At 40.0% G+C, this 41,178-nt stretch carries 42 protein-coding genes and 1 pseudogene; 32 read left to right on the forward strand and 11 right to left on the reverse strand.

What is annotated here, in order from left to right; translation table 11 throughout:
- Positions 1 to 335 precede the first annotated feature (335 nt).
- Positions 336 to 2,687: a penicillin acylase family protein gene (locus tag ON073_RS10995; protein ID WP_274761941.1), complete on the forward strand. Its 2,352-nt coding sequence runs from the start codon at positions 336 to 338 to the stop codon at positions 2,685 to 2,687.
- Positions 2,688 to 2,750: 63 nt separating this feature from the next.
- On the opposite strand, the gene ON073_RS11000 is transcribed toward ON073_RS10995, so the two are convergent.
- The gene (locus tag ON073_RS11000) at positions 2,751 to 3,950 is read right to left on the reverse strand and encodes a M56 family metallopeptidase (protein WP_274761942.1); all 1,200 of its coding nucleotides are present in this window, start codon (positions 3,948 to 3,950) and stop codon (positions 2,751 to 2,753) included.
- Positions 3,943 to 4,314, reverse strand: a complete 372-nt coding sequence (locus ON073_RS11005; protein WP_274761943.1) for a BlaI/MecI/CopY family transcriptional regulator — start codon at positions 4,312 to 4,314, stop codon at positions 3,943 to 3,945. Before ON073_RS11005 ends, ON073_RS11000 begins: the two co-directional genes overlap by 8 nt.
- Positions 4,315 to 4,447: 133 nt before the next feature.
- Between ON073_RS11005 and ON073_RS11010 the strand changes: the two genes are divergently transcribed.
- From ON073_RS11010 to ON073_RS11020, 3 genes are all read left to right on the forward strand, one after another.
- Entirely contained in the window at positions 4,448 to 5,317 is an 870-nt protein-coding gene (locus tag ON073_RS11010; protein ID WP_274761944.1) for an MBL fold metallo-hydrolase, read from the forward strand.
- Positions 5,318 to 5,457: 140 nt separating this feature from the next.
- The gene (locus ON073_RS11015; RefSeq protein WP_274761945.1) at positions 5,458 to 6,396 is read left to right on the forward strand and encodes an SPFH domain-containing protein; all 939 of its coding nucleotides are present in this window, start codon (positions 5,458 to 5,460) and stop codon (positions 6,394 to 6,396) included.
- 15 nt (positions 6,397 to 6,411) lie between these two features.
- Positions 6,412 to 6,615, forward strand: a complete 204-nt coding sequence (locus ON073_RS11020) for a zinc ribbon domain-containing protein (RefSeq protein ID WP_274761946.1) — start codon at positions 6,412 to 6,414, stop codon at positions 6,613 to 6,615.
- Positions 6,616 to 6,657: 42 nt separating this feature from the next.
- On the opposite strand, the gene ON073_RS11025 is transcribed toward ON073_RS11020, so the two are convergent.
- From ON073_RS11025 to ON073_RS11035, 3 genes are read right to left on the reverse strand one after another with little or no spacing between them, the layout of a single operon-like run.
- On the reverse strand, positions 6,658 to 7,026 hold the full coding sequence (locus ON073_RS11025) for a hypothetical protein (RefSeq protein WP_274761947.1): 369 nt from the start codon (positions 7,024 to 7,026) through the stop codon (positions 6,658 to 6,660).
- A gap of 46 nt (positions 7,027 to 7,072) precedes the next feature.
- A complete protein-coding gene (locus ON073_RS11030) occupies positions 7,073 to 7,291 on the reverse strand; it encodes a DUF1653 domain-containing protein (RefSeq protein ID WP_274761949.1) in 219 nt (72 codons plus the stop codon).
- Positions 7,291 to 7,968 carry a nitroreductase family protein gene (locus ON073_RS11035; RefSeq protein ID WP_274761950.1) on the reverse strand — a complete coding sequence of 226 codons (678 nt, stop codon included), beginning with the start codon at positions 7,966 to 7,968 and terminating at the stop codon, positions 7,291 to 7,293. Before ON073_RS11035 ends, ON073_RS11030 begins: the two co-directional genes overlap by 1 nt.
- Positions 7,969 to 8,117: 149 nt before the next feature.
- Here ON073_RS11035 and ON073_RS11040 point away from each other — a divergent pair, with 149 nt between their 5' ends.
- The 6 genes and pseudogenes from ON073_RS11040 to ON073_RS11065 all read left to right on the forward strand — a co-directional run bounded on the left by ON073_RS11040 (position 8,118) and on the right by ON073_RS11065 (position 16,056).
- Entirely contained in the window at positions 8,118 to 8,531 is a 414-nt protein-coding gene (locus tag ON073_RS11040) for a hypothetical protein (RefSeq protein ID WP_274761951.1), read from the forward strand.
- Positions 8,532 to 8,644: 113 nt separating this feature from the next.
- Complete coding sequence (locus ON073_RS11045; protein ID WP_274761952.1) at positions 8,645 to 8,938, forward strand: hypothetical protein; 294 nt, start codon at positions 8,645 to 8,647, stop codon at positions 8,936 to 8,938.
- Between the two features lie 156 nt (positions 8,939 to 9,094).
- Entirely contained in the window at positions 9,095 to 9,664 is a 570-nt protein-coding gene (gene ahpC, locus ON073_RS11050) for an alkyl hydroperoxide reductase subunit C (protein WP_038638889.1), read from the forward strand.
- An 85-nt stretch (positions 9,665 to 9,749) separates the two neighbouring features.
- Positions 9,750 to 11,315 (forward strand): alkyl hydroperoxide reductase subunit F, encoded by a 1,566-nt coding sequence (gene ahpF, locus ON073_RS11055; protein ID WP_274761973.1) that lies wholly within the window; start codon positions 9,750 to 9,752, stop codon positions 11,313 to 11,315.
- Between the two features lie 300 nt (positions 11,316 to 11,615).
- Positions 11,616 to 12,491: an ABC transporter ATP-binding protein gene (locus ON073_RS11060; protein ID WP_274761953.1), complete on the forward strand. Its 876-nt coding sequence runs from the start codon at positions 11,616 to 11,618 to the stop codon at positions 12,489 to 12,491.
- A 9-nt stretch (positions 12,492 to 12,500) separates the two neighbouring features.
- Positions 12,501 to 16,056: pseudogene (locus ON073_RS11065) on the forward strand (ABC transporter permease/M1 family aminopeptidase).
- 54 nt (positions 16,057 to 16,110) lie between these two features.
- Here the strand turns inward: ON073_RS11065 and ON073_RS11070 are convergent.
- The 3 genes from ON073_RS11070 to ON073_RS11080 are packed head-to-tail and all read right to left on the reverse strand — an operon-like array spanning position 16,111 to position 22,489.
- On the reverse strand, positions 16,111 to 18,264 hold the full coding sequence (locus ON073_RS11070) for a hypothetical protein (RefSeq protein WP_274761954.1): 2,154 nt from the start codon (positions 18,262 to 18,264) through the stop codon (positions 16,111 to 16,113).
- Positions 18,264 to 20,576, reverse strand: coding sequence for a hypothetical protein (locus ON073_RS11075; RefSeq protein ID WP_274761955.1), 2,313 nt, complete (start codon positions 20,574 to 20,576; stop codon positions 18,264 to 18,266). Before ON073_RS11075 ends, ON073_RS11070 begins: the two co-directional genes overlap by 1 nt.
- On the reverse strand, positions 20,576 to 22,489 hold the full coding sequence (locus tag ON073_RS11080; protein WP_274761956.1) for a hypothetical protein: 1,914 nt from the start codon (positions 22,487 to 22,489) through the stop codon (positions 20,576 to 20,578). The genes ON073_RS11075 and ON073_RS11080 overlap by 1 nt, the downstream gene beginning before the upstream one ends.
- 256 nt (positions 22,490 to 22,745) lie before the next feature.
- Between ON073_RS11080 and ON073_RS11085 the strand changes: the two genes are divergently transcribed.
- The 3 genes from ON073_RS11085 to ON073_RS11095 all read left to right on the forward strand — a co-directional run bounded on the left by ON073_RS11085 (position 22,746) and on the right by ON073_RS11095 (position 25,494).
- Positions 22,746 to 23,885, forward strand: a complete 1,140-nt coding sequence (locus ON073_RS11085) for an alpha/beta hydrolase-fold protein (protein ID WP_274761957.1) — start codon at positions 22,746 to 22,748, stop codon at positions 23,883 to 23,885.
- Between the two features lie 14 nt (positions 23,886 to 23,899).
- On the forward strand, positions 23,900 to 24,502 hold the full coding sequence (locus ON073_RS11090; RefSeq protein ID WP_274761958.1) for a fumarylacetoacetate hydrolase family protein: 603 nt from the start codon (positions 23,900 to 23,902) through the stop codon (positions 24,500 to 24,502).
- Between the two features lie 113 nt (positions 24,503 to 24,615).
- Positions 24,616 to 25,494, forward strand: a complete 879-nt coding sequence (locus tag ON073_RS11095) for an aldo/keto reductase (RefSeq protein ID WP_274761959.1) — start codon at positions 24,616 to 24,618, stop codon at positions 25,492 to 25,494.
- 107 nt (positions 25,495 to 25,601) lie between these two features.
- On the opposite strand, the gene ON073_RS11100 is transcribed toward ON073_RS11095, so the two are convergent.
- The 3 genes from ON073_RS11100 to ON073_RS11110 form a co-directional block, all read right to left on the reverse strand.
- Positions 25,602 to 26,276: a TorF family putative porin gene (locus ON073_RS11100; RefSeq protein WP_274761960.1), complete on the reverse strand. Its 675-nt coding sequence runs from the start codon at positions 26,274 to 26,276 to the stop codon at positions 25,602 to 25,604.
- A gap of 191 nt (positions 26,277 to 26,467) precedes the next feature.
- The gene (locus ON073_RS11105; RefSeq protein WP_274761961.1) at positions 26,468 to 27,634 is read right to left on the reverse strand and encodes a hypothetical protein; all 1,167 of its coding nucleotides are present in this window, start codon (positions 27,632 to 27,634) and stop codon (positions 26,468 to 26,470) included.
- A 105-nt stretch (positions 27,635 to 27,739) separates the two neighbouring features.
- Positions 27,740 to 28,771, reverse strand: coding sequence for a GNAT family N-acetyltransferase (locus ON073_RS11110; protein ID WP_274761962.1), 1,032 nt, complete (start codon positions 28,769 to 28,771; stop codon positions 27,740 to 27,742).
- 87 nt (positions 28,772 to 28,858) lie between these two features.
- Here ON073_RS11110 and ON073_RS11115 point away from each other — a divergent pair, with 87 nt between their 5' ends.
- The 19 genes from ON073_RS11115 (at position 28,859) to rplQ (ending at position 41,057) form a co-directional block, all read left to right on the forward strand.
- On the forward strand, positions 28,859 to 30,280 hold the full coding sequence (locus tag ON073_RS11115) for an aminotransferase-like domain-containing protein (RefSeq protein WP_274761963.1): 1,422 nt from the start codon (positions 28,859 to 28,861) through the stop codon (positions 30,278 to 30,280).
- Between the two features lie 59 nt (positions 30,281 to 30,339).
- Positions 30,340 to 32,271 (forward strand): AsmA family protein, encoded by a 1,932-nt coding sequence (locus ON073_RS11120; protein ID WP_274761964.1) that lies wholly within the window; start codon positions 30,340 to 30,342, stop codon positions 32,269 to 32,271.
- 322 nt (positions 32,272 to 32,593) lie between these two features.
- The gene (rplN, locus tag ON073_RS11125; protein ID WP_010562266.1) at positions 32,594 to 32,962 is read left to right on the forward strand and encodes a 50S ribosomal protein L14; all 369 of its coding nucleotides are present in this window, start codon (positions 32,594 to 32,596) and stop codon (positions 32,960 to 32,962) included.
- A gap of 10 nt (positions 32,963 to 32,972) precedes the next feature.
- On the forward strand, positions 32,973 to 33,287 hold the full coding sequence (gene rplX / locus ON073_RS11130; protein ID WP_038638916.1) for a 50S ribosomal protein L24: 315 nt from the start codon (positions 32,973 to 32,975) through the stop codon (positions 33,285 to 33,287).
- Between the two features lie 15 nt (positions 33,288 to 33,302).
- Entirely contained in the window at positions 33,303 to 33,842 is a 540-nt protein-coding gene (gene rplE, locus ON073_RS11135) for a 50S ribosomal protein L5 (RefSeq protein WP_010562268.1), read from the forward strand.
- Positions 33,843 to 33,852: 10 nt separating this feature from the next.
- Positions 33,853 to 34,158, forward strand: a complete 306-nt coding sequence (rpsN, locus tag ON073_RS11140) for a 30S ribosomal protein S14 (RefSeq protein WP_010562269.1) — start codon at positions 33,853 to 33,855, stop codon at positions 34,156 to 34,158.
- A gap of 21 nt (positions 34,159 to 34,179) precedes the next feature.
- The gene (gene rpsH / locus ON073_RS11145) at positions 34,180 to 34,572 is read left to right on the forward strand and encodes a 30S ribosomal protein S8 (protein WP_274761965.1); all 393 of its coding nucleotides are present in this window, start codon (positions 34,180 to 34,182) and stop codon (positions 34,570 to 34,572) included.
- Positions 34,573 to 34,585: 13 nt separating this feature from the next.
- Positions 34,586 to 35,119 carry a 50S ribosomal protein L6 gene (rplF, locus tag ON073_RS11150; RefSeq protein WP_054980992.1) on the forward strand — a complete coding sequence of 178 codons (534 nt, stop codon included), beginning with the start codon at positions 34,586 to 34,588 and terminating at the stop codon, positions 35,117 to 35,119.
- 9 nt (positions 35,120 to 35,128) lie between these two features.
- The gene (gene rplR, locus ON073_RS11155) at positions 35,129 to 35,479 is read left to right on the forward strand and encodes a 50S ribosomal protein L18 (RefSeq protein WP_274761966.1); all 351 of its coding nucleotides are present in this window, start codon (positions 35,129 to 35,131) and stop codon (positions 35,477 to 35,479) included.
- A gap of 9 nt (positions 35,480 to 35,488) precedes the next feature.
- A complete protein-coding gene (gene rpsE / locus ON073_RS11160; protein WP_038638924.1) occupies positions 35,489 to 35,989 on the forward strand; it encodes a 30S ribosomal protein S5 in 501 nt (166 codons plus the stop codon).
- Between the two features lie 6 nt (positions 35,990 to 35,995).
- Complete coding sequence (gene rpmD / locus ON073_RS11165; RefSeq protein ID WP_010562274.1) at positions 35,996 to 36,175, forward strand: 50S ribosomal protein L30; 180 nt, start codon at positions 35,996 to 35,998, stop codon at positions 36,173 to 36,175.
- 4 nt (positions 36,176 to 36,179) lie between these two features.
- Complete coding sequence (gene rplO / locus ON073_RS11170) at positions 36,180 to 36,614, forward strand: 50S ribosomal protein L15 (protein WP_274761968.1); 435 nt, start codon at positions 36,180 to 36,182, stop codon at positions 36,612 to 36,614.
- Positions 36,615 to 36,626: 12 nt separating this feature from the next.
- Complete coding sequence (gene secY / locus ON073_RS11175; protein WP_010562276.1) at positions 36,627 to 37,955, forward strand: preprotein translocase subunit SecY; 1,329 nt, start codon at positions 36,627 to 36,629, stop codon at positions 37,953 to 37,955.
- 22 nt (positions 37,956 to 37,977) lie between these two features.
- A complete protein-coding gene (rpmJ, locus tag ON073_RS11180; RefSeq protein WP_010562277.1) occupies positions 37,978 to 38,091 on the forward strand; it encodes a 50S ribosomal protein L36 in 114 nt (37 codons plus the stop codon).
- A 124-nt stretch (positions 38,092 to 38,215) separates the two neighbouring features.
- Positions 38,216 to 38,572 (forward strand): 30S ribosomal protein S13, encoded by a 357-nt coding sequence (gene rpsM / locus ON073_RS11185; protein ID WP_054981001.1) that lies wholly within the window; start codon positions 38,216 to 38,218, stop codon positions 38,570 to 38,572.
- A 13-nt stretch (positions 38,573 to 38,585) separates the two neighbouring features.
- Complete coding sequence (rpsK, locus tag ON073_RS11190) at positions 38,586 to 38,972, forward strand: 30S ribosomal protein S11 (RefSeq protein ID WP_010562279.1); 387 nt, start codon at positions 38,586 to 38,588, stop codon at positions 38,970 to 38,972.
- Between the two features lie 21 nt (positions 38,973 to 38,993).
- Positions 38,994 to 39,614, forward strand: a complete 621-nt coding sequence (gene rpsD / locus ON073_RS11195) for a 30S ribosomal protein S4 (protein WP_010562280.1) — start codon at positions 38,994 to 38,996, stop codon at positions 39,612 to 39,614.
- A 25-nt stretch (positions 39,615 to 39,639) separates the two neighbouring features.
- Complete coding sequence (locus tag ON073_RS11200; protein ID WP_274761971.1) at positions 39,640 to 40,626, forward strand: DNA-directed RNA polymerase subunit alpha; 987 nt, start codon at positions 39,640 to 39,642, stop codon at positions 40,624 to 40,626.
- Between the two features lie 32 nt (positions 40,627 to 40,658).
- A complete protein-coding gene (rplQ, locus tag ON073_RS11205) occupies positions 40,659 to 41,057 on the forward strand; it encodes a 50S ribosomal protein L17 (RefSeq protein WP_274761972.1) in 399 nt (132 codons plus the stop codon).
- The last annotated feature ends 121 nt before the right edge of the window (positions 41,058 to 41,178 follow it).

Consider the following 41,178-nt stretch of genomic DNA (forward strand, 5'->3'; position numbering starts at 1 on the left):
CTGAATCAAAGCTATTTCACTTATGAATATGTTAACAGCGATATGACAGGTTTAATAAATTAGTCATTAAGAGGGATTATTCTTTGAATGCTAATGAAATTTTACGCAAGAAAAAAGCTGGAGGAGAAAACCAGCTTTTTGCAGATCAGACAATGGAAAGATGAAAATCAGTATACGGGTTCAGTATAGTAATATTTTCTTGTTTAATACAACTGTTTTGACTCTTTTTTGTACAAAATAATTATGAAATAGAATAAAAGTGATTGGGTAGGTGCAACTTATACTCAGTATTACTATGATAGACAGCAATAAAAATAATTTGGATGATCAGCCAAATGATAAAAATTATAAAGAAGCTATCAATATTCCTTTTAATATTAGCTTTAATTGCAACCGCTGCAGTTTATGGCGTGCTTACACTCAGTTTGCCTGAGCTGTCTGGGAAAACTTCGGTCACACTTATTGATAATGAAGTAGCGTTAGAACGGGACTCTCTAGGGCATGCTGTTATTACAGCTAAATCTCGCGAAGATGCAGCTTTTGCTTTGGGTTATGCTCATGGGCAAGATCGATTCTTCCAAATGGATTTATTGCGTCGAAACTCTGCTGGAGAGTTGTCCGAACTATTTGGTAAAGCTGCGTTAAATCTTGATAAAAAAATGCGTTTCCATCAATTCAGAAAACGCAGCCAACAAATCCTAAAACAATTACCAAACACACACCAAGATATTTTAAAAAGTTACTCTGAAGGTGTAAATTTGGCCGTAAGTCATATGCCTTATTCGAGCTTTGAATATTTACTCACTGGCGCTAAGCGAAATCCTTGGTTGCCTGAAGATAGCTTATTAGTGATCTTTAGTATGTATCTCGACCTTCAAGAAAATAGTTTTAATCGAGATTTATCTCTTACCTATATTAATGAGAAATTTGGCCCTGAGATGGTTCGATTTTTAACTCAGCCAAGTGAATTTCAAGCCGCGCTCGATGGGTCAGAATTTGATTTAATTGAAACTGATATCCCGAATATAAAAAGTGAACTGTTGAGTTTTACCTCGCACCAAATTGAAGAACCTCTCGATATTGGCAGTAATAATTGGGCTGTTACGGGAAGTTTAACTGCATCAGGAAAAGCATTACTTGCTGATGATATGCATCTGGGATTAGCTGTGCCGATTATTTGGTATCGTACACAATTAAACTACAGTGATAATGATGAAGAGCATCAAATTACCGGTGTGAGTCTCCCTGGTGCTCCAGCAGTTGTTGTTGGAACTAATGGTAAAGTAGCTTGGGGGTTCACCAATGCCTATATTGATACGGTTGATTGGATTGAGTTAGATAGTAACTATAAAACAAATACGGTTATTGAAAAGATTGTGACACCAGAACAAGTTTATGATTACTCGCTAGAAGTCAGCGAGTTTGGTCCTGTTAAACATATTGGTGGTAAAAAGTACGCGCTTAAATGGGTCGCTCACCAAGATTATGCCGTTGATATGGAGTTACTTAATCTAGAGCAAGCCACTAATGTTGAAGATGCCCTTTCTATCGCGAAAACCATAGGCATCCCTGTACAAAACATGTTAGTGACGGATGATAAAGGCAATGCTGCTTGGCAGGCGACAGGTGCAATACCTGCCCGCACATTACCCAGTGCGATTGCAATTACCCCAGACCGCTTTGATGTAACTTGGAACCAAGATGCGCAAGATGTGCCGTTTGTGCTTAACCCTGAGCACGGGCGTTTATGGACAGCGAATAGTCGAGTCGTGAGTGTTGAGCAAGATAAACGCTATGGTAATGGCGGTTATGCGTTAGGCGCTCGTGCAGAGCAAATTAAGCAACGCCTTTTTGAAAAAGAGCAATTTAATGAGCAAGACTTCTATGATATTCAGCTCGATAATAAAGCGCTGTTTCTGAAGCCATGGCAGGAATTATTACTTAAAACCCTGAAATTATCACCCGATACCTACCAACAAGATATTAAGCTTGTTGAAAATTGGGGTGAGTGTGCATGTGCAGATTCTGTTGGCTATACCTTGGTAAGAAAATATCGCTCAGCAATTATCGATAAACTCTTCTCACCTGTAGAAGCTCAATTACAAACAGAGGGGCTTTCATTATCGCCAATTAAACGAGACCTCGAGCCTGCTGCATGGCAACTGATTAATAGCTTTACAGATGACTGGTTACCATCGACGGCAGCATCATGGCCTGATTTACTGACAACTACTTATCAAGAAATGAAAAAAGATCTCTTGGTAAAACACACCGGTAGTGAAAACGGCTCGTTACTCGAGTTAAATTGGGGCAAAGTGAATGAACTTAATATTCAACACGACGGCTCGTTACTCGAGTTAAATTGGGGCAAAGTGAATGAACTTAATATTCAACACCCATTTAGTAAGCAAATACCACTACTAAGTAAATTACTCGATATGCCGAAAGCGCCAGCATTTGGTGACAGTTTTATGCCCGCAGTACAAGGTAAAGGCTTTGGTGCATCAGAGCGTTTATTTGTTCAACCTGGAGCAGAAGAGTCAGCGATTTTAACTTTGCCAGGTGGGCAAAGTGGGCACCCATTATCACCTTATTACCGTGCTGGATATGCTGATTATATTAAACAGGCAAAAACGCCGCTGCTGCCTGGGGAAATATTACACCGTATTGAGTTTCACCCAAAATAAAAAACAAAAGGGCATCTAAATGATGCCCTTTTGTTTAGTTAATAGTTACAGATAGCTGATTAATTAATGCGAACTTACTTTAATACGTTCAACTAAATCCTTTGACTTGTAATCATCTGATAAAGCAAAGTCCAATTGCACTAAGTATTGCTTGTTGGTGTTACCAGTTGGTTTGTAGCGCCATTTTCTTAGTGCTTTTTTCGCTTCTTTATCAAATACACCTTTTGGCTCAGCTGAGATAACAATAATATTATCTGTTTGACCGTTATTAGTGACAGTAAAACCGAGTACTACGGAACCTTCAATACTTTGGTCAGCTGCCTCTTTAGGGTAAATAGGCTCAATACGAACAATAGGTTGCGCTTCTTCTTTACTGTATTCTTTAGTGCCTTCACCATATTTAGCAAACGCAATGCTTGATAGACCTGCAAAAAGAACAAGGCATAGCAAAAGATTTACTAAAATATTCCCTTTAGGCATTTTTTGAATTGTATTTAAACGTTGTTTCATAGTGCTTTTCTCCGTGTAATAACTGTAGCTAGAAAGCGTGTTTTTAGTATCTGAAACACAAGCTAGTAATGCGCGACAATAGGCAATACGCTGTGTTCTATTTGCATGGGCGAGTACGGCTGCGTCACATGCGACTTCTTGTTGTTTTCTGTATTGGCTATAACCAATCCAACACAGAGGGTTGAACCAAAAAATAAGTAGTAAGGTGATTGCGAGAGCGTTACTCCAATTGTCTTTGCGCGCAAAGTGTACCCATTCATGTTGAAAAATAAGTTTTGCTTGCTCGCTGTCGTAACGCTTATGAAAATCAAGCGGAATAAATAATCGTTGATGTATCAGGCCAAACAGCACAGGGCTATTCACTGCATCACTGAAATAAACAGGTAATCGATTGTTCACCTTATGGCTAAACTGCTTACCAGAATTGAACTTTTTACTAATTGAGAGGTGTTCATAAAACACTAAAAAACTCATTAAGCAAAAGCCTGTTAACCAAATCATGCTAAGTAAACCGTACACATCCAGAGATTTAGACTGGGATGTAACTGACACAACGTATCGGTGCAATTCGGTTTCAAATGACATGGCACTTGAAACTGGCAGATTGTTCAATAGCAATACCAAAGGTACAAGCAACCAAAGTGTGTATTGAAACCGAGCGCTTAGATGATTTCGCAGCAGCTTGCTACAAAGTAATGTGCAAATGATGGCTAAACTGGTGGGCCATAATTGCTCCAATAACCAGTTAGTCATTTTTTTGTTCCCAGTTGTCGATAAGGTTTTTCAACTCATCAATGTCTTGCTTGCTGAGATTTTTATTTTTAGCGAATCCAGTTACAAGCGGGGCAATGCGGCCGTTAAATAAGCGTTCAATTAAGCTTTGGCTTTCTTGTACTTGGTAGGCTTCTACTTCAAGTACGGGTGAATAAATATAGCTTCGGCCATTTTTTTCAAACTCGATCGCTCCTTTTTTCACCATACGACCAAGAAGAGTCTTAACTGTTTTTTCATGCCAGCTTTTCTCTTTGTTAAGTTCATCAACTACTGTTTGTGCATCGGCAGGGTGAACACGCCATAATGCTTGAAGTACTTCAAATTCAGAATTACTGATATCCATATTGATTACGCCTGTAATTTAAAACTTGGTAAAGAATTACAGGTGTAATCAATTTCGTCAAGTAATATTTTGCTGTTTTTTTAAACCATAAGTTGCTAGAACTCGTAAAAGAACAAAACCAATAAGGGTCGCTATGAAAAAGTTAACCACATCAATACTGCTTTATATTGGAGTTTTATCTAACGGAACGGCATATGCTGAAGTTGATTTTAAGTTAGAGAAACTATCTGATAATTTGCATGTTCTGTATGGGCAGGGAGGTAATATCGCCATTAGTACTGGCGAAGATGGTATTTATATTGTCGATGATCAGTTTGCTAAATTGAGTGACGATATCAAAGCGCAGATCAGTAAGCTTAAAGCAGGAGCTCCTGAATTTGTGATTAATACTCATCATCATGGTGATCATACTGGTGGGAATGAAAATTTTGCCAATGCTGGTAGCCATGTTATTGCACATCACAATGTTTATAACCGATTGAAAGAAAAGCATGGTGAAGGTTCTAAATACCTTCCAGTGATTAGCTTTAGTAAAGATATGACACTGCACTTCAACAACGAGCATGCACAGTTATGGCATTATCACAATGCTCACACTGATGGTGATGCTGTTATTTTCTATGAACAGGCAAACGCAGTGCATTTGGGTGATATTTTCTTTAACTTAAAAAGCCTACCGTTTGTTGATGTCGATAGTGGGGGGTCGTTAGACGGTGTTATCAATGCGGTAACTGATGTGCTTTCAAAAGTGGATGATAATACTAAAATTATTCCGGGGCATGGACCGGTCACCAATAAAGCTGGTTTAGAGGCTTACTTAGCCCTTTTAAAGCAAGCGAGAGAACTTATGACAAATGCCATGACTGATAATAAAAGTTTAGATCAGGTGTTGGCTCTTAAACCGCTTGCTAGTTTAGCGCTTACTTACTCAAATTGGTTACCAGAAGAGCGAGTGACAAAACTATTTTATTTAAGTTTAAAAAATACTTCTAAAAGTAACTAACAACATCGAAATTGCGGTTTTAGCCTTTTAAATGTGCCTAACTCCTTTTGTGTTGGGGTTAGGCCTTTTGTCATTTAATTCTCCAAAATAGCCAATAATTTGTTACTGTTTGTGTCACTTAATACATGGGAGTAACAAGTATGTTGAATGAAAAGAATGATTTACCAGATCTCACTATGGCGGTACCAAAGAAAAAGGGTCCAATTGTTGGAGCGATTGTTGGTTTAGTGGGTGTATCTTTGATTTATTCTGCGATGTACACAGTAGATGAAGGTCACGTTGGTATTATTAAACGTTTTGGTGAAGCGAAAGAACAAGTAAACCCAGGTCTTCATACTAAAATACCATTTGTAGATGATGTTGAAGTACTTGAAATTCGTACACGTAAGAATGTTGAAAAGCTAAATGCATCAACTCATGAGCAAATGCCAGTTACTGCTGAAGTATCTATTAACTGGACTGTAATGCGCGAGCAAGCATTTGATTTGTTCAAAAGCTATGGTGGTTTGACGCAGTTTGAAAGCCGTATTCTTGATCCTAAATTACGTTCTGCAGCAAAAGATGCATTAGCTCGATATAAAGCAGAAGAGTTGATTCAAAATCGCTCGCAAGTAATAGCACAAATTGAAGAGTTATTAATTGAAGAAATGAAAGAGTACCCAGTAAAACTAGATTCGGCTCAATTAGAGAATTTAGTTTTACCGCAAAAGTACATTCAATCAATTGAAACAAAACAAACTGAGAAAAACTTAGCGGCAGCAGAAATGCACCGTTTAGAGCGTCAAAAGCTAGAAGCGCAGCGTGAAGTGAATACTGCGATGGCACAACGTGATGCTGCAAAAGCAAAGGCAGATGGTCAAGCTTACTCAATTAGAGTTGAAGCAGAAGCGCAAGCGGAAGCAATTAAACTGAAAGGTTTGGCAGAAGCAGAGGCAATTAAGAAGAAAGCGGAAGCGATTAAGGCAAATGCGACGTTAGTTGATTATGTGCGTGCCCAGCAGTGGAATGGCCAAATGCCAACGACAGTAATGGGTGCTGACCAAAGTATTTTATGGTCAATGGATGCTAAAAAGAAATAAAAAATAGGAGGGTGTATGGCGAATTGGTCTTGCCCTAAGTGTCAGTGTGAACGCTTTGACACAGATGAAATTGCCACTACGGGCAGTGGTTGGTCAAAAATTTTTGATATGCAAAACCGAAAGTTTACAGCGGTGGTTTGCAAAAACTGCACTTACACCGAGTTTTATCGCGGTAAAACAAGTACCTTAGGTAATGTGTTTGATTTATTTACTAACTAGAACAAGTAAAAACGCTGCCACTGCAGCGTTTTTTGTTAAGCTTCAAAGATGTTTGGGTGTTGAATTCGAACTCAGCTGATAATTAACTTTTACAATTGTGTGATCTTTTCTTAAGTACATCAATTTTTCAAAATCAATATTTGAAATAGTTAATGAACCATTTTCTTCCCAAGTTAACTTTAATTGATTTGTTTCAGGTTTTCCCTTTAATGAAAAGTGAAGTATCTCTTCATCTTGCTGGTATGAAACAGCAACAGTAGTACCCCAATCGGTGGTTGCGCCGCAGTTGCTCAATAAAATTTTTGCAATATGTACTTTGTCATCTGATTCAATACGTTCAAATTCTTCGAAAGTACAGCCAACATGAGTTCTTGTGAGACCATAAATAATCAGAGGTAAAAATATTAACAATGCATAGGTTTATTAATTTTTTTGATATAACTTTTGCTAATTGCATTCATGCCATTGGTTCCACTAAAGTAAAGCGTTTAAACACTTCACCGTCGCGCTCGATCTCTTCTAAAAACATATCAATCGGTCTTACCCAAAGGGCTTGCTCACCATAAAGCGGCTTATAGAGCACTAATGTTTCTTGCGTTTCACTATGGGTAACAATATCAATCACTTGATAAAAATTGCCTTTAAAGTGCTGGTATTTCCCTGGTTGTATTTTCATTATAAAAAGCTCGAAACTTCAGTAATGTCTTTTTTAACTAAGGCGTGTTCAGGCACCGTTGCATCATCACCGGGATAACCTGCGATAATTAGCATATAAGGGCGCTCATTATCTTTATCACGACCACAAATGTCGGTTAAAAAACTCATTGGTTTTGGGGTGTGGGTGAGTGTAACTAGGCCGCTATGATGAAGAGCTTGAATTAAAAAGCCTGTCGCGATACCCACACTTTCATGCACATAGTAATTGGTGTGCTTGTCTTCGGCATGAATACCGCCTTTCTTTTGGCTAAAAATTGCAATTAACCAAGGCGCGTGTTCTAAGTAAGGCTTTTGGTCATCAGTGCCAAGAGGTTTTAGTGCATCGAGCCATTCTTCACCCGCACGCCCTTGATAGAAAGAGCGTTCTAAATCTTCGGCAGCTTCTCTTATTTTCTTTTTAACATCCATGCTGTTGATGGCTACAAAATGCCATGGTTGATGATTTGCACCACTTGGTGCGGTTGCGGCTACTTTTATACAGGTTTCAATTATTTCTTTTGGTACAGGCTTATCAGAAAACGAACGAATAGAATGGCGACGTTTACTTGTGTCTAAAAAGGTTTGCGCCCGATGTAACATCTCTTCCTGAGGGTATTCTATAAAGTCTGTGAGTGATACTGATTGATGATCTTGCATAATTTTTCCCTTTTTATTTTTGTTATATATCGAGCGCTTTGGGTAATCAAGCTTGATTCACCTAATGAATAAAAAACACACAAGTTAAGTATGGGTTAATACTGAACACATTAAGCTCGTATTAACGAAATTAAGAAAGTGAGTGAATCATGCAAGTATCAATGTATACCCGTCAAAACGATGTTTCTTATCAAGCTAATAATCATAAGAATAATGTTGCTTTTCAGCAGGCTGAGAAGTCATTAACTGCACAAAGTGCTAATGTGACCATATCTACCAGTGCGCAAGCTCTTTATAAAAAAGAAAGCACTCAGCCTGAAATTGGAACATCACCCTCTATCGATCAAAACACTAAAGAAATAGCAAAGGCAATTGCAGCTTATAAAGCGGTTTCAAATCTGATGGATGATAGTATTTCATTGGGTGAAGCGTATTTAATTAAACATAATGATACTGCTCGCCAGTTTTATGTAGGTAAAAACCAACTTAATCATCAGGCTAATATGGCGGAAGCTTATTTAAATAATATTAATGGTAATTCTGAGTCAGCAAATTCTAATTAGCAGTGTTTAGCTTTTACTGCCCATAAAAACTAAAGGCTAAACAGTATTTTACAATTAATCGGTGAACCTTGAGTTATAGTAAATTATGCGATTAACCAAGAAGCTTGACTGGCGTGTTTTTACTCTCTGCCTGTATTGTCTTTCCGGTAACAGATAAAGAAGCAACCTGTGTTGCAAAATTGCGCTGTGAGCTTTCTAGCGATAAAAAAATACTAAAAGTTATTGATGTTGCGAAAGAAACTATTAGCTTTTATAGCGTCTCTGGCATCGTTATATCACCAACTATTCTCCCTGTGTCAGGTCTGCTATCGGGTTCTTATACCTTGGTAAACAATATTTACTTTTATGGCGAGCAAAAAATAAAGTGTGATAATCGTGAGCAAGCTGACATTAAGTTGAGAAATTAAAAGGAACACTTTTTATCGTTCTTTAAAATCGATTACTGTTATCAAATTAATCTGTTTTATCTTTTTAACTGAATTTCTTAATCTATATATCAAGCCAATCGGAAAGTATTAATTAATTTTTTCGATGACTAATTACATTATAGAGAGAGAAATATTATGAGCACATCGTTAATCAATACAACTATCCAACCTTTCAACGCAATGGCATACCACAATGGTGAGTTTGTTGAAGTTTCTGAAAAAGACGTTTTAGGTAAATGGGCGGTTGTATTCTTTTACCCAGCTGACTTTACCTTTGTGTGCCCAACCGAACTTGGCGACTTAGCGGATCACTACAGCAAGTTACAAGAAATGGGTGTTGAAGTGTACTCAGTATCAACCGACACACACTTTACGCACAAAGCTTGGCACGATACGTCAGACACAATTAAGAAAATCCAGTTCCCAATGATCGGCGACCCAACTGGCCGTATTACACGCAACTTCGGTGTAATGATTGAAGAAGACGGCTTAGCACTACGCGGCACATTTGTAATCAACCCTGAAGGTGAGATTAAAGTTATCGAAACTCACGATTTAGGTATTGGCCGTGATGCAGGCGAACTTGTTCGTAAAATCCAAGCTGCACAGTATGTTGCATCACATGACGGTGAAGTGTGTCCTGCTAAATGGCAGCCAGGTGATGAAACACTTGCTCCTTCATTAGACCTAGTTGGCAAAATCTAACACCTCTTACCTTGCTGCCTGTTAGAGCAGGCAGCAATTTGGTTTACCGATTAATGTCATTTAAGGAATGATCATCATGAACAGTATTTTAGATAACAATATCAAAACACAATTACAGAGCCATTTTAGCAGTATTGTCGACCCTGTAGAGCTGGTCATTGCCTTAGATGACAGTGATAAATCACAGGAAGTAAAAGCCTTAGCACATGATCTTTTAGCACTAAGTGAGCATTTTTTAATTCGTGAAGACGATTCAATTGCACGCAAACCAATGCTTTCAATTCGTTCACCGAAAAGAGGCACCGAAATTAATTTTGCGGGTGTGCCAATGGGCCACGAATTTACAAGCTTAATTTTGGCACTGTTGCATACAGGGGGCGTTGCTACCAAAGCAAGTGAGCTGGAGGTGGAACAAATTAAGGGTTTGCAAAGTACACTTAATTTCGAAGTGTATATTTCACTGAGTTGCCAAACATGCCCAGGAGTAGTACAAGCGCTTAATACAATTGCGGCTTTAAATTCGAATGTTACGGTTACAATGATCGATGGTGCACTGTTCCAAGGTGAAGTGTCAGAGCGCAACATTTTGGCCGTACCAAGCGTGTATTTAAATGGTGAGCTATTTAGCCAAGGTGCACTTTCACTCAGTGACATTATCAATAAACTTGATGATGGCGCAGCAGAAAAAACAGCCGAGCTACTGTCACAAAAAGATGAATTTGATGTACTTGTAGTCGGTGGTGGGCCAGCAGGTGCCTCCGCGGCAATTTACGCGGCGCGTAAGGGCTTAAAAACAGGTATTGTAGCTGAGCGCTTTGGTGGCCAAGTGGCAGATACTGTTGGCATTGAAAACTTTATTTCGGTGCAAAAAACAGAAGGGCCTAAGCTGGTGGCACAGCTTGAAGAGCATGTTAAAGACTATGATGTTGATATTATTACCCAACAAAAAGCCGTTACCTTAGGTAAGTCTGGCAACGTAGAAGTCGCACTGGAAAGCGGTGCAACACTGTCCAGTAAAAGTGTGATTTTGGCAACAGGAGCACGCTGGCGTGAAATGAATGTACCGGGCGAGCAAGAATATCGTGGTAAAGGTGTTGCTTATTGCCCGCACTGTGACGGCCCGTTATTTAAAGGCAAAAAAGTGGCAGTGATTGGTGGCGGTAACTCAGGCATCGAGGCAGCTATCGATTTAGCTAATATTGTTGAGCATGTTACCGTATTAGAGTTTGCCGATACGTTACGTGCCGATGAAGTGTTGATCAAAAAGGCCAACAGCCTAGGTAATATTGAGATTATTAAAAATGCGCAAACTACCGAAGTTATCGGTGATGGTACGCGAGTAACTGGCCTAAATTATACTGATCGTGTGTCTGGCGACGAGCATAGTCTTTCGCTTGCAGGTATTTTTGTACAAATAGGTTTAATTCCAAACACTGAATTCTTAAAAGGCAGTATCGAATTAACCCCATTTGGTGAGATTATTGTTGATGATAAAGGCGCTACATCAATGCCAGGTGTATACGCTGCAGGTGATGCGACAACCACACCATTTAAACAAATTATTATTGCGATGGGCAGTGGAGCAACAGCAAGTTTAGGCGCATTTGATTATTTAATTCGCTATGCTGATGGCACGCAGCAAGTAGCATAAGTTTATCCCTTATACATAATACGCCCACTATTATGTTCAAAGCCGCTAATCATTTTGATTGGCGGCTTTTTTGTTAATTATGGGCAGAGCTGCAACAGTAACTTGCATCTGCTTTTCCCTTTTACAAAATACTACCACTATTATCAGCAAAGCAGCTGATTAGTTTGAACAGCAGTATTTTTGTTAATAAACCGTTAATCACCGATTTTAACCTTTAATCATTTTTAGATGGTTAAGTTGCATTCACTTTCCTTAGACTGACCGATGAAATATTGGCAATAAACAAAAAAGAGAACGCAAATGTTATCAATAACAGGGTTATCAAAAACGTACGACAACGGTGTAAAAGCACTGAATAATGTAAATCTCGAAGTACCAAAAGGCATGTTTGGTTTATTAGGGCCAAATGGCGCTGGCAAATCATCACTCATGCGCACTATCGCAACACTTCAAACAGCAGATGCCGGTCAAATTACCTTTGATAGTATTGATGTATTTAACGATCCGCAAAGTCTGCGTAAACGCCTAGGATATTTACCACAAGATTTTGGTGTGTACCCACGCATTAGTGCTTATGAATTACTTGATCATATGGCGATTTTAAAGGGCATCGAAAATAATGGTGAACGTAAGGAAGCTGTTGAAGGTTTACTGGCACACACTAATTTATTCCAGCATCGCAAAAAAGCAGTAAGTGGCTTTTCTGGTGGTATGCGCCAGCGTTTTGGTATTGCACAAGCACTGTTAGGCGATCCTGACTTAATTATTGTGGATGAGCCAACAGCGGGCCTTGATCCTGAAGAGCGCAACCGCTTTCACAACTTATTAGTAAGCCTAGGTGAAGAAAAAGCCATTATTTTATCAACTCACATTGTTGAGGATGTATCTGAGCTTTGCCCGAATATGGCAGTGTTAGCATCGGGTCAAATTTTACTAGAAGGTAACCCAATTGCGCTTACCGATCAGCTAAATGGCCAGATTTGGAAAAAATCAGTATCGCTTGATGAAGCACAAGAAATTGAATCTTCTATGCCACTTATTTCGAAGCGCTTATTTGCAGGTAAAACAATTGTACATGTAATGGCCGAAAATCAGCCAGAAGGTTTTGATGCAGCGCCAGCTAACTTAGAAGATGTTTATTTCTCAACGCTACTGCAACACCGAAATGCGGCTTAAGGAGGCGTTATGTTTTTAAAAATGCTCGCCTTCGAGTGGCGCTACTTTACTCGACAACCTTCGTTTATTGTTACGAGCAGTATTTTCTTTCTGTTGACGTTTTTTGCGACTGTTTCTGAAAATGTGCAAATTGGCGGTGGTGGTAATGTGGTTTATAACGGCCCATTCTCTATCGCGCAAACATTACTAATATTGGGCTTTTTTGCCATCTTTTTGGTGGTGAATTTTGTTGCAAGCACGGCAACCCGTAATGAAAGCTCTAAAATGGCGGAGATTTTATATTCCAAGCCAATAAACCCTGTTAGTTATCAGCTAGGGCGCTTTTTCGGCTCATTTGCTGTGGTGTTAACTGTGTTTGCGTTTGTACCGTTGGGTATTTTTCTGGGTACCACATTGGGTGCTGCTGCAGGATGGGTAGATGTTGAGCGCTTAGGCCCAACAGTATTAAGCCATTACTTCACGGCATTCTTCTATTTATCTGTACCTACATTATTAGTGCTCGCGTGTATATTTTACGCGATTGCGATTCGCTTCCGTTCAATGATGGGTGTGTATTTAAGTGCTGTGGCACTCTTTATTGGTTATAACGTGGCGGTGCAATTTGCCAGTGAACCTGCGTATCGCGAGTTAGCTGCATTGATAGATCCATTTGGTTACAGTGCTTTTGCTGAAGTAACCCGTTACTGGACCATGCATGAGAAGAATAATTCTGCAATTGAGTTAAGTGGTGTACTTCTGCAAAACCGTGCAATTTGGCTGGTGGCAGCGATTGCTATTTTGGCATTGTTTGGCGGCTTTAAGCGTGGTTTAACTCTGACTAAAGTAAAAGCAAAAAAAGCTGAAAAATCAGCTGTGAATGACAGTTTCACCTCAGCACTTGCAAACCGTATTAACATTAAAAATAGCCCGCGTATCAATACCCTTGCACACCTTAAAACACGTACACTTTTTGAAGTGAAACAAGTAATTTTTAGCGCACCGTTTTTGATTTTAGGCTTAATTACCTGCTTTATGTTAATGGCGCCACTTTTCGACCCGCAGGGCATGTTTGGCACGCCTAATTGGCCACTTACTCAAACCATGGTGCAATTAGTTGCTGGCTCTACGGGTTTATTAATGCTGGTGATTTTAGCTTACTACAGCGCAGAAGTTGTTTGGCGCGAACGTAACTCAGGTATGGGCGATATTATTGATAGTATGCCTGTAAACAACATTACCTTTTGGTTATCTAAGTTCATTGCAATAGCACTTGTTTTTGTACTGCTTTATAGCTTTGGAACAGTGGTAACAGTCGCTAACCAAGCACTTAAAGGTTATACCAACTTTGAGTTATCTCAGTATGCTTTCCGCTTAGGTTATATCAACCTTGTGCCATTGATGATGACAGTGGTGATGGCATTCTTCCTTCAAGTAATTAGCCCTAACAAATATGTTGGTATGCTTTTGTTTATGGTTTACATCATTGGAACATTGGTACTTTCTAATTTTGGCTTTAGTCACCCAATGTGGCAATTTGCTGAAGCGCCAAGAGTGCCTTATTCAGACATTAACCAATATGGTCACTTCTTAACGGCGCATAACTGGTTTATGTTGTATTGGTTAGGTGCAAGTTTAGTTTTAGGTGCATTGAGCTATGCACTTTGGCATCGTGGCCCTGAGCAACCATTAAAAGCGCGTATCAAGCTGGTGCCATACTATTTAGGTACTTATGGTAAAGCGACAGTTGCAGCTGGTTTAATTATTTTTATTGCAAGTGGTAGTTATATTTATCAGAACACCCGCGTATTGCATGTGTATCAAGAGCAGGATGATTTTGAGCTTGAACAAGCTAATTACGAAAAAACCTATGTTCAGCACAAAGAAGACAATATTCCGGTAATTACTAAGGTAAATATCAACGCCTGCGACCGCCAATATTGAATTTACCAATGTGGGCGATACGGCTATTGAGAAGTTTATGGTGCATAAACCGCGATATACCGAACAGTACTCAGTCGAGTTAGCTGGTGGCACATTAGGTGAATTAGATAAAACCTACAGCCTTGCATGGTTTACTTTTGATAAGCCACTTGAGCCAGGTGAAACGCGCAGCGGTAAATTAAGTGTAGTGCGTGAACACAAAGGCTTTAGAGCGGGCAATGAGGACTTTACGTTACTGAATAACGGTACCTTTATTAACAACGGTGATTTATTACCTCACTTCGGTTACTACGAAGGCTACCAAATTGTTGACCGCCATAAGCGTCGCAAACATGGTTTAGAGCCATTAGAGCGTGCCAATAAATTAGAAGACGACCGTTACTACAATGAAAGCTTCTTTGGTAAAGGCACTGGTTTTATTGACTTTGAAGCGACTATTTCAACGTCGGAAGATCAGTTTGCAATTGCGCCGGGTTATTTAACCGAAGAACGAGTAGAGAACGGTCGCCGTATATTCCATTACCAAATGGATGCGCCAATGGTTAACTTCTACTCTATTATGTCTGCACGTTTAGAAGCGAAAAAGGAAAACTATAACGGAATTGATATCGAGATCTACTATCACAAAACTCATGATATGAATGTGGATCGTATGATTGAATCGGTGAAAGACTCGATTGATTACTTTACCGAAGCGTTTGGTCCTTATCAGCATAAACAAATGCGCATTATTGAGTTCCCTGGTTACCGCTCATTTGCACAAAGCTTTGCCAATACGGTGCCGTATTCAGAAGAAATAGGTTTTATTACTGACTTACGCGACCCTGAAAACATTGACCCTGTTTACTATGTAACAGCACACGAAGTGGCTCACCAATGGTGGGGACACCAAGTAGGCGCGGCAAATGTACAGGGTAGTGCCATCATCTCTGAAGCCTTATCGCAATACAGCGCGTTAATGGTAATGGAGAAAAAATATGGCGCAGAGAAAATCCGTAAGTTTTTAAAATACGAGCTGGACCGCTACTTACGTGGCCGCTCTAACGAGCAGCTTGAAGAAATGCCATTTATGCGAAGTGAAAACCAGCAATATATTCACTATCGTAAAGGCTCTGTGGTGATGATGTCGCTAAAAGACCGCCTAGGCGAAACGCGCTTAAATAAAGCTTTGGCAGATTTCTTAGCTGAGTTTAAGTATCAAAGTACACCTTACCCAACAACGCTTGATTTAATGGCACACATTTCTCAAGACGTAACTGACAGCGAAAAGCAGTTTGTAAGTAACTTGTTTGAGCACATCAGTTTATACGATTTAAAAACAACGGAAGTTGCAGTTGCTGAACAGCAAGATGAAAATGGTTTGTATACAGTAACACTCACAATTGATGCTAAGCTAAACCGTTCTGACAGCAAAGGTAAAGAAACCGAAGTAGAGTTTAGCGATAAAGTAGATATTGGTTTATTCAGTGCTGACCCTGAAGATTTATCAGCGGATAACACGGTACTTTACTTACAAAAGCACAATATCAAATCGGGTGAAAACATTATCGAACTGAAAGTAAAAGAGTTACCTAAGTTCGCCGGTGTTGACCCATTTGTGAAGCTAATCGACCGCGATAGCGGGGATAATATTAAGAAGCTTTAATTGAAACACAATTAAAAAAGCCGCTTTGTGAATATCACTTAGCGGCTTTCTTTTTTATTTTTGTGATTGTTGATAGTTATCAATAATGGCTTGTATAGGGTAACCATTAGGGTTTTCAATCCATGTACTATTATCAATGACTAAATCTAAGTCACCATCAGCATCCCTATCTTTTAAATCAATAGGTATTTGTTCGTTTCTAATAAGTAAATGCTTATTTAACGTTGTGTAAGGTGGAGAGTTTGTTTCGTAGCTGTAAGGTTGATAGATTAACAATGCAAGGTCGCTGTTTGGATCTATTGGGTAGTCAATACTGTAGAAATAAAAGAAGAGGTCATTATTTAAGAAGTCCTCAAGTTTGTTCACTTGTTTTTCGCCAAGTTCATTTAATGTTAAATGACTTTTGCCAGTTAATTTCCAGTGTTTGTATGAATCAAGCGGTTTGCTACCAACAATAACAAACCCTTCAGCAATAATTTCTTGGTAGGGATCTTCGTCGATATTCTGTCTCGAAATGGTGTGGAATTCACCAAAGTCGATACTTTTTGAGAAATCATTATTAATTAGTATTAGGCGTTCACTCGGTTTTACATCAAGCTCTTTATCTGAAAAGTGAAATACTAATTCGCTTATTCCATCCTCGTTAACATCATCGTATGCGAGCTCAATAAAGTTTGAAAAATCGACTTTTTCAAGAATGATATTTTTATTTTCTATAAGGTCGTTTTCATAATATGTGAAATCAGATATTGAGATTGTGTAATCTGCGTAACCGTATAAATCATCATAGTCATTTTCAGGGTAAGTCAAACCTAATAAAAAGCCGCTATTTGAAGCAGAAAAATAGAAACCTTTGCTATAGCCAAGTTCACTTTCAGTGGGAAACGTGTTCTTTAGCTCAACGTTTTGGTTTGTAGCATTATATTTAAAAAGCATGATGTTGCGATGACTGTCAACAGCAAGAAAATATGGCTTATCATTGTGATTAGCTAATAGATAGTTTGCATAGTTTTGATAAAGGTCTGTCGAAACTATTTGCTCAAGATAAGAATCTGCCCCCTGTGATAAATAAAAATAAAGAACGTAGTCAGAACCAGATTCATCCACACAGTAAAAATCATCCATACCATCATCATTAAAGTCGTGTTTGAATAACTTAATATTGTGTTCATCGCCGTTTAGGCATTTGTCTACGTCAATTGAATACTTGTGTGTATTTAAGTGCTGTAAATTAGTGGCAGATTGTCTTACTGGCCAAATAGGTGCGCTTTGGAAAGGCTGAATAGAGAAATCAAAAGTGTATTCTTCGTTGTTAAACGTAAAAATAGCTGAAATTTCTTCAGAATACCCATCACCTTGCGGCTTGTTCTCTTTTCCATTATCAGCTGTGTATTTTTTATGGGCAAAAAAACGTATGTGATTTGAAGCTAATGTTTCAATTTGATATTCAGGGTTTGATAGTATGAGATTTGATGACAGATTGTTTTCAGCGATATTTTCTACCTTAGCAATGACATCAATATAACGCATTGAAATGCTATTAAACGGTAGTTCAAATGATACCGAGATTGGATCTATTTCGAATGAGCTAATATTTTCTATAATTTTTTTACCAGCATTGTACATCTCTAGTTTTAGTTGATATGAGGATTTTTCCGTATGTATTGGAAATTTGTAGACTAAGTTAGAGTTATGACTGGCTATATTGTCGTTTAGATATTGTAGTGTCAGAGATGTTTCTAATTGACTTGTATCAATATTGCTCAATTCAATTTCAAAATTTGCTTCTTGTAAACTCACAACCGGTTCATAAGCTTTAATGCTTATGTTACTAGCCGGAACTGTAAACTCTTGCACAGAATTAGCAGAGAGACCGTCACTATCTGTAGCGGTAATGCTCAGTTGATAACCAACATCGACCTCTGAATATGGGAATTGGTAAGTAAAGTTTGTGGTATCGCTAGTAACTAAGACCTCGCCGTTACTTGAAAGAGTAAATTTTGTGGATGTAAGATTGTTATCGGCATCATTGGCAGCCGCGGTAAACTCGACAGTTTGTAAATTGATAACCTCACCGATATCAGTAATGCTTACGGTTGGTGCTTGGTTAACAGGGTCTATAGGCTTTGGTTTTTCAGTTTCGTTATCTGAACCGCCACAGCCGATAAGCAGTATCAGCAGGGTGAGTAGTAATCCTTTTTTTATCATTACTCTTGTCCTTTATTAAGTTTAATTTCGTAATCAATGGGATAGCCATTTACGTTTTCAGCCCAATAATAAACCTTATCCTCGTCGCCAAATACCATATCAAGATCGCCGTCGTTATCGACGTCTTCAAATGCATAAATCTCAGACAGGTTTGCATTAGTTTGTGCAATAAATGTTTCCTGATTTTCTAATGTGTGGAAAGCTATATATTGAGACCAGAAGTCAACCCAAGGCTCTTGGAAGTTCTCTTCATACTCTGTGACCTTACTCATATTGTCTAACAACACGGTATCGTGGTTGAACGGATGATGGTCTAACAATAATTGGGTTTGCATCACAGAATCCAGTACAGTCATTTCTGCTTGTCCATTATTTAATTCAAATTTGGCAGTAAACCCATACGATGCCTCAATTTCTGGGAAGTAGGCGTAAGCGTAAGGCTCCCAGTACTCTGCGACTAGTTCATTTTTACCATCTTGATCGAAGTCTTCAATGCGAGTTTGAAAAGGCGAGAAAGCTTCAGGAAAGAGGTGTACATTTGTAAAATCAGTATTAATGACAGCAATACGGTGACTCACCACATTGTCGTATTGACCATCCAGATTCAATACAGCGGTTAGCTGGTAATTACCAGCGTGATCTGGGTATAAGTAATCAATGTGATTAATATTTAAATCTCTTCTTGTGTAGAGTAAAGATGGCTCAATAAGTTGAATACTTTTTACTGGTTGGAAAGTATCAGCTACATTGAATTCTTGAAATGTGAGAACACTGTTATCACTCTCAGAGTAAGTAATGTGTCCATAGGCAAAAGCAAAACGATCACCTTGATGAGCAAAATCATAATAATATTCATAATAACCAAAGGCAAATACATACCTTACAGGATCGATAAACTCGAGTTGTGAGATTAGCGTTTTATCAAATACTTGAGTTTCACCATTGTATTTGAACTGCACTAACTCTTTATCATTGATAACGGTATAGAGCTCGGGTAAGCCATCTTGGTCAGTATCAAAAAGAGCACTATTTGGTTTTCCGCTGCTCTTGTAGCCATAAAACTTGAGTACATCGTATTGGCCCAGCGTGGCTAAAGAGAAACCATCGCCTACAGATTGATAGTAATTAATATTGCCTTGTTCACCACATAAGTAGTCAGGTTGATTGTCGGTATTGAAATCGAAACTTAGGTATTCTTCGCACGGTGCGTTTTCAGCAAGTGCTGACACATTGTCAGTGTCTCTAGCCACTGCTGAAATATCCTTAACATAGTCCATCGCAGCTTGTGCCGTAGATTGAGGCATGTCATGCAGTGGCCACTTTACGATTTGCTCAATCGGCTTGATGGTAAAAGACGTTGGAAACTCTAATATTTGTTCAACCCCGAGGCTTGTAAAGTTTAATTTGAAAGTTAGGTCAATGTCTTGGTTAATACCTTGACCTTTTTGCATCGGTGAAGTGTCGGCAGGGTCATGCTCTTCGGTTAAGTATTTCTCCGCGAAAAAGCGCACACGTTGTTTATTAATTGCGGTGAGCGGGTAGTTGGTTTCATCGGTAAACTGCCATGAAGTAGTTGCATGGATTAGGTCGATATTTTCGATATTTGCTTTGACGTCAACCAATCTTCGTGTAATTGCATCGAAAGGTAGCTCGAATGAGACAGCAATAGGGTCGATAGAAATCGTATTAGTTAGGCTTACTAAGTTTTGACCTTGCAGTGATGCTGCATTTAGCATCAGCTTGTAGTTAGCTGATTCTGTAAATAGTGGAAACGCATAAGCTAAGGCGCTGTTACTGGCTTCGGCTACTAAGTTACCATTTTGTTCAAGAATTAGCTCTGAGACTACTTGTGATGAGTCCACATTGGTATATGCCACTTCAAAACTTGCATGCTGCAAACTCACAACGGGTTCGTATGCTTTAATGCTTATACTACTTGCTGGTACTGTGAAGTCTTGCACTGAGTTAGCAGATAAGCCGTCACTGTCGGTTGCAGTAATACTTAGTTGATAATCAACATCGAGCTCTGAATAAGGGAATTGGTAAGTAAAGTTTGTGGTATCGCTAGTAACTAACACTTCGCCGTTACTGGAAAGAGAAAACTCAGTGGATGCGAGGTTATTATCGGCATCACTGGCAGCAGCGATAAACTCGACAGTTTGTAAATTGATAACGTCACCGATATCAATAATGCTTACCGTTGGTGCTTGGTTAACAGGTTCGATTGGTTTTGGTGTTTCAGTTTTTTTATCTGAACCGCCACAGCCGATAAGTAATATCGGCAGAGTGAGTAGTAATCCTTTTTTTATCATTACTCTTGTCCTTGTTTGTAATTTTCTATAATTGCTTGAATTGGGTAACCGTTGGTATTTTCAAACCAGCCTTGGTCATTAGATAGTTTGATATCTAAGTCACCATCCCCATCGATATCTTCTAAAGTCTCAAGTGGGTAGCTTTCGCAGGGGGGAGTATTATTTTGCGTGGTTAACAGGTGGTCACCTAATGCTATATAGGTGTAATCGTTACACACGGCGTATGAATCTATATAAATTTTAAACCCTATATTTTCATCTATAAATACAGAGTAATAATAAAAAAACAAGTCGTTATTAAAATAATCTTGAACTTGGGTAATTACCTTGTTCCCATCGCTATCAAGTGTGAGGTGATTTAAGCTAGTTGCTTTAAGTTGTCCACTATTAACCTCTTTAAAACTAGTGCCTGTAAGTTCTAATGAACCATCGTTATCAAGGTCGATCATTTGTATACGTTCAAACTGACCAAAATCATTAATTTTGGTAAATTCTTTGTCTGCAACGAATAAGTGGACATATTCAGGACAATGGCATGTTTCGTTCTTTTCAGTGAAGTACAATAATAACTCTTTAGTACCATCATCATTGATATCTGAATATGTTAATGATTCAAAATAAATAGAGGCTTGCAATCCACTGGCTTTAAATTCATTTTGTAACTTTAATTTAGAGTCAGAGAACAAATAACTCTGCACTTCAATGAAGTTATCGTAGGTAATTACGTTAAAAGTTTTATTGGCAATTGCCAGAGTAAAGCCTGAGTCTGTTGGGGTAATGATAGAGTCGCCGAAATCGCTTACATTGGTTGGTGTTGTACTTGTTTTTGCGATTTTTTCTGTGATTTCATCATAATCGAAGGCGAGTATATTATTTTGATTATCAATACTAAAAAATGTTGGCAGGTTATCGTCCCATGAAATCAGAGCAGAACGCTGTGCATTAGTCATATTTGTTTGTACAAGTTGCTCAGTGTAACTGCCATCACTAGTGGATAAATAAAAGTAAATATCACTATATTCTTCCGACCACCTAGCGAGGTCGAATACGCAGTAAAAATCGTCCCTGCCGTCTTTATTGAAGTCGAACGAAAACAATGTTACAGGCTTTTGGGTTTCATTATTTAAACAAGTGTAGGGCGATGTATCAACTTGGTTTAATAATCGTTGATTACGAACTACAGAGGCTGAAGCTGGAGAATTTAGAGCTGATGTTTGATGTGGCCATTCGGGGATATGTTCAACAGGCAATATAGTAAACTCATGGGAAAATTCTGAACCTTCAATACTTAATGATGCGGTTAATGTTTCTGAATACCCATCTCCTTGTGGCAGGTTTGCATTACCTGAATTTGCATTCTCGGTATATTTTTTATGAGCATAAAAACGCAGCCTTGTTTGGTTTATCGTTTCAAATTCGTATTCAGAGTTTGAAAGTTGCCATTGCACACTCATATTACCACTATTCAGATTAGAGATAGTCACTTCAATATCAATGTACCTTTGGGAGTAACTGCCAAACGGGAATTTAAACGAAATATCGACAGCAGGAATATCAATTAAGTGAGTTTCTGTTGTAATAGAGCCTTGGTCATCTGTTGCAGATGCTACTAGTGTTAAGGTTTTATTCGTTTGTGCCAAAGGTATTTCATACTCAATTTGTTGAGTACCCTTTGAAAGGGCTATGTCATTTTCAAATAATGTAATTTCAGTCGTCACAGCATCATTATCTGGATCGTTTGCGGTGATTGTAGCTGTTAAAGTATCAAGACTGACTAATGACTCCGGAAACGACACTTCAATTGTAGGAGGGTTATTTACTGGTTCAGTAACAAGTGTTTTTTTTGGCTCCGAGCTGCCACATGCAGCTAACAGTAGAGTACTAAGAGAGAGCATAAATATGCGGTTTATCATAATCAAATCCTTTGAATAAACATTTGCTCATTTAATCATCTCTGATTAAAAATTGATACCAATAAATTGTAATTAGGTGATTGTTTTTAATAATGAAATTAATACTTTATTGTCACTATTGCTCCTGCTGACTCTAGCTCATGCAAGTTATTATTTTTGGAAAGTTATAAGTGTTTTAGAAATTCAAAATCAATTTACTTAGGTGAAGTTATCCCGTAGTTTGGATTAACTTCTACTTTGAATATAAAGGGAAATTATGCGTTTTTTAATATGTTATCTGACGCTTGGCTTTTTACTGCTAAGTACGTCACTTAAAGCTGAACAGGTCGTATTAACAATTGCAGACCAGCGGTTTGAGCAACCACTGGAATTTAATGTGCAATTGCCAAAAAGCTATTCGCAAAAAACAAATAAACGCTATGTGCTGATGTTTGACTTTCACCCTAATGCCAAAAGTTATTTAACGGGTATGCATGATTGGATGAGTCATAATGGTGAATGGCCTTGGTTAGAAACCATTATTGTGACACCTGCATATGGCAACCCAGTAGCACGACTATTTGATGCAACAGGCAAAACGACGCCTTTACTCGATTTTTTTGAAGCGCAATTGGTGCCAGAAATTGATAAACAATACCGTACTAACGGCTTTCGCATTTTTAGTGGCTTTAGGGTGAATGGTTCGGTGGTGCTTTCAAGCTTAGTGAATAAACCAAACTTGTTTAACGCACATATTGTGATTAGCCCCGAACTCACGCCAGAGCGAGTCAATATTTTAAAGGACTATGGTAAGAAATTAGGCAAGCTAAATAATAAACCGCGTTATTTACTGTTTACCCATGGCGAAACAATAAAAGAAGATCATCAACAGAAACGATATTCACAATTAAAAGAAGAAATTAGTGCAAATGCACCCGCATCATTACAATGGCAATATCAAAATTATAAAGAGCATTACTTTATGTCGTTGCCGGTATTATCTACTGCGTATGGCATAGAGCAGATCTTTGATGAGATTCATAACGGCTTGGCACCTGAATCAAAAATAGCTAAGCAAGGTGTGGATGCTATTGTTGCGCATTATAAGCGTCTATCAACTGAAAAGTTTGGCTTTGAAGTATCACCTAAATCTTCAATTAATGTGCTGGGATTTCACTTGTTAGAAACATCGCCTGAATTGGCTAAAAAGGTGTTTAACCAAGCATTAGCGCTTTATCCGCAAGATGCATATGCTTATCACCACTTAGCTAAGGCTTATGCGAAAAGTAAAGAATTTGACAAAGCCATTGAGTTACAAGAAAAGGCAGTGAGCCTAGCGGCTAGTATGCGCACTTGGCATAAAAAGCGGCAAGCAAGCTATTTGGCTGAACTTAAGACGCAGCAGCAAGCACTATAAAAAGGTAATTTTACATGATGTATTTATGGAATAACGGTGAGGTTATTGAACTTCCTATAGGCAAAGCAGTTTGTGTGGGGCGCAATTATGTTGCCCATGCAGCAGAACTCGGTAATGAAGTGCCTACAGAGCCGTCACTAGACCATAGCTTAGGTGAGCACCATTATGAAGCGGAGCTAATGTTGTTAATTGGTAAACCACTCAATAAGGGCAATATTGCAGATTATAAGTCTTGTATTGCTGGTTTAGGTGTAGGGCTTGATCTTACGTTACGTGATGAGCAAGCTAAACTGAAAGCGAAAGGGCACCCGTGGGAGCGCGCAAAAGCTTACGACAAAAGCTGTCTAGTGTCGCGCTTTGTACCGCTAGCGGAAAATGCTTTAACGCACAGTGAATTTTCGCTCTCGATTAATGATGAACTTCGTCAATCTGGTGATACTCATTTGATGATATTTAAAATTGAACAGCTGCTATCTGATATTGTTTGGTATTTCTCATTACAGCCTGGCGACATTGTTTTAACGGGCACGCCTGAAGGGGTAGGTAAGCTCAATATACAAGACACGTTGAGTGTATCTCTTAATGGCGAAACGTTAGCAAATTGCACAATCGCTTAGAAAGTGGTTTTTATTTCATGCAAAAACATTATTTTTTCCTGAAAACGTATGCGAAGCAATGCGCTAAGTTTGGCCACACTTTACAATAAGCTTATCTAAATCAGGGGAATCATATGCAAGAATTTAAATTACCATCGTTTGTCGCTGGCTTTTGGCGCTTAGATGAGTGGCAACAACGCGGGCAAGCGTTAACACAATTTATAGAACAGTTATTGGAGCTTGGTATAAATACCGTCGACCACGCTGATATTTATGGTCGCTACCAGTGTGAAAAGTTGTTTGGTGATGCATTAACTCCCAGTTTGCGTGAACAATTAACCATTATCTCAAAATGCGGTATTAAACCTGCGTGGCCTGAAAATGGCTTTGCTGGCAAAACCGCACACTATGACTCAAGCAAAGCAAATATTATTGCCTCGGCAGAACAATCACTGCGTAATTTCAAAACCGATCGCCTTGATGTGTTATTGATCCACCGTCCAGATTATTTAATGCATGCGGATGAAATTGCAGACGCCTTTTGTGAGCTAAAAGCACAAGGCAAAGTGCTTAACTTTGGTGTATCTAATTTTACGGTTTCACAGTTTGAATTATTGCAGTCGCGTTTGGACTTTAAGTTAGTAACCAATCAAATTGAAATGTCGCCGTTACAGATGGGGGCACTTGAAGATGGTACGCTTAACTTATGCCAGCAGCATCAAATATCGCCTATGCTATGGTCGCCTCTTGCTGGTGGCGGTTTATTTGCTGAAACAGAACAAGCACAGCGAGTGAGATCTGCACTACAAAGTGTTGCCGAAGAAACGGGGTTAGATAGTGTCGACCAAGCAGCTTACGCGTGGTTGTTAACGTTACCATGTCAACCGAGTGTGATTTTGGGGACTGGTAAATTAGCGCGTATTCAATCGGCCGTTGCGGCGAGCAAAGTGCGTTTGAGTCGTGAGCAATGGTATCGTGTTTGGCAAGCATCAACAGGTCACAGTGTGCCATAACACTTAACCTTGGACATTGTGTGCTGATTATTAGTAGTCAGCATACATTTAACAAACGAAATAAAGGTGCCGTCAAGCACCCTTAGTTGTAGCAAGTTGGAGTAATTTTAGAGTTCAAAGTCCATGGCAAAGCCAACATAGACTTTTAAATCGTCATCTGCATCTAAATCTGTTTGTGCAACACCGAAAGTGAAGCCGCCTTTGGCAATGCTTACTCCGTAGTCAATGTAGCTGTCATCTTCGCCAAACCATTCAGTTACTGTGTCGCCCATTGAGTTGCCGATATGGAGTGTTAATTCAGTTTCTTTTAATATTTCAAAAGTGGCATTTAGCTCAACATAGAGCAAATCTTCTTCTGAGCTTGCACTTGATTGAGCATTACTCATATAGCTCACTTTACCTTCTAGCCAATTCCAGCTTAGGGCACCATAAAGCTCACCAAAGTCGATTGAGTCAACCGCATCTGGGTATGCGTAATATACATAACCAACATCGTAACCAAATTCACCCATTTCTCCGGCAAAACCCGCGTAAAAATCGAGTTCGTAACCTGGCTTATCACCACCAAAATCAACATTTGATGCCCATGTACCCGCATAAAACCCAGATTCATGGCTGTAATCAATACCACCAGACACTTGTGCGTTATCGCTAGTTTGCGTTACACCACGCCATAAGTAGTTTGAAGATACAGCTGCATTTGCTGTTACTTCTGCATAACTTGTTGCTGAGAAGAAGGCGATACTCGTAGCTGTGAGAGTTGTGAGTAATTGTTTTTTCATAATAATTCCTAAAATTGTAGCGCTGAGTTAACTATCCATTAACAAAGTTTATGCCTAAACTGAAAAGTTTAAGAATATCAAAGTACTAGTAAGGAATTATAAATTTGGCAAGATGAGGATGTGAAAAAAATGCACTAACACGGTGCGTTAAAATCACAAGGTGCACAAAAACCGCGCACCTTGTTTTGCGATTAACCGAAAATGGTACGCATTAGTGCGATTGTTTCATCAACGCCACGACCAGCAGCTACTTCTTTAACAATTGAATCACGCATATTTTTAATATGTTGTGGCATATCTTCTGCTGCCAGAGCACGGTCAACCAATGCTTCTGCTGATTCTTTACCACGTTTACGGCCGCCCGATTTCTCTGAGCTTGCGCGTTTCGGTTTATGAAGTGCTTTGTAGTAATTCGAGTTTTCTTTCGCATCGTCACTGTAATAAGCAAACCAACACGGTACTAATGCTTTGTATTGCCAAAGAAGTTGCTCTTTTTCAGCTTCAGGTGTTGCGGCAATAAACCAAGGTTGTTTATGAATTGCCATAACGATGTCGTGCCAGTAACGGTCAAAATCTTGGTTATTTAATCTTACTAAACCAAATGCTTGGCATAAAATATCAAGGCTTGCTGCGGTTACTGGGGTGAAAAAATCAGGTCGACGCATAGCTAGCAAGCGTGTTGCTGGTGCAAGTGTGGCTTTTTCATTATCTACTGCTGCAAATGCAGTGATGTAACCCCGAACAAAGTCTAGGTAGTTTTCAAAAGTGATGTCACCTTCAAGCGGAATATGATTAAGCGCTTCATTCAAGTCAGTACAGCTGGTGGCTATGACATTATGCAGTGCTTTTGCTGTTTTGGTTGACGCAAACCATTCAACATCAAATTTATAGACGCTTGGATCGTGTTTTGTGGTGTGTTTACCTGCAAATGCCAGTTTATCTTCTTCGATCATATCAACCAGCGAGGTTTCACGAATGCTTGCTATGTAGTTTAGTAACTCAAGCTGTTCATCCAGAACTATACGCTCTTTATTTTGTTGAATTGAGTCAAACACTACAGGCCAAGGCGCGATACGTAGCGTTTTGATTTGGCTTATGCTAATACCAGCTTCTAGTTGTTGCTGGATTTTCTTTAAAATTGGCAGCTGGTTTGGTTCAAGTAGATCAAAATTAATGCGTTTGCTTACTACATCAATTAACTCATAACACCAACCAGCAAAGTCTTCAGGATGATTACTTACTTTTACGGCCATTAAGTTAAGGCTAACATCTGGAATAAGTTTTAAAATGTTTTGGTAGATGTTTGCTTCCACTTCAGAAAGTGGCATTTTCGATGGCGACGTAAGCAATTTTTTCATAATTAGTAAGTGACCCCAATATAATATTAACAATGTCCTGCAAAGCGTTACGCAGAGCGGGCTGTGGATCATACTGAGATCTAATTTTGATGCAATATTGACTTCTTAAATTTCACGCCTGAGTAAACTAAAAACTTGAAGGTCATGGGTTTTATTTTTCCAAACGCCTTTTTCACGAATCACACCATCTAAATGAAAGCCAAGTTTATTAAATAGTTTAGTTGACGCTGTGTTTTCTGGTAATACTTCGGCTTCGATTCGATTTAATGAGGCAATATGGGTAAACATCCATTTTGTCATAGCAGTAATAGCATTCGATGCGAAACCTTGTTGCCAGAAATCAGGGTGGATCTCGATACTAACTTTCGCTGTGCGTGTTGCGAAATCATATTTGTATCCACAACTGCCAACAATTTGCTGGCGCGTGTTGCATTTGATTAGCCAGCGATGTCCGTTACCTTGTCTGCGTATTAGCTCATCTTGTTCAATAAGTTTTTTGGCTTCTGCTAAATCGCTCATAACTGGTAAATCGTAGAACTCACACACCTTTGAGTTAGAAAAAAGACGGAAAACGGCTTCTGCCTGTGTTTGTTGAACTAAGGTGAACATGTCGGTTGTGATTTTAGGGAAGTTATCAATACTTAGATGAATAAGATGATGTCCCCACTTTTCATAACGTTTCTGCTCTACAAGACCAAGGTTTGTCAGTATTTTATGTGAAGCAGTATTAGCAACATCTACTTCGCCAACAATATAAGAAAGGCCAAGCTGGTTAAATGCATATTCAAGTGCGGCGCGACTTGCTTCCATGCCCAAGCCTTTGCCCCAATATTCTGGCAGCATGCGGTAGCCGATATCAGGTGCATTTAACTCGGGTTCGTATTTTAAGCCACAAAACCCAATAACTTGGTTGTTTTCTTTAAGGATCAATGCAAAGCGTGCATAACCAACCTCGTTATATTCTTTTAACCAAATATTGCGAATAATATTTTCGGCATCACTTATAGTGTTTACCCAGCCAGCGTCTCCAGTGTAGCGGGTGACATCTTCATTACTGCTAAATTTAAAAACTTGCTCAGCATCTTCGATTGTGAATTGCCGCACTAGTAGTCGTGGTGTTTCGATTAATATGTTCATTTTTATTCCTATACTGTATTGCTTTAAATCTTAGTTTTTGCCACAAATGCATAACAGATACAGTTTCTGAATTTTATTAGGGTACAGATGCCACATTTTAAATATCGCCAACTGACCGATTATTATCATCAGCTTATTTCTTCGGGTGAGTACGTTAGTGGAGACAAGCTGCCATCCGTGAGAGCTTTGAGCAAACAACATAATGTGTCGATTAGCACCGCGACCAAGGTGTTAACTGAATTAGAATTGGCTGGATTAGTAACAGCGAAAGCAAAATCGGGCTATTTCGTTACAAAACAAAATAGTGATTTACTGTTTGGTTTTGGTGACAAGGTGATTAACAAACGTGACTTAAATGCACTATCGCTTGCTGAGTCGGTTCAATATTCATTTAATGATGAATCTATTTTGCCGTTGTCGTGTACAGGCCCCTCAACGGTGCTGGATAATGAAGCGATTCTTAATAAGTTTTATCGAAAAGCATTTTCAAAAAGACCTTTTCGGTTGCAGCAGGACAATTTTGAGTTGGGGTTACCAGATCTGCGTTATGCTTTGGCTAAGCATTTGGAGTTTAATACCGAACTACTCTGTGGCGAGAATATCTTAATTACGCATGGGCGTAGCGATGCGTTAAATTTAGCTCTGGTTTCTCTAGGCTTACTACATAAAAAAGTTGCAGTTGAAGCGCCTAGCTCATTTTTTATTAATGCTAATTTACAACAGTTGCAAATCGAAACAGTGGCTGTGCCAATGCAAGTCGACTATTCAAAAGAGATAGCTTTGTTAGATGAAGCATTTCTCTCTGAGCCATTTAATGCGTATATTTTTAATCCGAACTTTAATGACCCAACTGGTCGATTATTAAGTGATGAAAATAAACAAGCATTAATAGCTTGGGCGCAATCGCGCAATGTGATTTTAATCGAATACGATAGGGGCGAGCTTTATTTTTCTGGGCAGCGTCCAAAATCGATTTTGCACCTGTTAAAAAGTCACCATAAAACACCCGCAATTAGTATTGGTGATTTCTCCGATACCGTAAGCTTTAGTTTTTCACTCGGTTACATGGTATGTCATCAATGTGTCGATATGTGTGCGTTTGCCAAACATATCACAGTTGAGAAACCCGACATGATAAGCCAAATGATGTTGTGTGAAATGATAACGTCATTGGAATATCGTAAACTTTTGGCAAGGTTGCGCAAACAAATGTGGCAGCAGTACTGTTTAACAAATGCGGTGTTAAAACCACTTTATCCCTATTTAAATGTAGCGGTTGTTAAAGGTGGTCCATGTATTTGGTTAAAACTGCCTCAAGGAAAAAGTTCTGAACTTCTATTTCAGCGCTTAATCAAACGCAATGTTGCGATTGCACCGGGAAAAATGTTTTTAGCAAATAATGACTTTGAAAACTATTTCCGGATTACCTTTGCCTTGCCGTGGGAGCCAAGAATGGTTGAGGGGTTAAACGTGCTAGTTGAAGAAACCTTATTATTTTTAGCAAGCTAGGTTTTAACTTCAATGGGCCTTAGCTATAGTAGCGATAGATGTGAAATAAGGGACAAACAATGAAAACGTTCGCAAAAGTTATCGGATTTCTATTACTGGGTATTGTTGCATTAATAGTGGCACTGCCATTTATTATTCCAGTCGATTATATTTTTAAACAAGTAACACAATCTGTTGAACAAACAACAGGGCGCACCCTTGAAATTAAAGGTGAGAAAAGCCTATCTGTATTTCCAAAATTAAAACTTGAGCTTAATGATGTAGCGTTTTCAAACTTTAAGCAGGGTTCACAGGCGAATATGGCAGCTATGGAGCAACTCGCAATACACATTCCTTATCTTTCGGTTTTATCTGGCGATATAAAGCTTGAAAAATTTGTTATTAAAAACCCCAATATTCTTCTTGAAAAAATGCCAAATGGTGATGTGAATTGGCAGCTAGTTAAGGCAACAAGTGTCCAGGGCGAATCTGCAACGCCTTCCAAGCAAGGTGGCTCGCAAGGATTACCTGAAGGGCTTGATATTCAGTTAGGTGAAGTTGCTGTGTATGGTGGTAGTTTCACCTACATCGATCATCAAAACAACACATCTCAAAAAGTAACGGATTTAGACTTAGCGATTCAATTACCTTCACTTAAAAAAGATCTGGAAGTAAAAGGAGCAGTTACTTATTTAGCGGAAAAGTTTGAATTAGATGTGATACTTGCCACACCTGAAAAACTCCTATTAGGGCAAGATTTCACATTAAAAACCGCGTTAGATTCACGTTTAGCAAAGTTTAATTTTGATGGTCTTGTTGCAAAACAAATGACTGATTTTAGTGGTCAGCTTGAACTCTCAGGTGATTCAATTAAAAACCTACTTAAATGGCAAAACCAGTCATTAGATGCAAAAGAAAACGCCTTTAATCAATTTGCTGTGTCGGCCAAAATGCATTTCGCAGGTCAGCAATTTAACTTAAAAGAACTCACAGCGACACTTGACGAGTTGGCAATAAAAGGTAATGCCAATATTACATTAACGGATATTCCAAATATTACAGCCAAACTTGATTTAGGGATGCTGAATGTAAACCCTTACTTACCTGAATCAATTGATGTGCCGAAAGACACGGGAACAGAAACCACAGAGTCTAAACCACAACCTATCGTATGGGATGAAACTGCCATTGATTTATCTGCACTTAACAGTGTTAATGCTGACATTGGTATTGTTGCCACAGGCTTTCAGTTTAAAGAAATTAAACTTGGTCAAACTGAGTTAGCTTTAAAATTGAAAAATGGTACAGCGCAGCTTGGGCTAAATAAATTTAAAGCTTATGAAGGTAATGGAACAGGGCAGGTGGTTTTGGTTGCTAAACGTGCGCCTTATAAAATGAATACTTCTTTTTCGTTTGAAGGTATTCAGGCAGAGCCTTTACTTACCGATGCTGTTGGCTTTGACAAATTGATGGGTAAAGGGGAGCTTACTATTGCACTTAATACCCAAGGTCAGTCTCAAAAAGAGTTTGTAAATGCATTGCATGGCGCGATTGGTTTTGGCTTTAAAGATGGTGCAGTTAAAGGTGCTAACATTGCAGCGATGGTGCGCAGTGCTGAAAAGCTCATCAATGGTGGTGGTCTTGATGCAAAAGGGCTAGAAAAGGGGTTTGATAATGCAGAAAAAACTGACTTCTCAGCACTTACAGGTAACTTTCAATTTGTTGATGGTGTTAGTAAGCAAAATGACTTATCGCTTAAAAGCCCGCTTATTCGTGTTACCGGTAATGGTGATATTGATTTGCCTGCAGCTAAAATCAATTATCGCTTAGTGACAGGTGTTGTTGATTCAATAGAAGGTCAAGGTACACAAGATGAAAGTACCGGTTTTAAAATACCAATTCGCTTAAAAGGCCCGTTACACGATGTACAGGTTAAGCCTGACATAGGAGATGCGGCGAAAGAGAAAGCAAAGGATAAAATTAAAGATAAGTTGAAAAACCTCTTTAATTAATCCGTTTTCAAAAGGCTTTGCAAATAACTTTAGTTTGCAAAGCCTTCCCTCTTGATAATTGAAATTCTGATCCCCATTTCGTATTCAAGTAAACAGAAATAGTACTGTACGTTTTTTAAACTCCTTGTTATTGCAAGGCTTTTTTTTTCATTGGTTTAAGCACTAAATTAATTAAAAAATAACCTACCACTTATCCATTTTTGCTGGTACAATTGCCCGCCCTTGAGCTGTCGATGACACGCTTAATGGTGAACAAATAAACGTTTAGGTCGTGAATTTGTATGAATTTACGGCAAATTTTAACTACACCGGAGCATATAAAATGATCCAAATGCAAACTCAGCTGGACGTTGCTGATAACAGCGGCGCTCGCAAAGTGCAGTGTATTAAAGTCCTTGGCGGTTCGCACCGTCGCTACGCAGCGATTGGCGATATCATCAAAGTTTCTGTTAAAGAAGCTATTCCTCGCGGTAAAGTGAAGAAAGGTGATGTTAAAAACGCAGTAGTTGTGCGTACTAAAAAAGGCGTTCGTCGTCCAGACGGCTCTTTAATCCGTTTCGATAGCAATGCGGCAGTAATCTTAAATGATAGCTTACAGCCAATTGGTACTCGTATCTTTGGCCCTGTGACTCGTGAACTTCGTAACGATAAGTTCATGAAGATCGTTTCACTAGCCCCAGAAGTACTATAAGGAGTCGATCATGGCAGCAAAAATCCGTCGTGATGACGAAGTAATCGTACTTGCAGGTAAAGACAAAGGTAAGCGCGGCAAAGTGCTTTCAGTTGTAACTGAATCTAGTCGAGTATTTGTTGAAGGCGTTAACTTAATCAAGAAGCACCAGAAGCCAGTTCCTCAGTTGAACCAGCCAGGTGGTATTGTTGAGAAAGAAGCGTCAATCGACGTATCAAACGTAGCGATCTTTAACCAGGAAACTGGTAAAGCGGATCGTGTAGGTTTCAAGATTGAAGATGGTAAGAAAGTACGTATCTTCAAATCTACCGGTAAAACTATCTAATAGTCGGAGTATACGATGGCGAAACTGCATGAAGTATATAAAGACAAAGTAGTAGCTGAACTAGTTAAAGAGTTCAACTACAGCTCTGTCATGCAAGTCCCTCGAATTGAGAAAATCACCCTTAACATGGGTGTGGGCGAAGCCCTAGCGGACAAAAAGATTCTAGAGAACGCTGTAAGCGACCTAGAAGCTATCTCTGGTCAGAAGCCACTTATCACTAAAGCACGCAAATCAGTTGCAGGCTTTAAGATTCGTGAAGGCTATCCGATCGGCTGTAAAGTAACCCTACGCGGTGAGCGTATGTGGGATTTCCTAGAGCGTTTAGTCTCTATTGCGATGCCACGTATTCGTGACTTCCGCGGTGTTAGCGCTAAGTCTTTTGACGGTCGCGGTAACTATTCTATGGGCGTACGTGAGCAAATCATCTTCCCAGAAATCGATTATGATAAAGTAGACCGCGTTCGCGGTATGGATATCACAATCACTACTTCTGCGAAAAGTGATGAGGAAGGCCGTGCGTTGTTAACAGCGTTTAACTTCCCATTCAAGAAATAAGGGTAGGGTTATGGCAAAGAATTCAATGAAAGCGCGCGAAGCAAAGCGCACTAAACTAGTTGCTCAGTACGCTGAAAAGCGCGCAGCACTAAAAGCTATCATCTCTGACGTAAATGCGTCTGAAGATGATCGTTGGGACGCGGTATTAAAGCTTCAAAGCCTTCCGCGTGATTCAAGCCCTGCACGTCAACGTAATCGTTGTAACATCACGGGCCGCCCACATGGTTACCTTCGTAAGTTCGGCTTAAGCCGTATCAAATTACGCGAAGCTGCTATGCGCGGTGAAGTTCCTGGCCTTAAAAAGGCTTCTTGGTAATAGAATCACGGGAGTAAGACAATGAGCTTGCAAGATCCAATCGCGGATATGTTTACACGTGTTCGTAACGGCCAACAGGCTAAGAAGGTTTCAGTATCAATGCCTTCTTCAAAGCTAAAAGTTGCTGTTGCAAAACTACTTAAAGAAGAAGGTTACATCGCAGACTACGCAGTAGCTGGCGACGTTAAACCTGAGCTTTCTGTAGAATTAAAATATTTCGAAGGCAAAGCTGTAATCGAATCTCTACAGCGCGTTAGCCGTCCTGGTCTACGTATCTATAAGAAACGTGACGATTTACCGAAGGTAATGGGCGGTTTAGGTATTGCTATCGTTTCAACTTCTAAAGGCTTGATGACTGACCGTGCTGCACGTGGTGCTGGTATCGGTGGTGAAATCATCGGCTTTGTAGCTTAATCGGAGGGGAACTATGTCTCGCGTAGCAAAGGCACCTATCAATGTTCCTGCCGGTGTAGAAGTTACACTAGCTGGTCAGGATATCAAAGTTAAAGGTAAAAGCGGTGAGTTAACTCGCACTATCAACGAAGCTGTTGAAGTAACGCTTGAAGAAAACGTAATCAAAACTCTTCCTCGTGAAGGTTTTGCAGACGGCTGGGCACAAGCAGGTACTGCTCGTGCACTAATCAACAACATGGTTGTTGGTGCAGGCGAAGGTTACGAGAAAAAACTTCAGCTAGTTGGTGTTGGTTACCGTGCAGCAGCTAAGGGTAAAGTATTAGACTTAACGCTTGGTTTCTCACACCCTGTGAACTTCCCAGTTCCAGAAGGTATCACTGTTGAAACACCTAGCCAAACTGAAATTGTGGTTAAAGGCGCAGATAAGCAGTTAGTTGGCCAAGTTGCTGCTAACATTCGCGCATACCGTGAGCCAGAGCCGTATAAAGGTAAAGGTGTACGTTATGCTGATGAACACGTGCGTCGTAAAGAAGCCAAGAAGAAGTAAGGTAGAACGATGGATAAGAAAACAGCTCGTCTACGTCGTGCAAAACGCACTCGTAGAAACTTTATTGAACAAGGCGTTACACGCCTAGTTATCCACCGCACTCCACGTCACATTTACGCGCAAGTAGTAAATGCTGAAGGTGCTGTGGTAGCTGCTGCTTCTACTGTAGAAAAAGCGATTAGTGGTTCAATCGAAGGCACTAGCAACGTTGCAGCTGCGCAAGCAGTTGGTAAAGCAGTTGCTGAGCGTGCAGTTGAGAAAGGTATCGCTAAATTATCTTTTGATCGCAGTGGTTTTAAATATCACGGCCGTGTTAAGGCGCTTGCTGATGCAGCGCGTGAAGCCGGTTTACAATTCTAGGAGCAGAGAATGGCTAACGTAGAAGTAAAGCAACCTGAATTAGCTGAAAAGCTAGTTGCAGTAAACCGCGTTTCAAAAGTAGTTAAAGGTGGTCGTATCTTTAGCTTCACAGCACTAACAGTAGTTGGTGATGGCGCTGGTAAAGTAGGTTTTGGTTACGGTAAAGCACGTGAAGTTCCTGCTGCTATTCAAAAAGCAATGGAAAAAGCACGTCGTAACATGGTAAACGTAGAATTAAACGGAAACACGTTACAGCACCCTATCAAGGGTCGTCACGCTGGTTCTAAAGTATACATGCAGCCAGCTGCTGAAGGTACAGGTATCATCGCCGGTGGTGCGATGCGTGCAGTACTAGAAGTAGTAGGTGTACATAACGTACTTTCTAAAGCATATGGTTCTACAAACCCAATCAACGTAGTTCGCGCAACTATTAAAGCTCTTGACAACATGAAGTCACCTGAAGCTGTTGCTGCGAAGCGTGGTTTAAGCGTTGATAACATCCTGGGGTAAGACACGATGGCAAATACAGTAAAAGTAACTCAAGTAAAGAGCTCTATCGGTCGTTTACCGAAGCATAAAGCAACTTTACGTGGTCTTGGTTTACGTCGTATCAACCACACAGTGGAGTTAGAAGATACTCCTTGTGTACGTGGTATGATCAACCAAGTGTCTTACATGGTTAAGGTTGAGGGTTAATTCGATGCAATTGAATACACTTTCTCCTGCAGTAGGTGCAAAAAAAGCTGGCAAACGTGTTGGTCGTGGTATCGGTTCTGGTCTAGGTAAGACTGGTGGTCGTGGTCACAAAGGTCAAAAGTCACGTTCTGGTGGTAAAGTACGCGTTGGTTTTGAAGGCGGTCAAATGCCTATGCAACGTCGTCTACCTAAGTTCGGTTTCACTTCACGCAAATCATTAGTATCTGCAGAAGTTAACCTGTTCGAAATCGCTAAAGTTGAAGGCGATGTGGTAGAACTAAGCACACTACAAGCAGCTGGTATTGTTAAAAAGAACATTCAGTTCGTTAAAGTAGTTAAATCTGGCGAAGTTTCTCGCGCGGTTACCGTTAAAGGTCTTAAAGTGACTAAAGGTGCTCGTGAAGCGATTGAAGCTGCCGGAGGCAAGATAGAAGAATAATAAGGAAGTACTATGGCTAAACCAGGTCTAGATATGCAAAGTGCACAAAGCGGCTTAGCGGAGCTGAAGCGCCGATTACTATTTGTATTGGGTGCTATCATTATTTACCGTTTAGGCTCGTTCGTGCCGATCCCTGGTATTGACGCCGCAGTATTGGCCCAGTTCTTCGAGCAACAAAAGGGCACCATTGTTGAGATGTTCAACATGTTCAGTGGTGGTGCACTTGAGCGTGCATCGGTGTTGGCGTTAGGTATTATGCCTTACATCACCGCTTCAATTATCATGCAGTTGATGACACATATGCATCCAACTTACATGGAATTGAAGAAAGAAGGTGAGCAAGGTCGTAAGAAGATCAGCCAACACACTCGTTATGCAACGCTCGTGCTAGCTACATTCCAATCAATTGGTATTGCAACTAGTTTACCAAATATGATGTCAGGCCTAGTGGTTAACCCTGGTCTTGCATTCTATTTCACTGCTGTAGTGAGCTTGGTAACTGGTACAATGTTCCTAATGTGGTTGGGTGAGCAAATTACAGAGCGTGGTATCGGTAACGGTATTTCAGTTCTAATTTTTGTGGGTATTGTAGCTAACTTGCCGTCTGCTATTGGTTCGACTGCCGAAATGGCGCGCCAAGGTGATTTACAACCGTTAGTACTACTATTGATTGCGGTAATTGTTTTTGCTGTAACTTATTTGGTAGTGTTCTTTGAGCGAGGACAACGTCGCATCGTTGTTAACTACGCTAAACGTCAGCAAGGCCGTCAGGTATTTGCAGCGCAAAGTTCACACTTACCATTGAAAGTTAATATGGCAGGGGTTATTCCACCAATCTTTGCTAGTAGTATTATTCTGTTCCCTGGTACAATTGCGAGCTGGTTCGGTCAAGGTGAAGGCCCGGTTGCTGATACATTACAAACTATCTCTTTAGCATTGTCTCCTGGACAGCCGCTATATGCGATGGTTTTAGCAGCTGCAATCATCTTTTTCTGCTTCTTTTACACTGCGTTGGTATTTAACCCGCGTGAAACAGCAGACAACCTGAAAAAATCAGGGGCATTTATCCCAGGCATTCGCCCAGGTGAGCAGACATCTAAATACATTGATAAAGTAATGACACGCCTAACTTTAGCTGGCGCATTGTACATTACCTTTATTTGTCTAGTGCCCGAGTTCATGACAATGGCATGGCAAACGCCATTCTATTTCGGCGGTACATCAATTTTGATTATCGTTGTTGTTATCATGGACTTTATGGCACAAGTACAAACCCATCTGATGTCTCATCAGTATGAGTCTGTGCTGAAAAAAGCAAACCTTAAAGGCTACGGCCGCTAAGGGTTGACTACGGAGTTAAGTTATGAAAGTACGTGCTTCCGTTAAGAAAATTTGCCGTAGCTGTAAAGTTATTAAGCGTGCAGGTGTTGTACGTGTAATTTGCAGCGATCCTAAGCATAAGCAAAGGCAAGGCTAATTAAGTCATGCAGGCTGAGCGTAAGCTCGGCCTGTTTCATTGGTAGAAATCTGATATCGGTTGGGTATCCTATACGGGCTTTCCAACATGATGATAATCAGATTCATTTATAGGAGATATGTTAGTGGCCCGTATCGCAGGCATTAACGTTCCTGACCATAAGCATGCTGTTATCGCTTTAACAAGCATCTATGGTGTAGGTAAGACTCGCTCTAAGGCTATCTTAGCAGCGACTGGTATCGCCGAGACCACAAAAATCGGTGAACTAAATGATGAAGTTCTTGACCAATTACGTGAAGAAGTTGGTAAGTACACTGTTGAAGGTGATCTTCGTCGTGAAGTTACTCTAAATATCAAGCGTCTTATGGACCTTGGTTGTTTCCGTGGCCTACGTCACCGTCGTTCGCTTCCACTTCGTGGTCAGCGTACTAAGACTAACGCGCGTACTCGTAAGGGTCCTCGCAAGCCTATCAAGAAATAAGGTGGGGTAAGTTATGGCTAAAGCACCAATCCGTCGTAAGAAGGTTAAAAAGCAAGTTGCTGATGGTATGGCTCATGTTCATGCTTCTTTCAACAACACTATTGTTACTATTACTGACCGTCAAGGTAATGCGTTATCTTGGGCAACTGCAGGTGGTTCAGGTTTCCGTGGTTCACGTAAATCTACGCCATTCGCTGCACAGGTTGCTGCTGAGCGTGCAGGTACTGCTGCTCAGGAATATGGTTTAAAGAACTTAGAAGTATTCATCAAGGGCCCAGGTCCAGGTCGTGAATCTTCAGTTCGTGCACTTAACGCACTAGGTTACCGTATTACAAACATTACTGACGTGACGCCAATTCCACACAATGGTTGTCGTCCACCGAAGAAACGTCGCGTATAACAATAGGTTAGGAGAAATAACATGGCAAGATATTTGGGCCCTAAGCTCAAGCTAAGTCGTCGTGAAGGTACTGACCTGTTCCTTAAGAGCGGCGTTAGAGCAATCGACTCTAAATGTAAGCTTGAAACAGCACCAGGTCAACACGGCGCTCGTAAAGGTCGCCTATCTGACTACGGTTTACAATTACGTGAAAAGCAAAAAGTTCGTCGTATCTACGGTGTACTAGAAAAGCAATTCCGTAACTACTATAAAGAAGCTGCTCGTCTTAAAGGCAACACAGGTGAAAACCTACTTCAGCTTCTAGAACAACGTTTAGACAACGTAGTTTACCGCATGGGTTTCGCTAGCACACGTGCTGAAGCTCGTCAGCTAGTAAGCCACAAAGCAATCGTTGTTAATGGTCAAGTTGTAAACATTCCTTCATTCACAGTTTCAGCTGAAGATGTAGTTGAAATCCGTGAGAAGGCTAAGAAGCAAGCTCGTATTACTGCAGCTGTAGAACTAGCTGAGCAACGCGAGAAGCCAACTTGGGTTGAAGTAGACACTAAGAAGCTAGAAGGTACATTTAAGCGTTTACCTGAGCGTTCTGATCTGTCTGCAGAAATTAATGAACAGCTAATCGTCGAACTTTACTCGAAGTAAAGTTAAAAGATAAGAGAGGATACACATGCAGGGTTCTGTTACCGAATTCCTAAAGCCAAAATTAGTCGATATCGACGCTGTAAGTACATCGCGTTCTAAAGTAATTTTAGAGCCACTAGAGCGTGGCTTTGGTCACACTTTAGGTAATGCACTTCGTCGTATTTTACTTTCATCAATGCCAGGTTGTGCAGTGACTGAAGTTGAAATCGACGGCGTACTACACGAATACAGTGCGAAGGAAGGTGTTCAAGAAGACATCATCGAAATTCTACTAAACCTTAAAGGTTTAGCAGTTTCTTTACACGAGAAAGATGAAGTATTTCTAACGCTGACTAAATCAGGCGTTGGCCCTGTAACCGCTGCTGATATTCAACACGATGATAGTGTTGAAATTGCTAACCCAGAACACGTGATTTGTCACCTGACAACTGATAGCAGTGAAATCAGTATGCGTATTCGCGTTCAACGTGGCCGTGGCTACGTTCCAGCGTCGAGCCGTATTTCCTCTGAAGACGATGAGCGCCCAATCGGTCGTTTGTTGCTAGATGCATCATTTAGCCCGGTTGAGCGTATTGCGTACTCGGTTGAATCAGCACGTGTTGAGCAACGTACAGACTTAGATAAGCTTATTATCGATATGGAAACAAATGGTACGATTGATCCTGAAGAGGCAATCCGTCGTGCATCTACAATTCTAGCTGAGCAATTAGACGCATTCGTAGATTTACGTGATGTGGCTGAGCCAGAAGCGAAAGAAGAGAAGCCGGAATTTGATCCGATTCTACTTCGTCCTGTTGATGATTTAGAGCTTACTGTACGTTCTGCGAACTGTCTGAAAGCCGAGCAAATTCAATATATCGGTGATCTTGTTCAGCGTACTGAAGTTGAGCTTCTTAAAACGCCAAACCTTGGTAAGAAGTCACTTACAGAAATTAAAGACGTGCTTGCATCACGTGGTCTATCTCTAGGTATGCGCCTAGAAAACTGGCCGCCAGCAAGCTTAGCTGAATAATCAACGATAAGTTTAGTTAGAAGGATAGGGTCATGCGCCATCGTAAGAGTGGTCGTCAATTAAACCGTAACAGCAGTCATCGTAAAGCGATGTTCAGCAACATGGCAAGTTCTTTGGTGAAGCACGAAATCATCAAAACAACTTTGCCTAAAGCGAAAGAGTTACGTCGTGTAATTGAGCCTTTAATCACACTGGCTAAGACTGATAGCGTTGCAAACCGTCGTTTAGCGTTTGCTCGCACGCGTGATAAAGAAGTAGTTGGTAAATTGTTCACTGAGATTGGTCCTCGTTTCGCGGATCGTCCAGGTGGTTACACTCGTATTCTTAAGTGTGGCTTCCGTGCAGGTGACAACGCGCCAATGGCTTACATTGAACTACTAGATCGCCCAGCGACTGAAGAAGTTCAAGAAGACGCGCAGTCTGCAGAGTAAGATTTAAAGAATTAAAAAGCCGAGCAATTGCTCGGCTTTTTTATTATCTAAATAAAGTTGAATACTCGGCTACACAACCAAAAATATGTGCTGAACCCTGAACCCTGAACCCTGAACCCTG

The organism is Pseudoalteromonas sp. G4 (assembly GCF_028875915.1).
Lineage (GTDB): Bacteria > Pseudomonadota > Gammaproteobacteria > Enterobacterales > Alteromonadaceae > Pseudoalteromonas.

Bases quoted from the DNA above. Each gene is read 5' to 3' on its own strand.
- ON073_RS10995 (WP_274761941.1), top strand. From the start codon at position 336: ATGATAAAAATTATAAAGAAGCTATCAATATTCCTTTTAATATTAGCT.
- ON073_RS11000 (WP_274761942.1), bottom strand. From the start codon at position 3,950: ATGACTAACTGGTTATTGGAGCAATTATGGCCCACCAGTTTAGCCATC.
- ON073_RS11005 (WP_274761943.1), bottom strand. From the start codon at position 4,314: ATGGATATCAGTAATTCTGAATTTGAAGTACTTCAAGCATTATGGCGT.
- ON073_RS11010 (WP_274761944.1), top strand. From the start codon at position 4,448: ATGAAAAAGTTAACCACATCAATACTGCTTTATATTGGAGTTTTATCT.
- ON073_RS11015 (WP_274761945.1), top strand. From the start codon at position 5,458: ATGTTGAATGAAAAGAATGATTTACCAGATCTCACTATGGCGGTACCA.
- ON073_RS11020 (WP_274761946.1), top strand. From the start codon at position 6,412: ATGGCGAATTGGTCTTGCCCTAAGTGTCAGTGTGAACGCTTTGACACA.
- ON073_RS11030 (WP_274761949.1), bottom strand. From the start codon at position 7,291: ATGAAAATACAACCAGGGAAATACCAGCACTTTAAAGGCAATTTTTAT.
- ON073_RS11035 (WP_274761950.1), bottom strand. From the start codon at position 7,968: ATGCAAGATCATCAATCAGTATCACTCACAGACTTTATAGAATACCCT.
- ON073_RS11040 (WP_274761951.1), top strand. From the start codon at position 8,118: ATGCAAGTATCAATGTATACCCGTCAAAACGATGTTTCTTATCAAGCT.
- ahpC (WP_038638889.1), top strand. From the start codon at position 9,095: ATGAGCACATCGTTAATCAATACAACTATCCAACCTTTCAACGCAATG.
- ON073_RS11060 (WP_274761953.1), top strand. From the start codon at position 11,616: ATGTTATCAATAACAGGGTTATCAAAAACGTACGACAACGGTGTAAAA.
- ON073_RS11070 (WP_274761954.1), bottom strand. From the start codon at position 18,264: ATGATAAAAAAAGGATTACTACTCACCCTGCTGATACTGCTTATCGGC.
- ON073_RS11075 (WP_274761955.1), bottom strand. From the start codon at position 20,576: ATGATAAAAAAAGGATTACTACTCACTCTGCCGATATTACTTATCGGC.
- ON073_RS11080 (WP_274761956.1), bottom strand. From the start codon at position 22,489: ATGATAAACCGCATATTTATGCTCTCTCTTAGTACTCTACTGTTAGCT.
- ON073_RS11085 (WP_274761957.1), top strand. From the start codon at position 22,746: ATGCGTTTTTTAATATGTTATCTGACGCTTGGCTTTTTACTGCTAAGT.
- ON073_RS11090 (WP_274761958.1), top strand. From the start codon at position 23,900: ATGATGTATTTATGGAATAACGGTGAGGTTATTGAACTTCCTATAGGC.
- ON073_RS11095 (WP_274761959.1), top strand. From the start codon at position 24,616: ATGCAAGAATTTAAATTACCATCGTTTGTCGCTGGCTTTTGGCGCTTA.
- ON073_RS11100 (WP_274761960.1), bottom strand. From the start codon at position 26,276: ATGAAAAAACAATTACTCACAACTCTCACAGCTACGAGTATCGCCTTC.
- ON073_RS11105 (WP_274761961.1), bottom strand. From the start codon at position 27,634: ATGAAAAAATTGCTTACGTCGCCATCGAAAATGCCACTTTCTGAAGTG.
- ON073_RS11110 (WP_274761962.1), bottom strand. From the start codon at position 28,771: ATGAACATATTAATCGAAACACCACGACTACTAGTGCGGCAATTCACA.
- ON073_RS11115 (WP_274761963.1), top strand. From the start codon at position 28,859: ATGCCACATTTTAAATATCGCCAACTGACCGATTATTATCATCAGCTT.
- ON073_RS11120 (WP_274761964.1), top strand. From the start codon at position 30,340: ATGAAAACGTTCGCAAAAGTTATCGGATTTCTATTACTGGGTATTGTT.
- rplN (WP_010562266.1), top strand. From the start codon at position 32,594: ATGATCCAAATGCAAACTCAGCTGGACGTTGCTGATAACAGCGGCGCT.
- rplX (WP_038638916.1), top strand. From the start codon at position 32,973: ATGGCAGCAAAAATCCGTCGTGATGACGAAGTAATCGTACTTGCAGGT.
- rplE (WP_010562268.1), top strand. From the start codon at position 33,303: ATGGCGAAACTGCATGAAGTATATAAAGACAAAGTAGTAGCTGAACTA.
- rpsN (WP_010562269.1), top strand. From the start codon at position 33,853: ATGGCAAAGAATTCAATGAAAGCGCGCGAAGCAAAGCGCACTAAACTA.
- rpsH (WP_274761965.1), top strand. From the start codon at position 34,180: ATGAGCTTGCAAGATCCAATCGCGGATATGTTTACACGTGTTCGTAAC.
- rplF (WP_054980992.1), top strand. From the start codon at position 34,586: ATGTCTCGCGTAGCAAAGGCACCTATCAATGTTCCTGCCGGTGTAGAA.
- rplR (WP_274761966.1), top strand. From the start codon at position 35,129: ATGGATAAGAAAACAGCTCGTCTACGTCGTGCAAAACGCACTCGTAGA.
- rpsE (WP_038638924.1), top strand. From the start codon at position 35,489: ATGGCTAACGTAGAAGTAAAGCAACCTGAATTAGCTGAAAAGCTAGTT.
- rpmD (WP_010562274.1), top strand. From the start codon at position 35,996: ATGGCAAATACAGTAAAAGTAACTCAAGTAAAGAGCTCTATCGGTCGT.
- rplO (WP_274761968.1), top strand. From the start codon at position 36,180: ATGCAATTGAATACACTTTCTCCTGCAGTAGGTGCAAAAAAAGCTGGC.
- secY (WP_010562276.1), top strand. From the start codon at position 36,627: ATGGCTAAACCAGGTCTAGATATGCAAAGTGCACAAAGCGGCTTAGCG.
- rpmJ (WP_010562277.1), top strand. From the start codon at position 37,978: ATGAAAGTACGTGCTTCCGTTAAGAAAATTTGCCGTAGCTGTAAAGTT.
- rpsK (WP_010562279.1), top strand. From the start codon at position 38,586: ATGGCTAAAGCACCAATCCGTCGTAAGAAGGTTAAAAAGCAAGTTGCT.
- rpsD (WP_010562280.1), top strand. From the start codon at position 38,994: ATGGCAAGATATTTGGGCCCTAAGCTCAAGCTAAGTCGTCGTGAAGGT.
- ON073_RS11200 (WP_274761971.1), top strand. From the start codon at position 39,640: ATGCAGGGTTCTGTTACCGAATTCCTAAAGCCAAAATTAGTCGATATC.
- rplQ (WP_274761972.1), top strand. From the start codon at position 40,659: ATGCGCCATCGTAAGAGTGGTCGTCAATTAAACCGTAACAGCAGTCAT.